The following is a 49,520-nucleotide window of genomic DNA, read 5'->3' as shown; positions in this document are numbered from 1 at the left end:
CTTCGAGCCCACGTTGACTGATGCTGCGCAATGTGTGAGCGTCTGCTATCTGGATCGAAGAAAAGAATGCTGGTGTAAAACCTATGTCTGACGATTGGATATATTTCGTTCCCAAATCTCCAAGGCATGTGCCTTCAAAGAAGGAAACTAAAGCTGCTTTGAACCTCTTGGAAGAAATGATGCCCGATGCCGATGAAGTCGAAATTGTTCGGACGGAGGGCATCCAGTTTTTTAACTGTGGAGGAAATTTTCAATCAGTCGCTTGCCCTCATTGCAGGGCCGCCCTCGACCTTGACTGGTGGGGCAGGACCATGTCTTCAGACTATGACGAGAAAACAGGATTCCGACTAAAGAAACGCAAAATGCCTTGTTGTTCGAAGTTCCTGCCTTGCTTTTCGAAGTTCGCTTCGCTTGATGAGTTAATTTACGATTTTCATCAGGCATTCGGTTGTTTTGCGTTTAGCGTCATGAATCCCAACATTGGGGAAATGTCGGAAGATGCGGTAAAGAAAATCGAAATGGCAATGGGTTGTGAGGTCTCAATCGTTTATAAGCACATGTGAAGGACGCATTCATTGGCCGACATTCGAGCAAACGCAGCGAATTGGCGCTTCGTCCGCAAACCGTGAGTTCGACTAGCTCTTGTCTTCGCGCTCGCAGCGAATGTCTCCTCTGACGGGCTGCATCGCAGCATAGACACCTACCGGCCAAAGGCAGCTATGGGCCGTGAACGACGTTTTCTGTACGTCATCCAGGGCACCCGATGCTGCGTTGCCGCAAGTCCGCTCCCAGTCCGTTTTGACTGCTTTGTCGAAGGATATTGCTCGAGGTGCTGGACGAGGCTGCGGTACAAGACGCTTCCCTAAGTGGCTGCTATCTGCCAAAAACGTGACAAGCGACTTATACTATTATCTACCGGGTTCGCTACAATGTGACCGAATAGACTGTCCGAAATAAGGCCACCAGAGAAGACAGGCCGTTAAGCCTGTAGCTTGTCATCGTGAAACTAGAAACCTGATCCCGGCATTGAAATCGAAAGTGTAAAATTTTGACCGAAGAACAGCTTGTCGCGCTCATTGCGTCTATCTCCGAAAATAATGATTGGGCCTCTTTGTTGGCATGGCTCGCCCCCTTCACAATTGCGGTAGCTACTGGTGTTAGCTGGCTATTTCAAGAATTTTACAAAAGTAGACTGCAACGTGAAATGGAAGGTTACAAGCTGCGATTGAGTACCGAACTGCAACGAGACGTAGAAACACATAAAGCACGCTTAAGTGAACAACTTCAAAACGCACTTGGGGACAACAATGCTCGGCGAGAATATGAGGCTGAAGCCAGAAAGCGACTCTATCGCGAGATAGGCCCGTTGCGTTTCCAACTTTTGTTGGCATGCCGAGACGCAGTAGGGCGGATAGAACGACTTGTTGCTGAAGAGGCATACTCAATCAATATGTCTTCATATTTTGGAAGGAATACGGTCTATCGAATTTTGCGCCCAATTGCGCTATGCGATTTGATCGAGAGCCGAATGGCGTTGGCTGACTTTTCGTTAGACATTGACGCTATCGAGTGCTTGCGGTTGCGGCGGGCTTTTGAGAAGGCGCTTAGCAGCGAGATCCCAATTGCATCACTACCTGGTTCGGATTGGTCATCTCAAACGCAACACGTTTTTGCAGGCAAGATATCACAGGCAGCCCAATCTCTCGTTTTGGCAGATGACAGCGGAAGCGTTTTGAGGTTCCATGAGTTTGAGAAGCTAATAGAAACGGCGGGTGGAGAAATAGTTGCGCCCTTCCAAGCCATACTGGAAAATTTCTCCCCTGGGCTGAAACCTATTTTGTGGGTTAGGCTCATCGCGTTTTCTCAATCTGCGAATCGATATCTTTGCAAGTTTGGCGCAGATGCAGGATTTGAGTACGAGCAATTAGATATTCGCTCTTTGCTTGCATCGGCAAATTCATCCGAAATAAACGCGAGAATGGATGAGCTGGTGCTGGCTTCAAATTTGGTCGCAGACACAGCGCTTTAGATACAGCATGCATGTCGGGAAATTGGATTGGGCTCGAGGAAATGAGAAAGAACGAAATCACACTTATACACATGCCCGGAATAACGCTTCCAAAGAGCGAAGTGCGATCAACCGAGATGACTTTAGTTGCGCTCGAATACAGAGATCTCGAAGAATTCGACGGCCCCGCGATGGAGGCTCAATCTCGGTTTATTGAAAATGGCAATAGGAAGAACTGCTTTCTGAGATTCAACTATGCCAACAATAGGGAGTACACTCAAAAGTTGGCGGATCTGCTCCATCTAGCGTTGGTTCTCGAGTCAGAACAATCATCTTGCCCACCTCCTCCTTGCGGCTCGATTCGCTACTACAGAGTCTACAATGAGGACCCTTTAGAAGAACTGCTCGACAGCATGGGTTTGGAGTTTCCTAGCGGCATTGATGATGAAAAAATGCAGGAACTTCGGTTCGCCGCAAAGAATTCTGTCGAGGCACTTCATATCGAAAAAGGTATCGGACATTATGGACGAAACCTGCTGTTGACTGGGCTTGCCTCAACTTACAGCCCTACCTTGGAAACCTTGCAGCGCTGTCAGGAAAGAGCTCAGGCATGGGCGCGAGCAGGTATAGAAGCGATAGGCCATCCCTTTTTGCCACTCGAACCACTTTTCATGTGGCAGAAAGAAGATCCGATCCATAGAGTAATCCGACTATCAAGTCTTGTAATCTACATTGAAGGTCGGCTGTTAAATGGCTCAGTGAGCGGCATTATCCCCACTCTCAGTGAGGAAATTACAAAAAGGTTCCCGATGTTTCATGAGCACGGGATCAAGAAGAAAATTCGCTCTCTCTATTCAATGAGAAGCGACTTCATTCACGGGCGGCGAATACCGGATGAGTGGGGCGACAGGGATAGTGAATTGCTATCTTTTGCTGCAAATCTTATCAGGGCAATTGTTGAGGCCGATATTTCAGCGGTGGGGGCTTAATAATGGGTCATATATTTTTGTCGGACGGATCCTCATTTCAAGCATTCCTTATCCCAGAAACTGTTATGGATCACGATAGTGTATTAGTCGAGGATGGAATGTGCCTACTGCAGCTGAACGAGGAAACGCTAAGGCTTTTCGAGAGTTCGGGACATTACGATTTGGTTGAAGATATATTCGAGAAGAGCGGATCGTATCCGCTTGCGTGCGTGTTTTATGTCAACCCCAGGCGCGACATGTCGGATTTTCTTGAGGCTCGCGCCTTTGCTGGTGCTCTCGAAAATTTGCAGGGCTTCACAAACTCGATAGTCAACGACACCGTAATGTTTCCTGAGAGAGTCTCCGCATTAATGGCGGCTCTTAGTATATCTCTAAACAACCCGATTTTAGATCCCAGTGACTATATACTGTACAACGGCTATGTGAGCCATCCGGAATTAAGGTTGCAAAGAAATCTGGGCCTTCTTGGAAGGGCGGTTTTCGATCTTACGCCCAAATTTGTTATTGATGGAAACAATATCAAACTCTTTGCGCACGTTTACAGGGACTTGCGGCGCGTCTTTTGCCTTGACGGGCCTGAAGTCAGGAGGCTGAAATCATCCACGGAAATTTCACTGCGCTCAAGAGATAGTGAAATAAACAACGTGGACCTCTCTGACATCATCTTGTTGTCGGCGATTGATGCGCTGGATCTAAATGGGAGTGTGGCTGAAGAAATAAATTTGCCCATCGACTTGTTCCGAAAGGCGAGGAATAGTCTTGCCCACGGACGTAAACGTGACGATGTAGAGCTGTCTCTCAACTTGTTCACCGTTTGGCGCAACGCTTTTCTCATTCGCCTTCAGGAGGTTAACGATAATTCTCAATAATCCAGTGTAGGGATACGGGCCTGTATAGTCGGAATTCCAGAAAAAAGTTCGTGGCAATAGTTGATTTTGATGTCTGCACCTTCAGTTTTGACTTCAGGCTCGGAGTTGACGATCTCTACGCCGCACCAGCTACGAACGGCAGCTTCCGGGTGACCGATGAAGTCGGGGACGATCTATTTGCGGCAGTATGGCGTGGCCCTTCAGCCTGTTGCAGCATCCGCCCATGATCGAGTTTCGCAACCTCGCCGATGACCATCCCGACCTCGCGCAGTCGCCGCTGCTGCGGGGCGCTCTGCTGACGCTTCGCTACGCGCGGGATCATGGTGCCATCGGCTTGACGCAGACCAAGGCCTTCAAGCGGGTTTTCGTGCATTGGGCCGTCGAGCATTTTGAGTGGCCCGGGAGATCCGCGGAGGAGATGTTCCGTTTCCACAAGGTAATCAACGAGTATGACTTCCCGGCGCTGGAACTCGTGCATTTCCTGCTGATCTCCCTACGCTTGGGGCGGCACTTCAAGGGTGAGTTTCGCCTGACGAAACGTGGGGCGGAGTTGGCCGACTGTCCAGGAAGCCTGTTCGCCGAATTGATCCCGTATTTCGTGCTGCAGATCGATCACGCGTCCTACGCGCGGTTCGACGACCGCCCGGTCGGCACCTGGGACATCTGGATGAACGTGATCAATGTCGAGGCCGACCACGGCACGACCGAGGCTGCCCTGTTCGAAACGTTTTATGGCGAGGCGCTTGACTGGCATACGGCAGGCTGGCGGGAGATGGGCGCGTTTTCATCCTGCGTTCTGCGCCCGCTCGTATGGGCGGGCCTGATCAGCGAAATTCGGGACGACGACCTCGGCGGCCGGGTCTGCCACATCTTCAAGACACAGCTCTGGCGCAGCGCGCTGCACCTGGACACGGACGACCAGCTTTCTCCGATCTGCGTCCAGTAGGCGCGTATTGCGGCGTGACGATCAGGGTCTGGTGGCCTCGGGCGCGATCAATGGTCCGCGTGCATGTAAGGCCTTCGTCCGATCAGCAGAAATCGGCATGGGCCTCTGTCGCACAAGTTTATCAGCGGTCCTGAAACCGAGGTGATGATCCATCATCGGCCGGCGTCGGAGTGGATCGGTCCTGACGGTCGGGCTCATCGGGCCGCTGGATCCCTTCAAGCCGTTCAATCGGAGCACTTTCGATGAACCGTCGCAGTCTTTCGGGATCTGGTATGGGTGGCTTGGCGCTACGGCGGTAGGTGAGGTACGACGAGCCGAGCGACCCAACGGTCACCAAGATGCCCATGATCACAAAGGCCAAGTCGTTTCCCATGCCCTTGGACTCCTCTTGCGTGCGATGTCGCGACCTCGGATGCGCGTGCCATTCCTCTGCTCGTGTGGGGGATCCACGTACTCCACGGGTAGTCTATCTGAATTCTCCCTGATGCGAATGAAATCTGCCACCCTTCACCCGGTAGGCGGGTGAAGGGTGGCAAACATCTGGAGTTGAACAGTTATCCGGGCGGGTATGACGTTACTCCGCCGTTGGATAACTCGGGATAACGCGAATCATCTTCACAGCTTTTGCGGGAAGTGCGGATTGGGATTTCACCTTTTAGGTGGTTTTTTGTCGCGCTCGCCGACCTGCACGAAACTATCGCAGATCAAGGGCTGGCGACGAATAAAGCCAGTCGTTTTTCGGACTTGTTCGCTGGAGGCGGCAGAATCGCGAGCGCCCGCTCAGACATCCTATCCTTAGTATCAATGGTCGGAACTACCGTTCCTCCCGTAAGGATAGGAAAGTCAAGATCACCACCCCGAAAGAAAGGCAATACGTCAAATGCTTTTGTGTCAATGTGTTGCAATTCTGAAGCATTACGGCGGTTCAGACGCGATTTTGACCGATTTGGGCTATTGAGCAAGATTCCCGGCGGCTATCAAACAGCCATGGAAAACACGACGCTTCATACCTGCCTCTGGCTCATACGGTTCATATGAGATGAACCGCCCCGACTGCGCGATAAGCGGTCGGACTTGAGATGACACGTATGAAGGTTTTCAAAGTTGCAGACGATCCAAGGCCAAATCGGCCAGTCCCGTTGCCATTCCATTCACTCCCTCTTCGGTTCCGTACCATCGGTGTCGCGCTATGATCCTGGTCGCCCACCGCGTGAACTATTCGCTTGCGACAAGCGAAGCATCAGATTGATTCGCTCAATCTCCGGGTTGAGATGGGCGAGTTGCGATCAGAAAAAACTCCCAATGGGAGAGTAATGAAATCGTCGCAACCGACTTTTCGGCCAATGTCGTCCTTGGAGTGGAAGATGTTGGTCTACTCAATCTACCAGACGCTAGTCACTGATGGCGCACATATGCGAAAAGTGGAAAAGGCGACAAAATCGTAAGGTGCTGAAATTAAAAGATTAAGGGCTATCCACGCCAGTCCTTGCAAGCTAGCGTAAAATTACAACGTCCCAGAAATCAGAAGGAGGGCACCTATGCCCTGATCCAGAAATGAAAACAGCGATCTGCGCCAACAGATCGCCGCTTTTTGAGAAGACCGAAGTCCGCTCGTTGACGCAGATGAAGTTAGCACGCCAATGCAGACGCTTCAAGGATAACGTCTCTTCTCGACATTGACAGACCTGCCGTGGGGTAGTGCAGCGCACTGCCAGCGGGAGAGGTTTGCCTGCTGCAGCCACCCATGCCGCGTCGTCGGAAGGGTGGAACGACCAGGTGCGCCTCGGGGTCATCCGCTGCCCGGCTGATCGGGTTGCGTCACCTCATTTCGAAAGAAGAACCGATGTCTGATCTTTCCCTTGGCGGCGGTATCCGCCTACCCGAAGCCTGCAAGGGCGACCGCGCTACGCAAGTGGGATCCACCAAACACTTCACCGGTGGTCTCGTACTTGGCGATGGACCAGGAGAACGCCATGGCGTTGAAAGCCACGCCGAAAAGTGCGCGGCGCTGATCCTCAGTTATCGGCGCTCGACACTGGAACTCCGGACGCAGGTCCGTTTTGAGTGGTCCGACAAGTTCGGTGAGTTGCACAACCACTATATTGACCTTGTCACCTTGCAGACCGACGGCGCCATGATCGGTTATGCCGTGCGGCCCAAGGACCGGGCGAGCAATCGATACATCCAGGAATTGGCGCGGATCAAGAAGCAGGCCGTTTCGCAAGGCTTTCTGGACAACCTTTTGCTGTTCACGGAGGACGATGTCTGCCCGGTCGAGCTGTTCAATGCCAAGCTCTTCCACTCTGTACGCGGCCCCGATTGCTTTGGGGATACCGTCGCCCAGGATGTTGTTCGCAGCATGACGGGCGTGGTTTCAGTCGGCGACCTCGTCGCCTCGACGCGCCTTGATGGCATGGGGTTTCGCGCAATCGCACGGCTGATCTGTTCGGGGCATCTCGAAATGCTGAGCTACGAGCGCATCACCCACACGACCATGGTCTTTAAGAAGAAGGAGGTCTGAGATGGCCAGCCCTCGGTCCCGGTTCACAGCCCGCCAGCGGCCGGCACGGTCGCCCCTCGAATGCGTTGAGATTGACGAGTGGCAGATCGATCTGAAGGACATCATGTCCGAGATGGCATGCCGCGTAGAAAAGCAGACGCGGTTCCAAGCCGTTGCTTTCATCGATCTTAGAACCCGCTGTCTCATCGATGTTCAAATTCTTCGCGATGGTGAGACGGTTGAACTGAAGCGGGCATCGCGGAGCAAACCGGTCCGTACCGCCGAGTAGCGCCAGTAGCGCGACGTCCACCTCCAAGCTCGAACTCTCCATCGACCTGATGAAATCCCTGGCGGCTTCCGCCAGGGCCCAGCCCCCGCATGTCCACGAAAGGACAGCCCATGTCGAAATTCAATTGGAATACCTCCGGCATCCCCGAAACCACTCTCGTCGATTATGCCGGCGCATTTCGGAGCAAAGCTCTGCATTTCACGATCCTTGAGTGCGCTGCAACCATGCATCTGCCGCAGCACGGCTGCGTGGAAAGCTTCTTTGCCGAATTGGCCCGCGCCGTCGACAGCCTGCAGGATCAGCCGAACTCGCCGAAATCCTGACCCTCAATCCGTCTTCAGCAAACAGGCACCTGTCCGGTGCCTGCGAATTTCTCGCTGCTTGCGCAGCTCCGATCCCACGAAAGGACACATCATGGATCTCTCTTTCAGCACCGCCAACGCCCGTTATGTCTTCGGTCTCCTGGACCGTGTTTCGATCGACAACCTTCCCTTCACGGTGAGCATGGAGACGGAAGTTGGCTACGTCATGCGCCGTGACGATACGACTGGGCTTTGTCAGCAATTCAGCCATGAAGACCTCGCTCGCTTGGGCCAAGAGGGACGCATCCGTGTCGAGCGTGACTATTTCGACCCGCTTGCTGCATGCAAACGGCTGGCGCGTTCTGAGACCTCGGTTTCGGCTTTGAGCGATCGCCCTCTGCGCCGACTTACAAAACGTGACCTGTATTGTCAGGTCGCTCTGGAAATGCACAATGAGCAGCTCTTGACGTTCACAGACGCGTCCATCAAGGCCAACAAGGTAGAACTCTTGGGGCGCGTGTTGGAACGGGCTCCCGTCGACGCGCCTGAGCCTGGGCCCGATGGAAAGATCCTGAAATGTGAAAATTTCGCGAAACCGCCTTCGCCTCGTACCCTGCGTCGTTGGTTGGCGGAGCTGAACAAGTTCGGGCTCATGGGGCATATCGATAGTGTTTCGGATCGCGGAAATCGCCGTTCCCGTCTCACCGCAGCAGAAAGCTCGCTGATGATGGCAATCGCTCGGAAATACATGTCGCAGGACAAGCCGACGATCAAAGAGCTCTTTGAAGAGATGCATTTGGAGTTCGAGGCAAAGAACAAGGAACTCGTGGAAGCGGGTAAACCGGCGATGAAAATCCCAAACCGTGAAACCTTCCGGCTTGCCGTCCGATCCTTGGATCCGTTCCAGGTGGAATTGAAGCGGAATGGCATTGACGCGGCGCGGAAGAAGTTCCGGCCAGTCACGACGGGCGTCATCGCGACGCGGCCATTGGAGCGGGTCGAAATCGACGAGTGTACCTTCGATGCTCAGACCTTGCTGCAGAGTACCGACATTTACGGACTCTTCACCGAGGAAGAGAAGCAGTTCATGGGCATCCAGTTCGAGGAGTATCGGGATCCGAAAACCGGAAAAATCAAGAAACGGAAAGCAGCGCGATGGACGCTTACGGCCGCGATTTGTTGTGCAACCCGTTGTATCGTTGGCATGGTCTTGAGCCGCGCTCCGAATTCCGAGGCTGCCGTTCAGTTGTTGCAGATGATCGTGACCAACAAAGGTGCCTGGTCCGACGCCGTCGGATCCCACACGCCTTGGGACATGCATGGCACCCCGGAGTTGATTGTCTTCGACGGCGGCTCTGCCTTCAAGTCCTTGCGTTTCCGGATGGCGGCCGAGGACTTGGGTATCGCTTGGGAGATGGCCATGAATGGCGTCCCGGAAAACCGCGGAGCCATCGAGCGTTTCTTCGGCACCTGTTCGGGTGATCTGGCATCCCGTCTGTCCGGGCATACGTTCCGGGGAATCCTTCAGAAGGGTGACTCGGATCCGGAGAAGCGAGCTGCTCTGAACCTGGATGATCTGACGTTCGCGCTCATTCGCTGGGTTGTGGAAATCTACCACAACACGCCGCACGGCGGTCTCGACGATGAAACTCCCGTTCAGGCCTGGCGTCGCCTGAACAAGGTGTACGGGGTCACCCCGCCGCCGGACTCGGAGATGATGCGCCTGTGTTTCGGGCATGAGCGCGACTATCGCCTCGACAAGACCGGTATCACCGTTCTCGGCCTGCGCTATCAATCGGAAGTGATCCAGAACCACCTGCGTCGTACCGATGTGAAGCCGGTCAAAGTGCGCTGGCACCCGAAAGATATCGGGGCAATTTCCGTCAAGATTGGCGAGGCCTGGTTTAACGTCCCCGCTCTCGACACGTCCCTGAAAGGTGTGCCCGCACAGACGTGGCTGACGGCAGTCCGCCACGTTCGCAACGGTGCTCCGAAATCGAACCGGTTGAATAACGCGGCAGTCCGCGCAGCCATCCTGGCGATCAAGGACCGTAATGAGAAAGCGATGGCGCGGGCTGGTCTGAACCTGGAGGATTGGTCCGAGGAGCGCTTCATGCGCGAAGAAAAGAACCTTCTTGCAGGCGTGGAGTTCTATGAGCCGAAGGCCCCGACCAAGGCGAAGGGCACATTGGGTCAGGAGCTGCCTCCGGAGGATGACGGGTCTGACGACATCGACGGCCGTATGGATGCCCAGCCTCGCGGTGCCGACCAGACGACGACCCCGGCCGCATCCTCCATCACCTTCGAGGAGGAGTGATCATGTTCGATTTCCATCGCGCAGAGCAGGCCCTGGAGGGCCTGCGCAAGCTCCACGTCGGCACCGACCGGGATGCGGAAGTCGCAACCCACATCAAGCGCCTCCTGGCCAAGGACGACCAGCGCAACCTGACCCCTGTCGCCAAGCGCACACCCGACCTCGGCGAAACCCGCGGTTTCATGCTGACGGGCGAGCCTGGGAGCGGCAAATCGCATCTGGTGGAGCGGACCCTTCGCAAGCTCTCGGTGCTGCAGCCACGGGAGGACGGGACCCCGCGTTGTCTCCAATCATCGGTGCCGAGTCCGGCGACCTTCAAGAGCATGATCCTCCAGCTCCTCAAGGAGTCGGGGTACCCCAACGCCAATCCCCGGAAGGAAAACTGGTTGCTGGTGCAGGATCTCCGTTATCGGCTGGAGCTTCTCGAAATCAGCGTAATCTGGATCGACGAGGCGCAAGATCTGTTTTGTGCCGAGCGTAAGCCGATCCTGCGCGCCCTCAAATCCTTGATGCAAGGTGACGGCGCGGTTGCAGTGGTCCTTTCCGGGACTGAGGAATTGTCGGAGGTTGTCCGCAGCGACAGCCAGGTCAAACGGCGCTTCACTGCGATGACGCTGCGCGGTCTGGTGGAGCAGGTCGACGGCGGCAGCTTCCAGACCATCCTGTCGCAGTATTGCCAACGGGTGGGGCTGGAGGAGCCGCACGCGCCCGACCTCATCGGTCGAGTCTTCCACGGTGCGCGCTACCGCTTTGGCCGTTGCATCGAACTCCTGCTGATGGCCATGGAGATCGCGATCGACCGTGAGGAGGCGCAACTGACTGTCGACCACTTCGCCGCAGCCTATGCCATGAACGAGTCCTGCGTGGCCTCGGAGAACGTGTTCTACGCCGAGAAATACTGGTTGATCGAAACAGACCCGAAGCCTGAGGAGCTTCTGTCTAGTGGCAAGAAGCGCAAGCGGTAATCAAGATGGGCAAGCTCTTTCCGCACATTCGCTTCGTCCACGACGAGACGCCGCTGTCCTGGGCAGCACGTCAGGCGGCCTTCCACACGGGAGGCCGCCTGGTCCCGTTCCTGAATGATCTGCAGGTTCCTGCCATCGACCTTGCCCGGGGCCTTCCGGAGGCGGTTCAGCGCCTCTGTGATAGGGCAGGACAGGATCCCGAACCGATCCTTGAGAACACCATCACGGCACTTGGCCCGCGCCGGTACCAGCTGCGTGGGTGTACGTTCTCCGCCGAGTTCACGACGGGCAAGGACACCCGGATTTGCCCGCTCTGTTTGTCGGAGGATCAGCACGACCAGAAACGCCCGGACGTCGCCGTGCGGCACCGTGTGATGTGGCGTCTCGCACCGGTGCGCACCTGTGGTGTTCATGGCGTGCTGTTGCGGGACATCCGTACTGGCGCTTGGCACGACCAGTTTCATGAACTGCAGGGTCTGGGCGATGCAATCGCGGCACAGCATGAGGTGACCGCCGATGAACTGCGTCAACCTTCGAAGCTGCAAACCTATGTCGAAAACCGTTTGGCGGGGCATGCGGGGCCCGAATGGATGGATGGACAGGACATCGATCAGGCGGTCCGGGCGACCGAGATGCTCGGCGGCTTGATCGCTTTCGGCCCCGCGCAGTCAGCGGCGGCCATGACGTCGCGGACGTGGGACGAAGCAGGTCGCGCGGCCTGGGACGTGGTTTCGGGGGGGGAGCAAGCTTTGTTGCAGTTCTTCGAGGGCGCGCTGACGGCCAGCGCACGCCAAGAAGGGCAGGCGCGCCCGCGCAAGACTTTCGGCATGCTGTACAGCTGGCTTTCGGCCAGCCGTGGAACAAAAGATCCGGGGCCGATCCGCGATGTCCTCCGGAACGCAATCGTTGAGAACACCCCCTTGGTGCCTGGCCAGATGTTGTTAGGAAAGCCTGTCTCGAAACCTCGGCTGAGTAACATTGCTTCAGTTGCGAAGGCTGAGCTGATGCATCCGAAAACCCTTCGGAACGTCTTGGTGGCAAGTGGAGTGCTGACTGCGGAAGGGGAGCTGGGCGGCAGTTCTGTGGTTGTGGATTATTGGCGAGCCCGCGATCTTATCGACGCCGCGAAGCACGCGATGGGCTTCGCGGCCGTTGCGGAAATTCTGAACACATCCCGGCCCGTTGTGCAGGCCTTGCTCGAGATCGGAGTCCTGAAACGCGTCCAAGAAACGCCGGTATCCGGAAGCAAGGTGGGCAAGGCTATCGACGGACGCAGCGTTCATAAGGTGAAGCTTTTCATCGATCGGGGTTTGCTCGCTGTCCCGGATGCCCCAGAGAATTTCGAGCACCTTGCCAAAGCTGCCGAGCGATCTCGCACGAAGCTCAAGGTTATCCTGGAGCTGATGTTCAAAGGTCACCTGACCGAGACCTTCAGACTCAAAGAGGCATCGGGCTTCGCATCAGTTCTGGTCAGGCCGAGCGAGGTCGTCTCTCTGATGGAATCACCCCCATCTGATCTCTCCGAGGACGCGCGTTTCATGATCCCGGGGCATTAGCGCCACCCGAAAATGTCCGGAAATTCCAGAAATGCCGCCTTCGGGCGGCATTTTTGCGAACTTTCGGTGGCCATTCTTATCTTGTGTAATGGTCAAAATGGCCGCCCCAGTGTGTTTTGGGGGTGAAAAAGTTAAATAAAATCAATGGTTCGGATTGGGCCGATGGTCATTTATTGATGGGTCCGACACTTGTGCCGCTTTGGAACGCCTTTCCCAACCTTCTGGAGCTGCGCGTCCTGCGCGAGGTTGAAAGCGACGACCCGGAAAGCCCCTTTCCGTTGGTCATGGCGATGAAATTCGAAACGCGCGATCATATCGAAGAGGCGCTGGCCTCGCCGACCCGGTGGGAAAGCAAGGAAACGTCGAAAAAGCTGTTCGAGATGTTTGATGGCGGCGTCATCCACACGGTTTTTGCCGCCGATCAGTTCGACCCGATGTCGGGGTCCTGAAAAGGGGGCGCTGCCCCCGTCCCTGCGGGACTCCCCCGGAGTATTTTGGCCAAGAAGAAGGATCAGGTGGCGTAATTGCTGCCTTCTTCGTCGAGGATCAGGCGCAGCTCTTCGAGAAAGCGGGCGTCTTGCGGGACGGGATAATCCTCGATCTCTTGCGCGGTCTTTTCGGCGATCTCGTCTGACAGCACGTCCAGCGGCTGGCCGGTTTGCAGGGCGCGGATGTAGGTTTCGGCGGCGCGTTCGAAATAATAGAGCCGGTTGAAGGTTTCGGCGACGGTGTCACCGATCACCATGACGCCGTGGTTGCCCATGACCATGACCTTTTTCTTGGGGTCGTCGAACAGGGCGGCGCAGCGCGCGCCTTCGTCCTCGAAGGCGAGGCCACCATAGCCTTCGTCGATGACGGTCCGGTTGAAGAACATCGCGCAGTTCTGGTCGATCGGTGGCAGGCGTTTGTCCTTGAGCGTGGCAAGGACCGTGGCATGGATCGAATGCACGTGCATGGCGCAGCGGGCATGGGCGCAGGCGCGGTGCAACCCGCCATGCAGGCCCCAGGCGGTCGGGTCGGGGGCGTCGGGGCGATCCATGCTGGCGGGATCGTTGGCGTCGATCAGCAGCAGGTCCGAGGCGCGGATGCGCGAGAAATGTTTGAGGTTGGGGTTCATCAGGAACTTGGTCCCGTCCTCGTTCACCGACAGCGAAAAGTGGTTGGCCACGCCTTCGTGCATGTTCATGCGGGCGGTCCAGCGGAAGGCGGCGGCAAGATCGCAGCGTTCTTCCCAATGTTCGATATTGGCGATGCTTTTTGGTGCGTTCATGGCGGTGCCCCCTTGGCCTGCGGTGGATTGCATCGGCAGGGTGGCCTGCGCGGGGCGGGCTGTCAAATTCCCTGTCGCTGCGTCATCGCGGCAATGCGGGGTCATTGGCCGCGTGTTTGTGCGCCGCGCCCGCTTGCGGCCCCTGTGACAAGCTGTCAACCTGCCCGCCAAAGATGTCAGAGGGCAGGATATGCAAGATCGATCGACGGGGCTGGAACTGGTGATGCCCGAACTGCCGGAGCCAGAGATGTTCGACAACCCCAAGGCCGCCGTGGCGCGGCTTTGTGATCTTTATGATGGGGCGGCGACCTTTCTGAAGGACCGGTTCTTGCAGGCCATGGCGCAGGGCCATCCCGGCGTGCGCATCCGGGCCTTTTATCCGCAGGTGCGGATCACCACGACCAGTTTCGCCAAGGTCGACAGCCGCCTGAGCTTTGGCCATGTGACAGCGCCGGGCACCTATGCCACGACGGTCACGCGGCCGGGGATGTTCCGCCGTTACCTTGAGCAGCAGATCGGGCTGCTGATCGGCAACCACGGGGTGGATGTCGAGATCTGCGTGTCGGACACACCGATGCCGGTGCATTTCGCCGTGGCCAATTTTCCGCAGATCACCGTGCCGCAGGAAGGGGCCGCAGATTTCATCCTGCGCGATGTCTTTGACGTGCCGGATCTTGCCTCGACCAACGATGATATCGTCAACGGGGTTGCGACGCCGGACGCGAACGGGGCGCATCCTTTGGCGCCCTTTACCGCGCAGCGTGTGGATTATTCGCTGGCCCGCCTGGCGCATTACACCGCCACCGCGCCCGAGCATTTCCAGAACCACGTTCTGTTCACCAACTACCAGTTCTACGTCAGCGAATTCGAGGCCTATGCGCGCAGCGTTCTGGCCGATCCGGAAAGCGGCTATACCAGCTTTGTGTCGACCGGGAACGCCGAGATCACGACACCGGACGGGGTGCTGCCCGAGGCACCGCGCATGCCCCAGATGCCGACCTATCATCTGAAAAAGCCCAATGGTGCGGGGATCACCCTGGTCAATATCGGGGTGGGGCCGTCGAATGCCAAGACGGCGACGGACCATATCGCGGTGCTGCGCCCGCATGCCTGGCTGATGGTGGGCCATTGCGCAGGTCTGCGCAATTCGCAAAGCCTGGGGGATTTCGTGCTGGCCCATGCCTATCTGCGCGAGGACAAGGTGCTGGACGATGATCTGCCGGTCTGGGTGCCGATCCCGGCGCTGGCGGAAATCCAGATCGCGCTTGAGGACGCGGTGGAAAAGGAGACCGAGCTTGAGGGTTATGACCTGAAGCGGGTGATGCGGACCGGGACCGTGGCCAGTGTCGACAACCGCAACTGGGAGTTGCGCGAGCATACCGGCCCGGTACAGCGCCTGTCGCAGTCGCGGGCCATTGCGCTGGACATGGAAAGCGCGACGATTGCGGCCAACGGATTCCGGTTCCGCGTGCCCTATGGCACGCTGCTGTGTGTCAGCGACAAGCCCCTGCATGGCGAGCTGAAGCTGCCGGGGATGGCTTCGGATTTCTATCAGACACAGGTCACGCGGCACCTGCGCATAGGGATTCGCGCGATGGAGACCTTGTCGAAAATGCCGCTTGAGCGCATACACAGCAGGAAATTGCGTTCGTTTGAAGAGACCGCCTTTCTTTGACGTCGGGAAAAGCGGCCAAAATCCGCAGTTACAAGGTTGTTTAAGGCCACAAGCCGTTGTGTTTTGCCGCTACATCCGGTTTTAATGCCGGGCAGAGGCCCCAGAGAGTGGGCAGTGAAGGAGAAAAAGAATGTCCAAGCCGATGACAAAAACCCAGCTGGTCGCAGCACTGGCGGAAAAGATGGACAGCGACAAGAAGACCGCGGGCGCGGCTCTGGATTCGCTCATTGACATCATCACCTCGGAAGTTGCCGCAGGTGGCGCCGTGACCCTGCCGGGCGTTGGCAAGATCTATTGCAAAGAGCGCCCCGAGCGTATGGTGCGCAACCCCGCGACGGGCGAGCAGTTCAAGAAGGAAGCCGACAAGCAGGTCAAGATGACCATTGCCAAGGCCCTGAAGGACAGCGTCAACGCCTGATCCCATCCGGGATCGCGTTTCAAAGGGTCGCCTTGGGCGGCCCTTTTTGTTTTGGGACGGCTGTACGGCGCTTGTTCTGCGAACATCGCCCCGCCCGCCGTCCCACCCGCGCCCGGTGGGACCGGTTCAGCAATCCTTCAGGCGGCGTTTCTGGTGGCCGGTTTCCAGGAAGTTCCCGGGCGACAGCCAGCGCTGGAACCGCGCCTTTAGCGTATCCCATTCGCCATCGAGGATGGAAAACCACGCGGTGTCGCGGTTGCGGCCCTTGTAGAGGGTCGCCTGCCGGAAGGTGCCTTCGTAGGTGAAACCCAGCCGTTCGGCCGCCGCGCGCGACGGCGCATTCAGCGCGTCGCATTTCCATTCAAAGCGGCGATAGCCCAGATCGGTCATCGCGTGGTCGATCAGCAGGAACAGCGCTTCGGTCGCGGCGGGGGTCTTTTGCAGGCGCGGGGCAAAGTGGATGAAGCCGACCTCGATGCTGCCTACCTCGGGGGCGATGCGCAGCAGCGAACAAAACCCCGAGATTACGCCATGATCGTCGGTGATGGTGTAGAACATCGGATCGGCCGACCCCTGCGCCATGCGGCAGAAGGCCTGCGCATCGTCGATGCCGTGCCAGGGGGCGTTTGGCAGATAGGTCCAGCCCGCACCGCTGGTATCCTCGGCAAAGGCGGCCAATAGCGCCTGCGCGTGGTCCTCGCGCGTTGCGGTCAGGGTGCAGAACCGCCCGGTCAGGGGTTCATGCGTGGGTCTGGGGCGGGGAAACGCGCGGTCGACGGGCAACCCGATGGGTTGCCCGAGATCGTTGGTCAGATGATCCATCGTTTAGCCGAAAACGCGGGTCAGGGCGCCGTCGGTGGCCTCGATGATGTGGTCGATATCGTCCTTGGTGGCGATCAGCGCGGGCGAATAGCAAAGGGTGTTGTTGAACCCGGGGACCGAGCGGTTGGTCGCCCCGATGATCACGCCCTGACCCATGCAGTCGGCCACGACGGCCTGCACGCGCTTTTCCTCCATCGGGGCGCGGGTTTCACGGTCGCTGACCAGTTCGGCGCCCAGGAACAGACCCTTGCCGCGGACTTGGCCGATGACCGCGTGTTTGTCCTGCAGTTCACCCAGACGGCCCAGCATGTAGGCGCCCATGTCGGTGCAGTTTTGCAGCAGGTTTTCATCCTCGATGATGCGCATGTTTTCGATCGCGGCGGCGGGGCCGGCGGTGCAGCCGCCGAATGTGCTGATGTCGCGGAAATAGTTCATCGGATCGTCAGCGTTGTCCTTGAACATGTCAAAGACCGCCTCGGTCGTGGTCAGGCAGGCGATGGCCGCATAGCCGCTCGCCACGCCCTTGGCCATGGTGACCATGTCGGGCTGGACGCCGTATTGCTGATAGCCGAACCAGGTGCCGGTACGCCCGACGCCGCAGACGACTTCGTCGATGTGCAGCAGGATATCGTACTTGCGGCAGATTTCCTGAACCTTCTGCCAATAGCCTTCGGGCGGGGTGATGACACCACCGCCTGCGGTGACGGGTTCAAGGCAGAGCGCGCCCACGGTGTCGGGGCCTTCGCGCAGGATCACCTGTTCGATCTGGTCGGCAGCCCATTCGCCGTAGTTCTCGGACGGGGCGCCCTGATCGGCGGCACGGTATTCCAGACAATGGGGCACCCGCACGAAACCGGGGGTAAAGGGACCGTACTGCGCGCCGCGTTCGTCCTGACCGCCCGCCGACAGGCAGGCGATGGTGGTGCCGTGATAATCGCGGTCGCGATACAGGATCTTGTTCTTTTTGCCGCCATAGCGTTTGTGCGCGATCTGGCGCACCATCTTGAACGCCTTTTCGTTCGCCTCGGAGCCCGAGTTGCAATAATAGACGCGGCTTTGACCGGGCATCTTGTCGATCAGCTTTTCGGCAAACAGCGCCCCGGGGATCGACCCGGCAGCCCCGGCGAAATAGTTCATCTTGAGCAGCTGGTCGCGCACCGCGTTGGCAATCGATTCGCGGCCATAGCCAACGTTCACTGTCCAGACCCCGCCGGACACCGCATCAAGGTGTTCCTTGCCGTTCTGGTTCCAGACCCGCATCCCCTTGCCTTCGACAATGATGTTGGGGTCCTTGGTTTCAAAGGTCTTGTGCTGCACCAGATGGTGCCAGACGTGGGCCTTGTCGGCCTCGACCACGTGGCTCAGATCGTTCTGAGAAAGAGTGCCGTCCATGGGAAACCTCCTGACAGGGCTGATGATAGATTAGCGGAACCAAAGCAGATGAGCCAGAAAGACAGGCAGTCGATAGGGCCAGATGGCGCGCTGATATGAGGCCAGATTTTGCGGGCTGGTGGCTGGGAAAGCCGCGGGCTTGTTGTAAAGATTATGGATTACAGTGGGTTATCTTGTTTCAGGCAAGCTTAATCGCGGGTTTGGTCTTTGCAATGTCGCGGAAAACGCCGCGAAAAACATTGATCGGTTGCCGCTTTTCCGTTCGGATCAGGCCAGAGCGCGAAAAACAGGCGCCATGACGTCGCAGGCCAAAGGTCTGCGCAAGACTTGCTCCGCCGCCACGCGTGCGGGGCGCAACAGGGGAGAATGAAGATATGAAACTCAAGACAGCCTTGATGGGCGCCGCAGGCGGAATCGCGATGCTGGCAGGGGCCCAGGCGGCCATGGCCGAAAGCCACGGCGGGATCACCGTCGGCTATTTCCTGGAATGGCCGATGCCCTTCGAATACGCCAAGGTCGAAGGCATGTACGACGAAGCGCTGGGCATGACCGTCAACTGGGTCAGCTTTGACACCGGCACCGCGATGAGCGCGGCAATGGCATCGGGCGACGTGCAGCTGAGCGTGTCTCAGGGCGTGCCGCCCTTCGTGGTGGCAACCAGCGCCGGGCAGGATCTGCAGATCCTCGACGTGGCGGTCAGCTATTCCGAGAACGACAACTGCGTTGTGCGCGCCGATCTGGAGATCGACAAGGACAGCGCCGGCGAGCTGGCCGGCAAGAAGGTCGCCGTGCCGCTGGGCACCGCCGCGCATTACGGGTTCCTCAAGCAGATGGGGCACTTTGGCGTCGACATCGCCGGCATGGAAGTCGTCGACATGGCGCCGCCCGATGGCGCTGCGGCTCTTGCCCAGGGGTCGGTCGACATGGCCTGCGGCTGGGGCGGTTCGCTGCGCCGGATGAAAGAGCATGGCAACACCCTGCTGACCGGCGCCGAAAAGGAAGAGCTGGGCATCCTGGTGTTCGACGTGACCTCTGGCCCGGCGGGCTGGGTTGCCGAGAACAGCGATACGGTTGCCAAGTTCCTGAAGGTGACGGCCGATGCCAACGCCATGTGGGCAGACGAGGCGAACCACGCCAAGATGCTGCCGGTCATCGCCAAGGATGCGGGCATGGACGAAGACGCCACCATGGCGACGATGTCGACCTTCATCTTCCCGTCAGTCGAAGAGCAGCTTTCGGCCAAATGGCTGGGCGGCGGCGCGCAGGAGTTCATGAAGGGCGTGGCGGATGTCTTTGTCGAAGCAGGCAGCATCGACGCGGCGCTTGGCAGCTATGCCGAGAACGTCAACACCGGCCCGCTCGAAGCGGCCTCGGGGATGTAACCTGACCTGAACCACCATCAGGCCTGCCGGGCGCGTCCCGGCAGGCCGCTGGCAGAACGGGTTTTTCCGCTGAAAAACATGTTCTGCCTCAGGCTCCTACAAGAAGAGCGGAGGCCATGAGCGGACTTTCCATCCAACACCTCTCGATGCGGTTCGATTTGCCCAACGGCAGTTCGGTCCAGGCGCTCAAGGATGTCTCGATCGACATCAAGCAGGGCGAATTGCTTAGCGTTCTGGGGCCATCGGGCTGCGGCAAGACCACCTTGCTGAACATCGTCGCCGGGTTTCTGGCGCCCACCGACGGCACCATCACCCTGAACGGCCACAAGGTCACCGGCCCCGATGCCGAACGCGGCATGGTGTTCCAGCAGGGCGCGCTGTTCGAATGGATGGACGTGCGGTCCAACGTCAGTTTCGGCCCGCGCATGGCGGGCAAAAGCGAACGGGACTGGGCCACCACCGTCGATCACCTTCTGGACGTCGTCGGATTGCGCGATTTCAAGGAAAAGGCGGTTTACGAGCTGTCCGGCGGCATGCAGCAGCGCGTCGCGCTGGCGCGCTGCCTTGCCAATGATCCCGACGTGATCTTGATGGACGAACCGCTGGGCGCGCTGGATGCGCTGACCCGCGAAAAGATGCAAAGCCTTGTGCTGAAGCTGTGGAAAGAGACCGGCAAGACGATCATCCTGATCACCCACTCGGTCGAAGAGGCGCTGCTGCTGGGCGAAAGGCTGATCGTCATGGCGCCGCGCCCCGGCCGCATCCACCGCGAATACAACCTGCCCTTTGCCGACATGGGCGTCGGGCAGGACCTGCGCGAGGTCAAGAAACACCCCGATTTCAGCGCCAAGCGCGAGGAAATCCTGGGCATGATCTGGGACATGGAAGAGGAAATCATGGGCCGATCGGAGGAAACAGCATGATTGTCCTGCTGATCTATATCGCGATCTTCGTGGTCGCCTTCTTCGTGGTCAAATTCGTCGCGCAGAAAACCGTCAACGACTACACCTCGCTCAAGACGGTCACCTTTGGCGACGAAAGCGCGGTGTCCCCCAACCGGGTCGCCTCGGTCGTCTCGATCCTGGCGATTTTCCTGCTGTGGGGGGCCTTTACCGGCTCCAAACTGTTGCCGTCCTTCCTGCATGCGCCCGGCCCCTTCATCGGCGAAGCCAGCTTTACCTATACCGCGACCGCGGAAGGGACCGAACCGGACGATGCCACCGTGACCGTCCTTGTGTTCGAGGTCGGAACCGAGGTCACCGCCCCCCAGGTCGACCCCGGCGATGGCTGGGCCAAGAATGACAGCGACACGGTCGGCGCCTGGCGGTCGGGCCTGATCCGGGTGGATCAGAACGACGAATTCGGGCGCGACGCGGGCCACACGGTCGTTGCCGTGAACGGTCAGCCGATCGCCCCGGGCGGCGAGGTCTGGACAGACTTTGGCCGTGTCGGCATGTCGCCCAAGGGAACACTGAACTTTGAACCGGCCAAGGGCTGGCAGATGGAGCCGATCTGGCTGCCCTCGCCCGAGGCGGTGGTTAAACGCCTGTCCGAGATCGCCAGCGAAGGCTATCGTGGCAGCACGCTCTGGGCGCATCTTGGCTGGTCGCTCCTGCGCGTGCTCGAAGGCTTCGTGCTCGGGGCCGTGGTCGGCATTCCGCTCGGCTATGCCATGGGGCTGTCGAACTGGTTCCGCGGCTGGTTCGACCCGATCGTCGAATTCATGCGCCCGGTGCCGCCTCTGGCGCTCATCCCGCTGGTCATCCTCTGGGCCGGGATCGGCGAGCAGGGCAAGGTCATCCTGCTCTTCCTCGCGGCGCTCTGGATCATGGCCATCGCGGCGCGGGCCGGGGTTTCGGGGGTGAACATCACCAAGGTGCATGCGGCCTATTCGCTCGGCGCGAGCAAGGCGCAGATCATGCGCCACGTCATCGTGCCGAACTCGCTGCCGGAGATCTTCACCGGGGCGCGGGTGGCAATGGGCGTCTGCTGGGGCACGGTGGTTGCCGCCGAACTGGTTGCGGCGGAGGAGGGCGCGGGCATGATGATCATGGTGGCGTCCAAGTTCCAGCAAACCGACATCGTGCTGATGGGGATCATCCTGATCGGGGTTATCGGCTTTGGCATCGATATCCTGATGCGGCTGGCTGAAAAGGCGCTGGTGCCGTGGAAAGGCCGCAGCTGACAGGCGGGCCGCAGACACCAAGGCGCTGAAAACACGAAAGGGCGGGGAAATCCCCGCCCTTTTGCGTTTGGTCATCCGGTCCTAGTTGCCGGTGGTCGGGGCGGTTTCCGAACTCATCCCATCCAGCGACTGCATGAGAGAGGTCACCTGCCCATCCAGCCAGACCCGCAAGGCATCGACGCTGGCGACATAGGGGTCAAGCAGGGCGGCCGATTGCGGCACGGCTTCCTTGATCTGCGGCGCCGAGGCGTAGACCGCAAGCGCCACTGCCGCCAGCACCACGATCAGAAAGAAGCCGCGCGAAAAGCCGCCGGACTTGCGCGGCGCCGGGTCGTCGACCGACACGCGGCCTTCGTTGGCATCGGTCACCCGTGGTTCCGAGCTGGCGCGCAGGGTCTGGTTGATCTCTTCGACATCGGGCAGCAATTCGCGCCGCGATTCCGCAGCGGCGGCCGTGGCCTGCGCGGCCGAGCGTCCGGCCAGCGCCGCTTCGCTGCTGCGCCGGGACCGTTCCGGCGGGGGCGCCTGTTCAGGGGCAGGGGGCGGCGATGGTTCCGGTTTCAGATCCTCGCCGCGGATATGGGCCATGCGCGCGCGCGCCTCGCGCGAACGGCGGGCCTGTTCATCCTCGTCGGGTTCGCGCAGGCCCAGGTCGGGCTGCATCTCAAAGGCCGAAGCCTCTGCCTCGCGCTGGCGACGCTCGCGGGCGGCCTCTTCGCGCAGAACCTCGGCCACCTGCGGGTCAAGGCCGCGTTTCGTGCTGCGCTGGGGGGCGGGCTCTGGTTCGGCTTCGGGCTCGGACGGCTCGGGGGCGTCCTCTTCGGCCTCGTCCGGGGCCCAGGTCTCGGCCGGGCCGGGTTTGCCCAGTTCCTCGGCCAGGTCCGCGTCGTCGTCTGGATGCACCTGAAACCAGGTATGCGCGCAATTGGAACATTGCACGTCGCGTCCGCCTTCTGGGATCACCTCGACGGGCACCTCGTATTGAGCGCCGCAATTGGGGCAGATCAGCCGAATTCTGCTCACGTCCTGTCCTCTTCCCGTTCTAGGAACGATTTTTCCTTAATAAGTTGCCTGTCCGACGGGGAAAAGTCCAATCCTTAACCACGGAACATTGAAACCTGTGTGAAGCTGTAGCAAATAGGGGCAACACAGGGGCGGGAACAGGGCGGACAGACGTGATCGAGCTGGAAAACGTGGCCTATTCCTATAGCGGCGAGGCGCTGCTGACGGACATCGACCTGAGGCTGGCGGCCGGGTCGTTCCATTTTCTGACCGGGCCATCGGGCGCGGGCAAGACCACTTTTCTCAAACTGTGCTACGGCGCGCTGAAACCGACCGAGGGTACCCTGCGCCTGTTCGGCGAGGATGTGACCACCTTTGACCGCGACGCTGTGGCCTATGCCCGGCGGCGCATCGGGGTGGTTCACCAGGATTGCCAGTTCCTTGATCACCTGCCGGTGTCCGAAAACATCGCCCTGCCGCTCAGCGTCAGCGGGCTGGCGACGCCGGACCAGGTCGACAACCTGAACGAATTGCTCAGCTGGGTCGGGCTGACCAGCCGGGCCGGGGCCTTGCCGCCCGAACTGTCGGGGGGTGAACGGCAGCGCGCGGCATTGGCGCGGGCGCTGATCCTGTCGCCCGACGTGATCCTGGCGGATGAACCCACGGGCAACGTCGATTGGGAAATGTCGCAGCGCCTGCTGCGCCTGCTGGTCGAGCTGAACAAGATGGGCAAGACGGTGATGATCGCCACCCACGACCTGGCCCTGATCCGCGCTGCCAAGGCACAGGTTCAGGCGCGGGTGCTGCGGATTTCCAACCGCACCATCCAGGCGGCGGGGGTTGACCTGTGAAGGCCTGGATCGAGATGATACGCGCCGTCCTGACGCGCGACGCCGGCGCCGACCGGGTGGTGCCGCCCGCCGGCTATACCGTCTGGCTGACCCTGTTCACCAGCGGCGCCATGGCCTTTCTGACGGTCTTTGCGCTGGCCTTGTCGCTGGCCTCGGGGCGGCTTGCCGATGCCTGGGGGCTGGAGCTGGCGCGCAGCGCCACCTTGCGCATTTCCGCCCCTGCTGAACAGATGGAAACCCAGACCACCGCCGCGCTGCGGGTGCTGGAACAAACCCCCGGCATCCAATCGGCGCGCGCCCTGACGGACGAGGAACAAAAGGCCCTGCTGGAGCCCTGGTTCGGCCCCGACCTGCCGATCGCCTCGCTGCCGGTTCCGCAGCTGATCGAGCTGATCGAGGACGCGGACGGCTATGACAGCGAAGGCCTGCGCCTGCGCCTTGCCGCCGAGGTGCCCGGCGCGGTGCTGGACGAACACACGCGCTGGCGACGGCCTCTGGTGGTCGCGGCGGCGCGCTTGCGTTTGCTGGGCTGGCTGTCGATCCTGCTGATCGGCGCGGCTACCGGGGCCATGGTGACCCTGGCGGCCAATGCGGCGCTGGCGGCGAACGCCCGCGAAATCGCCGTGCTGCGCCTGGTCGGCGCCACCGATGGCTATATCGCCAGCGCCTTTGTCCGCCGCTTTACCCTGCGCACGCTGATCGGGGCCGGGGCGGGAACCGTGCTGGGCCTGATCGCGATCCTTGCCATGCCCGGGGCGGGGGATACCGGCGGCTTCCTGACGGGGCTGCGTTTCCAGGGATGGCACTGGCTGTTGCCGCTGCTGGTTCCGCCGCTGGCCGCGCTTGTGGCCTTCCTTGCCACCGGCTTTGCCGCGCGGCGCGTTCTTGAAAGGCTGGATTGATGCTGCAATGGATCCGTTCCTGGATTTTCCTGATCCAGATGTACCTGGCAATGGCCGTTCTGGCGCTGGTCATGTGGCCCTTTGCGCTGTTCTCGGCGCATATCGCGCGGGAAACCTGCCGCGCCTATACGCGCTGGGTGCGCTGGACAGCCGCCTGGATGGTCGGCCTGCGCACCGAGGTGCGCGGAGAGCCGCCCTCGGGCGCGGTTCTGGTCGCGGCCAAGCACCAGTCGTTTCTGGACATCATGTTGATCTTCGGCGCCCTGCCATCGGCCAAGTTCATCATGAAGCGCGAAATCCTCTGGACGCCCTTCATCGGCCTTTACGCCTGGCGGATCGGCTGCGTCGCGGTGAACCGGGGCAAGCGTGCCCAGGCCATCACCAAGATGCTGCGCGACGTGGCCAAGGGCACCGCCGAGGCCGGTCAGCTGATTATCTATCCGCAAGGAACGCGCGTCGCGCCCGGGGTCAAGAAACCCTACAAGGTTGGCGCCGCCGCGCTGTACAAGCAGATGCAGCAGCCCTGCGCGCCCGTGGCAACCAATGTGGGCGTCTTTTGGCCGCGCACCGGGGTCTATCGCAAACCGGGGCTGGCGGTGGTGGAATTCCTGCCGATCATCGAACCGGGGCTGCCCCAGGCCGAGTTTGTCCACCGGCTGGAGCACGAGGTCGAAAGCGCGTCGGACGCGCTGATGAGAGAGGCCGGATTTCATGCGGAAAATCCAGACGCTTGACGATTTGCACGCGCTCTACGGCGAACCGGTGCCACTGGCGCTGAGCAAGGTCGCGCGGCAGTTGACGCCGCTTTATCGCGACTGGATCGAAGGGTCCTGTTTCTGTGTTCTGTCAACCGTCGGCCCGGACGGGGTGCACGGCAGCCCGCGCGGCGATGATGGCCCGGTGGTGCGGGTGCAGGACCCCGGTACGATCCTGATGCCCGACTGGTGGGGCAACAACCGTCTGGATTGCCTGCGCGACATCGTCAGCGACGGGCGGATCGCACTGCTGTTCCTGGTGCCGGGGTCGACAACGACGGTGCGGGTCAACGGTCGCGCCTTTCTGACCGACGACACGGACCTGCGCGCTTTGTTCGAAAAGAAGGGCCGCCAGCCTGCCACGGTGGTGGTGATCACGGTGGACGAGGTTTACACCCAATGTGCCAAGGCGCTTTTGCGCTCGGGGATCTGGGGGCGCGATGACAGCGCCGATGTGCCGACTGTCGGCCAGATCCTGGCCGAGATGACGGATGGGGCCGAGGGCGGCGCCGACTATGACGCCCACTACGTCGAACTCTCCAAACCCCGCATGTGGTGATCTCTGGGGCAGGCCCCTCAGACCGGTTCCACACGCACCTGCGCGGGCTTGCCGCGATGACGCTTGCGACGACGGCCGCGCAGGGCAAAGGCGCTGGCGATCAAGGCCGCGATGGTCAAGCTTCCCCAGGATTGCGCCAGCATGTCCGTGAACGTGATCCGCGGCGTCAGAGGCAGGGTGCTTGCCACCTGTCCATGCGCCCGCAGCAGCGCAAATCCGTCGGTGTCCAAAGGCAGGTAGCTGTCGGTGGCGCAGTCATCGGTGGCCAGGGCATAGCCCCCTGCGCGATGCCACAGCGGCACCTGCCCGACATACCTGGTCCGGGTCACAAGGCACAGGGCCAGAGGCTCCCCGTCCGCGCCCACCACCTCCGAGGCGCCAAGATGGTGCAGGGTTTCAACCGCCGTACCGGCATCACCGGGACGGGGCAACAAGGCCAGACCAGTCAAAAAGGCCAGCGCGAAAAGGCGCATACCCGAAACCTCCTACAGCTTACCCTTGCGGGGATGTCAGAGGGATTGGGCATTTTGGTTAATGAATTGGGGTCATTTCTGGGCATTTCACCCTATACGGCAACAAAACAGGGGCGCGCCTTGGCACGCCCCTGAGTCATGTGGCCAGTTTGACCTTTGGTCAAGCGTGGATTGCGCCGTCGCCGCAGGCCAGGGCCGCCTCGCGCACCGCTTCGGAAAAGGTCGGGTGGGCGTGGCAGGTCAGCGCGATGTCTTCGGCCGAGGCGCCGAATTCCATGCCGACGCAGATCTCGTGGATCAGGTCGCCGGCGCCTGGGCCGATGATGTGGCAGCCCAGGATCCGGTCTGTTTCCTTGTCGGCCAGCATCTTGACGAAGCCGTCGCCCTGGAACACGGCCTTGGCGCGGCCGTTGCCCATAAAGCTGAACTTGCCAACCTTGTAGGCGACGCCCTCGGCCTTGAGCTGGTCCTCGGTCTTGCCAACGGTGGCGACCTCGGGGGCGGTGTAGATCACGCCGGGGATCACGCCATAGTTCACATGACCATGCTTGCCCGCGATGACCTCGGCGGCGGCCATGCCTTCGTCTTCGGCCTTGTGGGCCAGCATCGGGCCTTCGATGGCGTCGCCGATGGCGTAGATGCCGGGGACATTGGTGCGCCACTGGTCGTCGGTCTTGATCTGGCCGCGCTCGGTCATTTCGATGCCAAGGGCCTCAAGGCCAAGGCCATCGACGTAAGGACGGCGTCCGGTGGCGCAAAGCACCACATCGGCCTGCGTCGTGTGTTCGCTGTCATCCTTGCGCAGCTTGTAGGTGACGGTCGCCTTGGCCCCCTTGGTTTCCACCTTTTGGACGGCGGCGCCCATGGTGAATTTCAGGCCCTGCTTGGTCAGGATCTTTTGAAAGGCGCGCTGCACCTCGCTGTCCATGCCGGGGGTGATGGCGTCGAGGAATTCGATCACCTCGACCTCGGCCCCGAGGCGGGCATAGACGCTGCCCATTTCCAGACCGATGACACCGGCGCCGATCACGACCATCTTCTTGGGGATCTTGCCCAGTTCAAGCGCCCCGGTCGAGGTCACGACGATCTTTTCATCGACGGTCACATCGGCACCCGGCACCGGTGAGGGTTCGGAGCCGGAGGCGATCACGATGCTCTTTGCCTCGTGCACCTCGTCACCGACCTTGACCTTGCCGGCCTCGGGGATGGAGCCCCAGCCCTTGAGCCAATCGACCTTGTTCTTCTTGAACAGGAATTCTATGCCCTTGGTGTTCTGGCCGATGACGTCGTCCTTGTAGGCCAGCATCTGTTTCCAGTCGACCGAGGGGGATTTGCCCTTGAGGCCCATCTTGGCAAAGTTGTGCTCGGCCTCGTGCAGCTGGTGGGAGGCGTGCAGCAGCGCTTTGGACGGGATGCAGCCGACGTTCAGGCAGGTGCCTCCAAGGGTGTCGCGGCCTTCGACGCAGGCGGTTTTCAGGCCCAGCTGGGCGCAGCGGATGGCCGAAACATAGCCGCCGGGGCCGCCGCCGATGATGATCACGTCATAAGATGCCATTTTGGTGTCCTTTCGTAGGAAGGGGCAGGGGGCGCTGCCCCCTCTGAGCCTTTGGCCCATTCACCCCCGGGATATTTGAGGCAATTGGAAACAGCGGCCCGGCATCACAGCAGGGCCTTGATGAGCAGGAAGGTCGTGGCCAGAAAGCCGATGAACCAGATGAGAGAGCGCCAGGGTGCAAGGCCCAGCAGGTAGGCGGGCAGGTAGAGCACGCGGGCGATGAGGTAGAGGGCCGATGCGATGGCGGTGAATTCATCGGCCTTGTCAGCGTAGGTCAGGGTCAGGGCAGCGATGGCGAAGAGGATCAGCCCTTCGAAATGGTTGTTCATTGCCCGCTGCGCGCGGCCCGCGATACCGGTGAGCGTGCGCGGGGTGTCGCGGGGGGAGGCGGCGTATTTCGTGCCGACCTGTATCTGCGCCGTGACGGAGTAGATCGCGAAGTGGACGACCTGAAGGAGAGCGGCGAGGGTAAGGGCGGTGAGTTCGGGGGTCATTGTGAGAGCTTCATTCTAGCGTGAAAAACCCAGTGAACCAGAGCAACTGAGACCAAGGCAGCAATCCCGATCACAGATCGTGTCACGGCATGTTCGTCACAAGCCGGACAAGGCAAGAATAGTGACAGGGCAACCAATGTGGCGATGAACGTCCAGAACAACGCCGCCACGCGATTTGCTTTCAAGGCGCGTTCCGGCCTCCTGACAGCTGATCTTGCAATTATTGAATAACCCCAGCCGACAAGGGTCGCCAATACTCCAGATTGGATCGCCGCAGGCCAGAAATAGTTTTCATCAGTCGCGTAAAGGAGTACCCATGTCATTCCTGCAAATAAAACCAAGCAGAATGCAGCGCACCAAACTTGCAATGCTCTGTTCAGTGCGCTGGCACTACTCATTTGATCCTCACAGATCCATCAACAAGCGGCGCGGGTCCTCGAGCGCTTCCTTGACGCGCACGAGGAAGGTCACGGCGCCTTTGCCGTCGACGATGCGGTGATCGTAGGAGAGCGCGAGGTACATCATCGGGCGGATCTTGATCTCGCCATTGATGACCATCGGGCGGTCCTGGATCTTGTGCATGCCCAAGATGCCGGATTGGGGGGGGTTGAGGATCGGCGAGGACATCAGCGAGCCATAGACACCACCGTTGGAGATGGTGAAGGTGCCGCCCTGCATCTCTGCCATCGACAGTTTGCCGTCACGGGCGCGCTTGCCCTTTTCGGCGATGGCCTTTTCGATCTCGGCAAAGGACATCTTGTCGGCGTCGCGGATGACCGGCACGACCAGACCCTGCGGGGTGCCCGCGGCGATGCCCATGTGGACAAAGTTCTTGTAGACGATGTCGGTGCCGTCAATCTCGGCGTTGACCTCGGGGACCTCTTTCAGGGCGTGGCAGCAGGCCTTGGTGAAGAAGGACATGAAGCCCAGGCGGGCGCCGTGTTTCTTTTCGAACAGGTCCTTGTATTCGCTGCGCAGCGCCATGGTTTCCGTCATGTCCACCTCGTTGTAGGTGGTCAGGATCGCGGCGGTGTTCTGCGCGTCCTTGAGGCGGCGGGCGATGGTCTGGCGCAGGCGGGTCATCTTGACCCGCTCTTCGCGGGCGGCGTCATCGGCCGGAACCGGGGCGCGCGGGGCGGCGGCCGCAGGGGCGGGCGCGGATTTCGCGGCGGACACCGCGGCGGCGACATCGGCCTTGGTGGCGCGGCCATCGCGGCCCGTGCCGGTCACGGCATCGCGGCTGATGCCAGCCTCGGCCATGGCCTTTTCGGCGGCGGGGCCGTCCTTGACCGCGGCGCCCGAGGCGGCAGCGGGGGCTGCTGCGGGGGCCGGGGCGGCGGTTGCGCCTTCGCCAGCGCCGATCACGGCCAGCTTGGCGTTGGCCTGCACGGTTTCACCTTCGGCGGCGATGATTTCCGTCAGGGTGCCGGCGGCGGGGGCGGGCACCTCGACCGAGACCTTGTCGGTTTCCAGCTCGCAGAGCATTTCATCCTGCGCGACGGTGTCGCCGACCTTCTTGAACCAGGTCGAAACGGTCGCCTCGGTCACGGATTCGCCCAGCGTGGGGACCATGACGTCAACCGCCTTGCCGCCCTTTGCGGCAGGGGCCTCGGCCTTGGCTTCGGCTTTCGGCGCGGGGGCGGCGTCGCCTTCCGAGATGTTGGCCAGCAGGGCATCGACGCCCACGGTTTCACCTTCGCCGGCGACGATGTCGGCCAGCGTTCCGGCAACGGGCGAGGGGACCTCGACCGTGACCTTGTCGGTTTCCAGCTCGCAGAGCATTTCGTCGACGGCAACGGTGTCACCCGGTTTCTTGAACCAGGTTGCCACGGTGGCCTCGGTTACCGATTCCCCCAGCGTGGGGACGCGCACTTCGGTCATTGTCTCAGTTCCCTTCAATCGTCAGCGCTTCGTTCACGAGCGCGGCTTGCTGTGCCTTGTGCTGGCTGGCCAGACCCGTCGCGGGCGAGGCCGATGTGGCGCGGCCCACGTAGACGGGCCGCTTGTGCTTGGCGTCGATGCGCCCCAGCACCCATTCGATGTTCGGTTCGATAAAGGTCCAGGCGCCCTGGTTCTTGGGCTCTTCCTGGCACCAGATCATCTCGGCGTTCTTGAAACGCTCAAGCTCCTTCACGGCAGAGATCGCCGGGAAGGGGTAGAACTGTTCGAACCGCAGCAGGTAGATGTCGTCGATGCCGCGGGCATCGCGTTCCTCAAGCAGGTCGTAATAGACCTTGCCGGAACACATCACCACGCGCTTGATCTTGTCATCAGCCACCAGCTGGGTGTCGGAATGGCCCTTTTGCGCATCGTCCCACAGGACGCGGTGGAAGGACGAGCCGGTTGTGAAATCCTCGGCGTCGGAAATGCACAGCTTGTGACGCAGCAGCGATTTCGGCGTCATCAGGATCAGCGGCTTGCGGAAAGAGCGGTGCAGCTGGCGGCGCAGGATGTGGAAATAGTTCGCCGGGGTCGAACAGTTGGCGACGATCCAGTTGTCCTGACCGCAGGCCTGCAGGAACCGTTCCAGCCGTGCCGAAGAGTGTTCCGGCCCCTGGCCCTCGAAGCCATGCGGCAGCAGGCAGACCAGGCCGGACATGCGCAACCACTTGCTTTCGCCCGAGGAAATGAACTGGTCGAACATGATCTGCGCGCCGTTGGCGAAATCGCCGAACTGCGCTTCCCACAGGGTCAGAGCGTTGGGTTCGGCCAGCGAATAGCCGTATTCAAAGCCCAGCACCGCGTATTCCGACAGGGCGCTGTCGATGACCTCGTAATTGGCCTGGCCCTCGCGGATGTGGTTCAGCGGATAGTAGCGATCTTCGGTTTCCTGGTCGATAAAGGCCGAGTGGCGCTGCGAGAAGGTGCCGCGCGTGCTGTCCTGGCCCGCCAGGCGGACGGGATAGCCCTCGGTCAAAAGCGATCCAAAGGCCAGTGCCTCGGCCGTGGCCCAGTCAAAGCCCTGGCCGGTTTCAATCATGTTGGCGCGCGCTTCGACAAGGCGGCCAACCGTCTTGTGCAGCGGGAAGCCGTCGGGAATGCGGGTGATCGCGCCGCCCACTTCCTTGAGGGTGCTCGGGTCGATCGAGGTCTTGCCGCGCTGGTACTTGCCCTGTTTCTGACGGTCCAGGTGCGACCAGCGGCCATCCAGCCAATCGGCCTTGTTCGGCTTGTAGCTTTTGCCGGCCTCGAACTCTTCGTTCAGGTGGGCCTGGAAGGCGGCCTTCATGTCCTCGATCTCGCCCTCGGGGATCAGACCATCCTTGACCAGCCGTTCGGTGTACAGCGACAGGGTCGTCTTGTGACCCTTGATCTTGTTGTACATGATCGGGTTGGTGAACATCGGCTCGTCGCCTTCGTTGTGACCGAACCGGCGATAGCAGAAAATGTCCAGAACCACGTCCTTGTGGAACTTCTGGCGGAACTCGGTCGCCACCTTGGCGGCGTGCACCACGGCCTCGGGGTCGTCACCGTTGACGTGGAAGATCGGCGCTTCGACCACCAGGGCGTTGTCGGTGGGATAGGGCGAACTGCGCGAGAAATGCGGCGCGGTGGTGAACCCGATCTGGTTGTTCACGACGATATGGATCGTGCCGCCGGTGCGGTGGCCGCGCAGGCCCGACAGGGCGAAACATTCGGCCACGACACCCTGACCGGCAAAGGCCGCGTCGCCGTGCAGCAGGATCGGCAGAACCTGCATTCGCGACGTATCGCCGATCTGGTCCTGCTTGGCGCGTACCTTGCCCAGAACCACGGGGTTCACCGCCTCGAGGTGGCTGGGGTTGGCGGTCAGCGAAAGGTGCACCTTGTTGCCATCGAATTCCCGGTCGCTGGAGGCGCCGAGGTGGTATTTCACATCGCCCGACCCGTCGACATCCTCGGGCTTGAAGCTGCCGCCCTGGAATTCGTTGAAGATCGCCTTGTAGGGCTTTTGCATGACGTTCGCCAGAACCGACAGGCGGCCCCGGTGCGGCATGCCGACGACGATTTCCTTGACGCCGAGATTGCCGCCGCGCTTGATGATCTGTTCCATCGCGGGGATCAGGCTTTCGCCGCCATCAAGGCCGAAACGCTTGGTGCCCATGTACTTGACGTGCAGGAATTTTTCAAAGCCCTCGGCTTCGACCATCTTGTTCAGGATGGCTTTGCGGCCCTCGCGGGTAAAGGCGATTTCCTTGCCATAGCCTTCGATCCGCTCTTTCAGCCAAGCGCTTTGTTCGGGGTCGGAAATATGCATGTATTGCAACGCAAAGGTGCCGCAATAGGTGCGTTTCACGATCGACAGGATCTCGCGCAGCGAGGCGATCTGAAGGCCCAGCACGTTGTCGATAAAGATCGGACGATCCATGTCGGCATCGGTAAAGCCATAGGCCTTGGGGTCCAGTTCGGGGTGCGGATCGCGGCCATGCAGGCCCAGCGGATCCAGATCGGCGGCCAGGTGGCCCCGGATCCGATAGGCGCGGATCAGCATGAGCGCGCGGATGCTGTCCAAGACGGCGCGCTGGATCGCCTCGTCGGACACCTCGACGCCCTTGGCGGCGGCGGCTTCCTTGATCTTCTTGCCGGCGCCCTTGGCTTCGGCGGGAACCATCGGCATCGGCCATTCGCCGGTCAGCGCGCCGGTCAGGTCATCGTTCGGCACCGGCGGCCAGTCGCCGCGCGCCCAGGACGGGCCTGCCGCCTCTTTCTTGACGTCCAGTCCGTCATCACCCAGCTGGGCAAAGAACTCTTGCCAGGACGCATCGACCGCGTTGGGGTCATTGGCATAGCGCGCGTACATCTGTTCCAGATATTCCGCGTTGTGCCCTTGCATGAAGCTGGAGGCATGGAAGAGATCGTTGGGGCTCTGGTCGTTCATATTGGCACCTCGGGTTGCGGCGGCGTCGGCTTAAAGGTTGCAGGGCGTCGTGGCGGTCAGCCGCGTGCCCTCGGGAATGTTGCACAGGTCCAGCGCGATCTCGAGCGAGACATCGGCGACGACATCCGGCGCGCTGTCGGGGCTCAGCTTGGTGTCTGTGCGACGGGCATAGGGGTTGCGCGCGATCGCCTCGCGCAATTCACCGGTGGGGTCCAGCGTTTCGGGTTGGAACGGTGCGGCGGCAGGCCGGGCCTGCACAGGGGTCGCGCCGCCTTGCAGCGCGGCATAGTCGGCGGACGAGATTTCGACCCACTGGCCATTCTGCTGGGCGAAATAGACCTGGCCCTGGCCAGACCCGCAGGCCGCCAGCAGCGCCAGCGCCGCGAATGCACCCAGTTTTGATGACAAGACCTTCACTACGAACCCCTTTTGGCCGCTTGTCTGATATGCGCGCGCCCCGGGGTTGACCCGGGGCTTCACGGTTTTCATGCCTTGGCCATCGGCCAGGAGGTCCCGGGGCAAGCCCGGGACAGCGGGCCGATCAGCCCTTCTGGATCGCTTCCATGACGGCCTCGCCCAGGGTGGCGGGGCTGTCGGCGACGATGATGCCAGCGGCTTTCATCGCCTCGATCTTGTCCTCGGCGCCGCCCTTGCCACCGGCGACGATCGCGCCAGCGTGGCCCATGCGGCGGCCCGGAGGCGCCGTGCGACCGGCGATGAAACCGGCGGTCGGCTTCCAGCGGCCCTTTTTCTTTTCATCGGCCAGGAACTGCGCCGCTTCTTCTTCGGCGCTGCCGCCGATTTCTCCGATCATGATGATCGACTGGGTTTCGGGGTCGGCCAGGAACATTTCCAGCACGTCAATATGCTCGGTGCCCTTGATCGGGTCGCCGCCGATGCCAACGGCGCTGGACTGGCCCAGCCCCATGTCGGTGGTCTGCTTGACCGCCTCATAGGTCAGGGTGCCCGAGCGGGACACAACACCAACGCTGCCGCGCTTGTGGATGTGGCCGGGCATGATGCCGATCTTGCAGGCGTCGGGGGTGATGACACCGGGGCAGTTCGGGCCGATCAGGCGGCTTTTGCTGCCTTCCAGCGCGCGCTGCACGCGCATCATGTCCAGCACCGGGATGCCTTCGGTGATACACACGATCAGCTCCATCTCGGCGTCGATCGCCTCGAGGATACTGTCGGCGGCAAAGGGCGGCGGCACGTAGATCACGGAGGCATTGGCCTCGGTGACGTGCTTGGCCTCATGGACCGAGTTGAAGACCGGCAGGTCAAGGTGCGTCTGACCACCTTTGCCCGGGGTCACACCCCCGACCATCTTGGTGCCATAGGCAATCGCCTGTTCGGTGTGGAATGTGCCCTGCGAGCCGGTGAGGCCCTGACAGATCACCTTGGTATTTTCGTCTACGAGGACTGCCATTGTTGTTGGCTCCTGATTTCTGCGTTGGTGACGCGATCAATGCGCACCAAAAAATTCCGGGAAAGATGCACCCAATGGCGCATCTCGCTGGCTCAGCCCTTGACCGCTTTCACGATCTTCTGCGCGCCGTCTTTCAGGTCGTCCGCGGCAATCACATCAACATCACTGTTGTTGATGATCGCCTTGCCCTGCTCGACGTTCGTGCCTTCGAGGCGGACAACCAGCGGAACCTTCAGGCCGACCTCTTTGACCGCGGCGATCACGCCTTCGGCGATGACGTCGCAGCGCATGATGCCCCCGAAGATGTTGACCAGGATGCCTTTGACATTGGGGTCAGAGGTGATGATCTTGAACGCCTCGGTGACCTTTTCCTTGGTCGCGCCGCCGCCCACATCAAGAAAGTTTGCCGGCTCGGCGCCGTACAGCTTGATGATGTCCATCGTCGCCATGGCAAGGCCTGCGCCGTTGACCATGCAGCCGATTTCGCCGTCGAGCGCGATGTAGTTCAGGTCGTACTTGGACGCTTCGAGTTCCTTGGGGTCTTCCTCGGTCTCGTCGCGCAGTTCCGCGATGTCGGGGTGACGATACATGGCGTTGCCGTCGAAACCGACCTTGGCGTCCAGCACCTTGAGGTCACCGCCGGGCATGACGATCAGCGGGTTGATTTCCAGCATCTCCATGTCCTTGTCGGTGAAGGCCTTGTAGAGAATGCCCATCAGCTTGACGCACTGCTTGACGGCACCGCCGGTCAGACCCAGCGCGAATGCGACGCGGCGGCCGTGGAACGGCTGGTAGCCGGTGGCCGGGTCGACGCTGAACGACAGGATCTTTTCGGGGGTCGAGGCGGCAACCTCTTCGATGTCCATGCCGCCCTCGGTCGAGCAGACAAAGGAAATGCGGCTGGTCTGGCGATCCACCAGCAGCGCGAGATACAGTTCACGCTCGATATCGGAACCGTCTTCGATATAGATGCGGTTGACCTGCTTGCCAGCGGGGCCGGTCTGGTGCGTGACCAGCGTCTTGCCCAGCATCTTCTTGGCTTCCTCGGCGGCCTCGGCCACCGATTTGGCAAGACGGACACCGCCCTTTTCACCGGCCTCGGCCTCTTTGAATTTGCCCTTGCCGCGGCCACCTGCGTGGATCTGCGCCTTGACGACCCAAAGGGGCCCGTCCAGTTCACCAGCGGCGGTCTTGGCGTCCTCGGCCTTCGTGACGGCACGGCCGTCCGAAACCGGAGCGCCGTAGGAACGCAAAAGCGCCTTGGCCTGATATTCGTGGATGTTCATGGGTCGGTTGTCCCCGTTTTGCTGCGATTTCACACGGTATAGGCCCGCCTAGCAGTCCGGGTTAAACAAAAAATTGCTGTTAGCGGGAAAATCATGCGAGTTTTCGACATTTGTGATCACAGCCCGCAAAACTGTGATCACATCTAAATCAATTGTTAGCGCTTGGCAGGGTTTCCAAGCGCCGATAGGCTTGAGTCGGCGCAGCGCGCGGCGCTGTGCGTCCCCCTGAAGGCCGGTGCCTGACGGTTGGGCGCGTCGTCGCGGCATCGCTGCCTGCGGTCAAACCGAAAAGGGATCACCACATGACGGAACTGGTTTGGGGCACGGTTTCCACGGTGTTGGAGCCGCCGCAAATCCTGCTGAGCTTTGTTGCCCATCACCTGCAGGCGGGCGCCGGCGTGATGCACCTGTACCTCGATCAACCGATCCCCGAGTTTCAGGCGCAGGTCCGGGGCAAGGACCGGGTCAGGGTCACCGTCTGCGACGACGCCTATTGGCAAAGCCAGCACAACCGCCCCCGTCCCGAGGATTCACGCTATCGGCAGGTGCTGAACGCAAACCACGCCTATCGTCAGGCGGGGTGTGATTGGTTGGCCCATATCGATGCCGATGAATTCCTGATCCGCGTGCCCCTGCTAAAGGCCTTTCTGGCCCGGCAACCGACCAGCGTGCAGGCGGTGTCGGTGTCCAATGCCGAACGGGTTCACCTGTGCCGGCCCTGGGGCGTGCCTGCGCAAAAAACGGTCTTTGACGGGCTGTTCCGAAAACCCTTTGACGGGGGCGATACTGATCGGATTGCCAAGGTCTATGGCAAGGGGGCCGAGTACCTGCAACGCGGGTTTTCCGGCTATCCGATCGGCAAGACCCTGTTTCGCACCGGCGCCGGGCTCCGCGTTGACATCCACCAGCCCGGGCCAAGGGAGGCTTGGCAATCAGGCGTCAATCCGGCGCGGCGCTGGTTTTCCCGGATCGGGCTTTTGCATGTCGATGGCTTTACCCGGGCACATTGGGAACGCAAGATGCGCAAGCGGCTGGATGCGCAAAGCGGTCAGCCCAAGGTGCGGCAGAACCCGGCGCGGGGCAGGCAGGCCGAAGTCTTCACAAGCGCGGTCACCGGCGGGCCGGACGTGGACTGGCTGTTCCGCGCGACCCGCACCGTCACCCTTGTGCAAGCGGCCAGATTGCTGCGCTATCGCAAACTTGCTCCGGTACGGCTGGACGTGTCAGCGGCGCTGGCCGCCGAATTTCCCGGTTTGGACGTGGATCTGTCGCCCGCTGCCATCGACGCCGCGCTGGCGGAGCAGGAGTCCGGACGCGGCTGAACCCGGTGCGCCCTGCCGGATCAGGCGAACCAGTCCAGCACCTTGCGCAGCTTGCGATCCAGCCAAGGGGATTTGCGCAGCGTGTTGCCGACCGCATGGCGCAGCAGCGGGCGCGCACCAAGCGTGACATCGCCCTCGATCAGTTTCCCGAGGTTTTCGAATTGCGCGTCGTTCAGCAATCCGGCCAGATCAAAGGGCTGATCCGCCGGGCTCAGATGCGTGTCGCCCTTGTGCAAAAAGGGCAGGTGCAAAAGCCGGGGCGCGATCATCATGCCGGGCACCGCGTTGCGCATGAACGGCAGGTACATCAGGTTGTATTCCTGCGGCAACACGGCCAGGCGCACCGGTTCGCAATACAGCAGTTCGGTCAAAAGCGGCTGGTCGAAACGCGCCTCGCGCTGTCTGAACAGATCTTCCCATTTTTGCAGGAATGCGGAACTGGCCGCAGATTTCCGCACGCCCAACACACCGCTGTTGATCTGCCGAAAGGCGACCGGCGGCGCATCGGCCCCGCCCTGAAAGGCAATGGGTGCACAGCCGAATTGCTCCTGCGCGCCCGCAATGTCGAAATGTTCCAACACATCGAACACGGGCGCGACCTCGGTCACCATGACCACATCGCAATCCAGGTAAAGCGTGCGTTCAAAGCGCGACCGGCGCAGCGCCTCCATCTTGGGGCGGGGGCCCGTGCCTTGCAGCGGATGAACGGTGTCAAAGGGAAACGGATCGGCGGTACAGGCAGCAGGATCGGTGAACAGGTCGATCGCAATGTCCGGCATCACCTGCCGAACCGTCAGGGCGGCGCGCCGCGCCAGCCCCCGATATTTCTGGCCGGTCGCAGCGAAAACGATTCCGTCCCGCTGCGACCTGTCTTCTAAGGCGTTTGTGCCCTCGGATGGCATCAAGCCAGCGAGCTGTCGATGGCCTTGCAGGCTTCGACCAGGCCTTTGACCGCATCGACGGACTTGTCGAACATCTCTTGCTCTTCCTTGTTGAGCTTGATGTTCAGCACCTTTTCGATACCGCCAGCGCCGATCACGGTCGGCACACCGACATACATGTCCTTCACGCCCAGCTCGCCATCGCAATGGGCGGCGCAGGGCAGAACGCGCTTCTGGTCTTTCAGATAGGCTTCGGCCATCTCGATGGCGCTGGTCGCGGGGGCGTAAAACGCCGACCCGGTTTTCAGCAGGCCAACGATCTCGGCGCCGCCGTCACGGGTGCGCTGAACGATGGCGTCCAGACGGTCCTGCGTGGTCAGGCCCATGTCGACCAGGTCGGGCAGGGGGATGCCGCCAACGGTGGAATAGCGCACCGAGGGAACCATTGTGTCGCCGTGACCGCCCAGAACAAAGGCGTTGACGTCCTTCATCGACACATCGAATTCCAGCGACAGGAAATGACGGAACCGCGCGCTGTCCAGCACGCCGGCCATGCCGCAGACCTTGTTCGCGGGCAGGCCCGAAAACTGCTGCAGCGCCCAGACCATGGCGTCCAGCGGGTTGGTGATGCAGATCACGAAAGCATCGGGGGCGTTCTTGGCAATGCCTTCGCCAACCGATTTCATGACCTTGAGGTTGATCCCCAGCAGGTCGTCGCGGCTCATGCCCGGTTTGCGCGGCACACCGGCGGTGACGATGCAGACATCGGCGCCAGCAATATCGGCGTAGTCCTGCGTGCCCTTCAGCTTGGCATCAAAGCCTTCGCTGGGGCCGGATTCGGCGATGTCGAGCGCCTTGCCCTCGGGCGTGCCCTCGGCGATGTCGAACAGGACGACGTCGCCCAGTTCCTTCATTGCTGCAAGGTGGGCAAGCGTGCCGCCAATCTGTCCCGCGCCAATCAGGGCGATTTTGGGTCTGGCCATGGATATCTCTCCGGTGCTTGGTGAATTTTGCCGATTGCCTAAGCCTTTACGCGCCGTCGCGCAAGGGTGCTGCAATGCGGCATAGATGCCGTTAGGGCTATCACTTTTTGCACCGACAGGATATTGGCTGATTATTCGACAGCTTAGAGGGGCACGGGGTGGAACTGTTCAGCCTGTCAGTTTTCGCCTTCACGATCCCCGCAGTGATCTTTGCCGGGATATCCAAGGGTGGTTTCGGTTCCGGCGTGGCCTTTGCCAGCGCCTCGATTCTTGCGCTTGTGCTGGATCCGGGTGTCGCGCTGGGCCTTATGCTGCCGCTTCTGATGCTGATCGATGTCAGCAGCCTGCCGGCCTATTGGCGCAAATGGGACTGGCCCGCCGCGCGGGTCCTGTTGCTGGGCGGTATTCCCGGAACGATCGCCGGGGCGCTGTTCTACGCCTGGGCGAATCCCGATGCGATCCGGCTGATCATCGGGCTGGTGGCGGTGCTGTTCGTGGCCTGGCAGGCGGCGCAGAAATACCGGTTGATCCGCCTTGGCACCACGAAATTCGGCCCGCGCACCGGCCTCTTCGCCGGTCTGGTGCTGGGCTTTACCAGTTTCGTCAGTCACGCGGGCGGACCCGCCGCCGCGGTTTATCTTCTGGGGCAGGGCCTGTCGAAAACCACCTACCAGGCGACCACGGTCCTGATCTTCTGGGCCGTCAACCTGTTCAAATCCGGATTTTACGCCGGCATGGGGATCTTCACCAAGGAAACCCTGCTGCTCGATCTCGCGCTGGCCCCCTTTGCCGTCCTGGGCGCCTGGCTTGGCATCAAGGCGCACCACAAGGTCCCTGAACACCTGTTTTTCGCCATCACCTACGTCGCGCTCACGATCACTGGTCTGAAACTCATCTGGGATGCCCTGACCTGAGGCCGCGGCTTCCAATTGCCATAAATATCCTGGGGGAGGCGCGTCAGCGCCGGGGGCAAAGCCCCTGCCTTGATTTTTCGCAGAAAAATCGCCTCCCCCGCAATATCACGCGTCGTCCCCCTTGGGCGGCAGCGCTTCGGCCAGTTCTTCAAAGGCCTGCCCGCTGGCGACCAGGCAGGTCACGCCCTGCGCGGTGGTCACCGTGATCGTCCAGGACCCGGTTTCGACCGAGGCAAAGACCTCCATCATCGCATTGTTGCTGCCCAGCCCCATGGACTGGCGCGTCTCGCCGTATTTGACCGCCAGCCGTTCGACGACCATGTCGCGCGGTGCGCAGTTCTGCGTCTGTGCCTTCACCGTGGTGGCGGCGCCCAGCAAAAGGCCCGCCGAAAGCATGGTCAGTTTTACAAATTTATCCGTCATCGCATCACCCTTTTTGGCTGCGCACCGTCCCCTGAACGGCTTTGCCGCGGGTCCGGTCGATTTGTATCCCCTCCTTCGGCAGGCGACCCTGATCGCCCCCATGTTTCGCCTTTTCGACGATGAACCCAGCATCCGCCCGCAGCCTCCAAAAAAGGGTTAACGCGCCGCACGGTCCCTCGAATGCGAATTATTTCGCCTGAATTCCCAGCGTTTTCCGACACATTTTCTGCACCGCGGCAAAATCAGCCTTGAACTTTGTGTTAAAAAATGCCCCTTTCCGGCGCAACATTATTTCCCGCAGGAGACTCACATGGACATGGCCGCACGCCCGTATCGCTCGGTTCTCTACATTCCCGGCTCCAAGGACCGCGCCCTCGAAAAGGCGCGCACCATGGCCATCGACGCCATCATCTTCGATCTCGAAGACGCCGTTGCCCCTGCCGAAAAGCCCGCCGCGCGTGACACGCTGGCCGCCGCGCTGACGCAAAGCTATGGCAACCGCACGCGGATCGTGCGCATCAACGGGCTGGACACAGAATGGGGCGCCGATGACGCCCGCGCCGCAGCGCAGATGGACTGCGACGCCGTTCTGTTGCCCAAGGTCGAAAGCCCCGCGCAGCTCGACGCGCTGGCGGCGCTTTGCGACAAACCGCTGTGGGCGATGATGGAAACCCCCAAGGGCATGCTGGCCGCCGCCGAGATCGCAGCGCACCCGAAACTGGCCGGCATGGTCATGGGAACCAATGATCTGGCCAAGGAACTGAACTCGCGGTTCCGCGCCGACCGCCTGCCGATGTTGCCGGGCATCGGGTTGTGCCTGCTGGCCGCCAAGGCGCATGGCGTGATCATCGTTGACGGGGTCTACAACGCCTTCAAGGATGACGAAGGCCTGCGTGCTGAATGCGATCAGGGCCGCGACATGGGCATGGACGGCAAGACGCTTATCCATCCGGCGCAGGTGGACATCGCCAACGCCGCCTTTGCGCCGTCGGAGGCCGAGATCGACCTCGCCCGCCGCCAGATCGCTGCCTACGAGGAAACCGTGGCCCAGGGCGGCGGCGTTGCCGTGGTCGATGGCAAGATCGTCGAAAACCTGCACGTCGAAACCGCGCGCAAGACATTGGCCAAGGCGGATGCCATTGCGGCCCTGGCAGAATAAAGCCACGGTGCGCCGGGACAAAACAGGGAGATTTCCATGCTGCTCTTGATTCTCGGCGTCGCGCTCTGGTGGGCTGCGCATCTTTTCAAACGTGTTGCGCCCGAACGGCGCGCCGCGATGGGCGACAAGGGCAAGGGGATCATCGCCGCCGCGCTTGGCGTGTCGATCCTGCTGATGATCTTTGGCTACCGGATGGCCGATGGCGCGTTTTTCTGGGGCCGTCATCCCGCCACCGCGGGCATCAACAATCTGCTGATGATCGCCGCGCTCTATTTCACCTCGCCCGGCCCGTCCAAGGGCGCGCTGTTCTACAAGATGCGCCACCCGATGCTGACGGGCTTTGCGATCTGGGCTGGCGCGCACCTGCTGGTGAACGGCGATATCCCGTCCTTCATCCTGTTCGGCGGGCTTGGCATTTGGGCCATCGTCGAAATGCAGGTCATCAACCGGGCCGAACCGAACTGGACGCCTCCCGCCAAGGGTCCGATCAAAAAGGACATCATCTTTGTAGGCGCCAGCGTCGTGCTGCTGGTGGTGATCGGCTATATCCACACCTGGCTTGGCGCCGCTGCATTCGGGTAACGCTATGAAACTCTACCGCTTCTTGACCGAGGACGACACCTCGGCCTTCTGTCACAAGGTCACCGACGCCCTGAACAAGGGCTGGGTGCTGCACGGCGATCCGACATATGCCTTTGACGCCGCCAATGGCGTCATGCGCTGCGGTCAGGCCGTGGTGAAAGAGGTCGACGGCACCTACACCCCCGACACAAAACTAGGAGAGCACTGACAATGGCAAAGACCAATCCGGGCCGCTTTTTCGAAGACTACAGCATCGGTCAGACCATCGACCATGCGGTGCCCCGGACGGTTTCGGGTGGGGAACGGGCGCTGTACCACGCGCTTTATCCCGCCCGCCATGCGCTCTATTCCTCGGACCAGTTTGCGCAATCCTGCGGGCTGGCCGCGTCGCCCATCGACGATCTGGCCGCCTTTCACGTCGTCTTTGGCAAGACCGTTCCGGATGTATCCCTGAACGCCGTGGCCAACCTTGGCTATGCCGAAGGCCGTTGGCTGTTGCCGGTCTATCCCGGCGATACCCTGCGCTCGACCTCTGAGGTCATCGGGCTGAAACAGAACTCCAACGGCAAGACTGGCGTCGTCTATGTCCGCACCCGTGGACTGAACCAGCGCGACGAGGTGGTGATGGAATATTGCCGCTGGGTCATGGTGCGCAAGAACAACCTCGATGCGCCCGCGCCCGACACCGTCCTGCCAGACCTGAAAAAGGTTCTCGACCCGTCCGATCTGGTGATCCCGCAGGGCCTTGATTTCTCCAACTACGATTTCACCCTCGCGGGCGAGCCGCACCGCTGGGGCGATTACGAGATTGGCGAGAAAATCGACCATGTCGACGGCGTCACAGTCGAAGAGGCCGAACATATGCTGGCCACGCGCCTGTGGCAGAACACGGCCAAGGTGCATTTCGACCTGACCTTCCGCCCCGAGGGCCGACTGATCTATGGCGGGCACGTCATTTCCATGGCGCGCGCGCTGTCCTTCAACGGGCTGGCCAATGCGCAGATGATCGTTGGACTGAACGGCGGCGCCCACGCCAACCCTTGTTTTGCCGGGGACACGATCAAATGCTGGTCCGAGGTGCTGGACAAGGCCGAAACCAATGCGCCGGGCGTCGGGGCGATCCGTCTGCGTCTGGTGGCAACCAAGGGCGGCGCGCCGTTCGCTTTGAAAGGCGAGGACGGCAAGTACGACAAAAACGTGCTGCTGGATCTCGATTACTGGGCCTTGATGCCGCTGTAATGCGGCCCCGGGAGGGTCCTGGGGAAATATTCAAGTTCAGAATCAAGGGCCGCCGGAACGCCTTGCCCATTTCCCGTGCAGCGGGCCGAATTTGTGATCACGCACGAAAAAGCGTGATCACAAATTAACGGAAAACACGCAAGTTGCGCCAAAAAACCGCGATTGTTAGCGCTGTGCCCTCGTGACTTGTGCCACAAATCCATTACAACCCAAGCCAAGGGAACCGAAAGGACTTCACTATGGCCGACGTGAATCGGGGCAATCGCCCGCTGTCACCGCACCTGCAGATCTACCGCCCGCAGCTGAACTCAGCCACCTCGATCTTTACCCGCATCACCGGCAACGGCCTGATCGTGGGCAGCTTGATGATCGTCTGGTGGCTGCTCGCCGCGGCAACGTCCGAAGAGTATTTCAACACGGTCAACGCCTTTGTCACCTCGTGGTTCGGCGATCTGGTCATGTTCCTGTCGCTCTGGGCGCTGTGGTATCACACGCTGGCCGGTGTGCGGCACCTGATCTGGGACAACGCCAAGATGCTGGATCTCAAAAGCGCTGAAATGCTCAGCTGGATCATCATCGGTGGGTCGGCCGTCCTGACCATCCTCACTGCCCTTATCGTGTAAGGAGAACGGACAATGGCATTCCTGACCGACCGCAAGCGCGCCGTGGGCATGGGCTCCGCGAAATCCGGGACCGAGCATTTCTGGGCGATGAAGAAATCTTCTGTCGCCCTGCTGCTGCTGATCCCCTTCTTTGTCTTCACCTTCGGCAGCGCCCTTGGCGGCACCTACGAAGAGGTGCTGGCCTACTACAGCCGCCCCTTCCCGGCGATCATCGCCGCGCTGACCATCGCAGTGGGCATGAAACACTTCAACGACGGTGCCCAGGTGATGATCGAGGATTACGTCCACGGCACCGCCGAAAAAGTCGCCATCCTGCTGGTGACATGCCTCAGCTATGGCACGGCGGCGGTGGGCGTCTTCGCCATCGCGCGTCTGGCTCTGTAAGCCGCAACCGGAATTTACGGAGGATTGGATTTTCGCCGAAAATCTTGCTCTCCCTCAGAACAGGTAAAAAGAAATGGCTGCATACGAATACGAGACGCATGATTATGACGTCGTGGTCGTCGGTGCCGGCGGCGCGGGTCTGCGCGCCACGCTGGGCATGGCCGAACAGGGTCTGCGCACCGCCTGCGTGACCAAGGTTTTCCCGACCCGCTCGCACACCGTCGCCGCACAGGGCGGCATCGCCGCGTCGCTGTCCAACATGGGCCCCGACAGCTGGCAGTGGCACATGTATGACACCGTCAAGGGCTCGGACTGGCTTGGTGACACTGACGCCATGGAATACCTCGCCCGCGAGGCGCCCAAGGCGGTTTACGAATTGGAACACTACGGCGTGCCGTTCTCGCGCACCGAAGAGGGCAAGATTTACCAGCGTCCCTTTGGCGGCCACACCACCGAATTCGGCGAAGGCCCTCCGGTCCAGCGCACCTGCGCCGCCGCCGACCGCACCGGCCACGCCATCCTGCACACGCTCTATGGGCAGTCGCTCAAGAACAACGCGGAATTCTACATCGAATATTTCGCCATCGACCTTCTGATGGAGGACGGCGTCTGCAAGGGCGTCCTGTGCTGGAAGCTCGACGACGGCACCATGCACGTCTTCAACGCCAAGATGGTCGTTCTGGCCACCGGCGGCTATGGCCGTGCCTATTTCAGCGCCACCTCTGCCCATACCTGCACCGGTGACGGCGGCGGTATGGTCGCGCGGGCGGGCCTGCCGCTGCAGGACATGGAATTCGTGCAGTTCCACCCCACCGGCATCTACGGCTCGGGCTGCCTGATCACCGAAGGCGCGCGCGGCGAAGGCGGCTACCTGACCAACTCGGAAGGCGAGCGTTTCATGGAACGCTATGCCCCCACCTACAAGGACCTGGCCCCGCGCGACTATGTCAGCCGCTCGATGACCATGGAAATTCGAGAAGGCCGCGGCGTCGGCGAAGAGGGGGATCACATCCACCTCAACCTGTCGCATCTGCCCGCCGAGGCGCTGGCCGAACGCCTGCCCGGCATCTCGGAATCCGCCAAGATCTTTGCCGGCGTCGATGTGACCAAGGAACCGATCCCGGTTCTGCCCACGGTGCACTACAACATGGGCGGCATTCCGACGAACTATTGGGGCGAGGTGCTGAACCCCACCCAGAAAGATCCCAACGCCGTCGTTCCCGGCTTGATGGCCGTGGGCGAAGCAGGCTGTGCCAGCGTCCATGGCGCCAACCGCCTTGGCTCCAACTCGCTGATCGACCTCGTGGTCTTTGGCCGCGCCGCCGCGATCCGCGCCGGCAAGATCGTCAATCCCGAAACCGCCACGCCTAAGGCGCCGGTTTCCCAGATCGACAAGGCCTTTGACCGCTTTGACGGGCTGCGCCATGCCAAGGGCGGTATTCCCACCGCCGATCTGCGCCTTGAGATGCAGAAAACCATGCAGCGCGACGCCGCTGTCTTCCGCACCGCCAAGACAATGGCCGAGGGTGTCGAGGCGATGACCGAAATCGCCGGCAAGATGAGCGATATCAAGGTCACCGACCGCAGCCTGGTCTGGAACTCGGACCTGATGGAAACGCTGGAACTGACCAACCTGATGCCCAACGCGTTGGCCACCATCGTCGGCGCCGAGGCGCGCAAGGAATCCCGCGGCGCCCACGCCCACGAGGATTTCGCCACCCGCGACGATGAAAACTGGCGTGTCCACACGATCAGCCGCGTCGATGGCAACAAGGTCGATCTCAGCTATCGCCCCGTCGTCGTCGACCCCCTCACCACCGAGGAACAGGGCGGGATCGAACTCAAACGCATCGCCCCCAAGGCGAGGACGTTCTGATGCGGACACTCACGGCACTTCTTGGCGCAGGCACCGCCCTGGCCCTGACCGCAACCGCCAGCATCACACTGGCGAATTCGGACCGGGCGGATTCCGAACAGGGCCAGCGCGACATTCTGCTGGCCTGCCAGGATCGGCTGTTCGGCGTGCCGCCCACCGGCGCGGAAACCTACATGGAAACCACCGATCGCAACGGCTATCCGATGGTGCGCGTGATCCAGGGCGGCATCGTCAGCGCCGCCGCTGCCCGCGACATCAACGCCTGCGCCGCGCGCCACCTTGGCTTTGGCGGGCCGCAGGGGTCGGGCTATGTGACGCGCTCCAACGGCGGCATCAACAGCATGTCCGCGGGTTGCTATCCCGGCGCGCCCAAGATCATCGGGGGCACCTCCTATTGCTTCAACTGACCGGATACCGCGCCGCCGCGACCGCCGCGCTGCTGACACTGACTGCCTGCTCGCCGCAGGCCCAGGATCAGATCGCCCGCGAGGCCGCGCGCAGCGCCATCACCCCCGTGGTGGTGGACCGCTTTCCCGGTGTCCCGGTCGAACCGACGCTTGACTGCATCATAGACAACGCCAGCGCGCCGCAGATCCGCGCGCTTGCCCTCGACAGCGTGGCGGGGCCATCCCAGTCCACGGTCGAAATCGTCACCAATATCGTCTCGCAGCCCGAGACGCTCACCTGTCTGGCAGCCGAAGGCCTGCCCGCATTGCTTCGCTAAGGAGAGAGAGATGGTTCAATTCACCCTCCCCAAGAATTCCAAGATCCGCACGGGCAAGACTTGGCCCAAGCCGGAAGGGGCAACCAACACCCGCAAGTTCCAGATCTACCGCTGGTCGCCCGATGACGGCGAAAACCCCCGCGTCGACACCTATTTCGTCGACATGGACAAATGCGGTCCGATGGTTCTGGACGCGCTGATCAAGATCAAGAACGAGATTGATCCCACCCTGACCTTCCGCCGGTCCTGCCGTGAAGGCATCTGTGGCTCTTGTGCGATGAACATCGACGGGATCAACACGCTGGCCTGCATCTACGGGCTGGATGAAATCAAGGGCGACGTCAAAATCTATCCGCTGCCGCACATGCCGGTGGTGCGCGACCTGATCCCAGACCTGACGCATTTCTACGCCCAGCACGCCAGCATCATGCCCTGGCTGGAAACCAAGACGAACCGCCCCGCCAAGGAATGGAAGCAGTCCATCGAGGACCGCAAGAAACTTGATGGCCTGTATGAATGCGTGATGTGCGCGTCCTGCTCGACGTCCTGCCCGTCCTACTGGTGGAACGGCGACCGTTACCTTGGACCGGCCGCGCTGCTGCACGCCTACCGCTGGATCATCGACAGCCGCGACGAGGCAACGGGCGAACGCCTGGACGAACTCGAAGACCCGTTCAAGCTGTACCGCTGCCACACGATCATGAACTGCGCCCGGACCTGCCCCAAGGGGCTGAACCCGGCGCTGGCGATTGCCGAGATCAAGAAGATGATGGTCGAACGCGCCGTCTGATGTCCGGCGATCCGCTGAAATTTCAAAGCCCCGAAGAGCTGGAAAAGCTCCTCGGGGCTTTGTCGTTGCGTCTGCATTACATCAACCGCGTTGCTGCAGGGGAAAGCACGTTCCACTGGTGGTACGCCGAATTGCTTGCCGCGGTTGCCCAGCTTGCGCCGCTGCTGGACGACAAGGAGATCCGGCAGGATTTCGGCGACGGATGGACCGCGGGCCGCGATCCCGACCCAAGGGCCCGCCTGCTTGCGCTGATCGAGCAGGGGCTGCCAACGAGGTGACGCAAAGACAGTTGCAAGATGCGCAATCCGACTTTGCAACGAATTGGGGATGCGTTGGGGCGTGCAGGGTTTATCTTGCCGGGCAGGGAGGCGACGCCAAAAAAGGAAAGGCATCTCCGATGCAAGAGCAGCAGAAAACCCCCGCCCAAAAGGCCATCGAAGTCCTTGAACAGGCTTGGGCCTATTACACCCCCGAACAGCGCCCCGCCAGCACCGCCCCGGTTTACGAAGACCTGCCCATCGCGGCGTGACCCCAGCGCATTGATGGCGCGGCGCAGGCTTCCACCGCGCCGCGCCTTCCTTTAAACCCGGCCCATGTTTATCGTCGTGGGTCTGATCATCGCCTTTGTCCTTGTCGCGGTCTTTTCCAACCGCGCCACCCGCCAATGCCGTTGGCGCGAATACAAAAGCGGGGCTGACAGCCACTGGCATTGCGTCCATTGTGGGGCTGAAACCACAGGCGCGCAGGGCACCCCGCCCAAACGCTGCCTTCGCCCGGACGACGCATGACGCACATCTCCTTTCTCTGCCCGCCCGACCTGCTGGGTAAGATCCCCGAACCGATCCCGGCCTCAAAAGCGCTGCCGGACTGGTTCCGTGCCCTCCCGCGCGAAATGGGCATGGCCGACGCCCCCTTTACCCCGATCGCGCCGCACCACCCCGGCCAGATCGGTGCGGACAAGCCCCCGTTTCAGGGCAAACAGCCGCTGAAGTTCATCAACCCCTGGCGCGTCCTGCTGCCGCCGGGCTGGTCCGCCGCCTTTGTGCACCCGATCAACCATTTCGAACTGCCGTTCCGGGCGTTCAACGGCGCCGTCGACTGCGACGCGCTTGACGTGCCGGTCAACATCCCCTTCCTGTGGGTAGGGACAAGCCCCGACATCGACTTGCCCGCCGGGCACCCCCATGGTGCAGGTCATCCCCTATCAGCGCGCCGCCATGTCCCTGACCGCCGAAGTTCGCGCCGAAACCAAGGCCGAGGCCGACCAGCGCGCCACCGCCTCGACCGCAAACATACCGAAGAATCCGTCTACGCCCGGGAATGGCGCCGCCGCCACGAACGCGGCTGACCGCCACAGGGAACCCGCCATGTCACAGCCCCCCACCGACGCCGACGCCCGCCGCTCCATCCCGCCGGTGATCTGCTACCCCAATGACACGCTGCCCGTGCCCGACATGGCGCTTTACGCAAGCGCGCTGGCCACCGCCCGGGTAACCGACACGGCCACCGCCGCCCCGCGCGACGCCTGCCATTTCCACGTCCCCGGTGGCTGCTTCTTTCGCATCACCTGCACC

At 61.2% G+C, this 49,520-nt stretch carries 54 protein-coding genes (1 of these 54 cut by a window edge); 38 read left to right on the top strand and 16 right to left on the bottom strand.

The features are described 5' to 3' along the window. The first annotated feature begins 83 nt into the window (after nt 1-83). From QF118_RS18880 to QF118_RS18830, 11 genes are all read left to right on the top strand, one after another. Complete coding sequence (locus QF118_RS18880; RefSeq protein ID WP_282300584.1) at nt 84-563, top strand: hypothetical protein; 480 nt, start codon at nt 84-86, stop codon at nt 561-563. 485 nt (nt 564-1,048) lie between these two features. After that, nucleotides 1,049-2,029, top strand: a complete 981-nt coding sequence (locus QF118_RS18875; protein ID WP_282300583.1) for a hypothetical protein — start codon at nt 1,049-1,051, stop codon at nt 2,027-2,029. 41 nt (nt 2,030-2,070) lie between these two features. Next, entirely contained in the window at nt 2,071-2,997 is a 927-nt protein-coding gene (locus QF118_RS18870) for a hypothetical protein (protein WP_282300582.1), read from the top strand. A gap of 236 nt (nt 2,998-3,233) precedes the next feature. Beyond that, nucleotides 3,234-3,866, top strand: coding sequence for a hypothetical protein (locus QF118_RS18865; protein WP_282300581.1), 633 nt, complete (start codon nt 3,234-3,236; stop codon nt 3,864-3,866). A gap of 223 nt (nt 3,867-4,089) precedes the next feature. Then, a complete protein-coding gene (locus QF118_RS18860; RefSeq protein WP_282300580.1) occupies nt 4,090-4,812 on the top strand; it encodes a hypothetical protein in 723 nt (240 codons plus the stop codon). Between the two features lie 1,843 nt (nt 4,813-6,655). Beyond that, a complete protein-coding gene (locus QF118_RS18855) occupies nt 6,656-7,333 on the top strand; it encodes a hypothetical protein (protein ID WP_282300579.1) in 678 nt (225 codons plus the stop codon). A 378-nt stretch (nt 7,334-7,711) separates the two neighbouring features. Further along, the gene (locus QF118_RS18850; protein WP_282300578.1) at nt 7,712-7,924 is read left to right on the top strand and encodes a hypothetical protein; all 213 of its coding nucleotides are present in this window, start codon (nt 7,712-7,714) and stop codon (nt 7,922-7,924) included. A 91-nt stretch (nt 7,925-8,015) separates the two neighbouring features. Further along, nucleotides 8,016-10,220 (top strand): TnsB C-terminal domain-containing protein, encoded by a 2,205-nt coding sequence (locus tag QF118_RS18845; RefSeq protein WP_282300577.1) that lies wholly within the window; start codon nt 8,016-8,018, stop codon nt 10,218-10,220. A gap of 2 nt (nt 10,221-10,222) precedes the next feature. Further along, nucleotides 10,223-11,182 carry an ATP-binding protein gene (locus QF118_RS18840; RefSeq protein WP_282300576.1) on the top strand — a complete coding sequence of 320 codons (960 nt, stop codon included), beginning with the start codon at nt 10,223-10,225 and terminating at the stop codon, nt 11,180-11,182. Nucleotides 11,183-11,187: 5 nt separating this feature from the next. Continuing rightward, on the top strand, nt 11,188-12,738 hold the full coding sequence (locus tag QF118_RS18835) for a TniQ family protein (protein WP_282300575.1): 1,551 nt from the start codon (nt 11,188-11,190) through the stop codon (nt 12,736-12,738). Nucleotides 12,739-12,914: 176 nt separating this feature from the next. Then, nucleotides 12,915-13,187, top strand: coding sequence for an EthD domain-containing protein (locus tag QF118_RS18830; protein WP_282300574.1), 273 nt, complete (start codon nt 12,915-12,917; stop codon nt 13,185-13,187). Between the two features lie 62 nt (nt 13,188-13,249). On the opposite strand, the gene QF118_RS18825 is transcribed toward QF118_RS18830, so the two are convergent. After that, entirely contained in the window at nt 13,250-14,008 is a 759-nt protein-coding gene (locus QF118_RS18825) for a class II aldolase and adducin N-terminal domain-containing protein (protein WP_282300573.1), read from the bottom strand. A 190-nt stretch (nt 14,009-14,198) separates the two neighbouring features. On the opposite strand from QF118_RS18825, the gene QF118_RS18820 reads away from it, so the two are divergent. Then, on the top strand, nt 14,199-15,683 hold the full coding sequence (locus tag QF118_RS18820) for an AMP nucleosidase (protein WP_282300572.1): 1,485 nt from the start codon (nt 14,199-14,201) through the stop codon (nt 15,681-15,683). Between the two features lie 130 nt (nt 15,684-15,813). After that, nucleotides 15,814-16,101, top strand: coding sequence for an HU family DNA-binding protein (locus QF118_RS18815; protein WP_282300571.1), 288 nt, complete (start codon nt 15,814-15,816; stop codon nt 16,099-16,101). Nucleotides 16,102-16,227: 126 nt separating this feature from the next. Here QF118_RS18815 and QF118_RS18810 read toward each other — a convergent pair whose 3' ends face one another. Continuing rightward, nucleotides 16,228-16,923, bottom strand: coding sequence for a GNAT family N-acetyltransferase (locus QF118_RS18810; RefSeq protein WP_282300570.1), 696 nt, complete (start codon nt 16,921-16,923; stop codon nt 16,228-16,230). A 3-nt stretch (nt 16,924-16,926) separates the two neighbouring features. After that, nucleotides 16,927-18,315, bottom strand: a complete 1,389-nt coding sequence (locus tag QF118_RS18805; RefSeq protein ID WP_282300569.1) for an aminotransferase family protein — start codon at nt 18,313-18,315, stop codon at nt 16,927-16,929. Nucleotides 18,316-18,478: 163 nt separating this feature from the next. Here QF118_RS18805 and QF118_RS18800 point away from each other — a divergent pair, with 163 nt between their 5' ends. From QF118_RS18800 to QF118_RS18785, 4 genes are all read left to right on the top strand, one after another. After that, on the top strand, nt 18,479-18,685 hold the full coding sequence (locus QF118_RS18800) for a hypothetical protein (RefSeq protein ID WP_282300568.1): 207 nt from the start codon (nt 18,479-18,481) through the stop codon (nt 18,683-18,685). 4 nt (nt 18,686-18,689) lie between these two features. Then, a complete protein-coding gene (locus QF118_RS18795) occupies nt 18,690-19,697 on the top strand; it encodes a taurine ABC transporter substrate-binding protein (protein ID WP_282300567.1) in 1,008 nt (335 codons plus the stop codon). A 116-nt stretch (nt 19,698-19,813) separates the two neighbouring features. After that, nucleotides 19,814-20,620, top strand: a complete 807-nt coding sequence (locus QF118_RS18790) for a taurine ABC transporter ATP-binding protein (protein WP_282300566.1) — start codon at nt 19,814-19,816, stop codon at nt 20,618-20,620. Beyond that, entirely contained in the window at nt 20,617-21,882 is a 1,266-nt protein-coding gene (locus QF118_RS18785) for an ABC transporter permease (protein ID WP_282300565.1), read from the top strand. Before QF118_RS18790 ends, QF118_RS18785 begins: the two co-directional genes overlap by 4 nt. Nucleotides 21,883-21,963: 81 nt before the next feature. On the opposite strand, the gene QF118_RS18780 is transcribed toward QF118_RS18785, so the two are convergent. Further along, a complete protein-coding gene (locus tag QF118_RS18780) occupies nt 21,964-22,905 on the bottom strand; it encodes a zinc-ribbon domain-containing protein (protein ID WP_317133886.1) in 942 nt (313 codons plus the stop codon). 152 nt (nt 22,906-23,057) lie between these two features. Here QF118_RS18780 and QF118_RS18775 point away from each other — a divergent pair, with 152 nt between their 5' ends. From QF118_RS18775 to QF118_RS18760, 4 genes are read left to right on the top strand one after another with little or no spacing between them, the layout of a single operon-like run. Further along, nucleotides 23,058-23,735, top strand: coding sequence for a cell division ATP-binding protein FtsE (locus tag QF118_RS18775; protein ID WP_282300564.1), 678 nt, complete (start codon nt 23,058-23,060; stop codon nt 23,733-23,735). A 14-nt stretch (nt 23,736-23,749) separates the two neighbouring features. Then, a complete protein-coding gene (locus QF118_RS18770) occupies nt 23,750-24,637 on the top strand; it encodes a cell division protein FtsX (protein ID WP_282302514.1) in 888 nt (295 codons plus the stop codon). Continuing rightward, complete coding sequence (locus QF118_RS18765) at nt 24,637-25,371, top strand: lysophospholipid acyltransferase family protein (RefSeq protein WP_282300563.1); 735 nt, start codon at nt 24,637-24,639, stop codon at nt 25,369-25,371. The genes QF118_RS18770 and QF118_RS18765 overlap by 1 nt, the downstream gene beginning before the upstream one ends. Then, nucleotides 25,349-25,951, top strand: a complete 603-nt coding sequence (locus tag QF118_RS18760; RefSeq protein WP_282300562.1) for a pyridoxamine 5'-phosphate oxidase family protein — start codon at nt 25,349-25,351, stop codon at nt 25,949-25,951. The genes QF118_RS18765 and QF118_RS18760 overlap by 23 nt, the downstream gene beginning before the upstream one ends. A gap of 17 nt (nt 25,952-25,968) precedes the next feature. Here QF118_RS18760 and QF118_RS18755 read toward each other — a convergent pair whose 3' ends face one another. The 9 genes from QF118_RS18755 to sucC all read right to left on the bottom strand — a co-directional run bounded on the left by QF118_RS18755 (nt 25,969) and on the right by sucC (nt 36,046). Further along, entirely contained in the window at nt 25,969-26,424 is a 456-nt protein-coding gene (locus QF118_RS18755) for a hypothetical protein (protein WP_282300561.1), read from the bottom strand. A 160-nt stretch (nt 26,425-26,584) separates the two neighbouring features. Further along, nucleotides 26,585-27,979: a dihydrolipoyl dehydrogenase gene (gene lpdA, locus QF118_RS18750; protein WP_282300560.1), complete on the bottom strand. Its 1,395-nt coding sequence runs from the start codon at nt 27,977-27,979 to the stop codon at nt 26,585-26,587. A 104-nt stretch (nt 27,980-28,083) separates the two neighbouring features. Beyond that, a complete protein-coding gene (locus tag QF118_RS18745; RefSeq protein ID WP_282300559.1) occupies nt 28,084-28,473 on the bottom strand; it encodes an MAPEG family protein in 390 nt (129 codons plus the stop codon). Next, a complete protein-coding gene (locus QF118_RS18740; RefSeq protein ID WP_282300558.1) occupies nt 28,470-28,871 on the bottom strand; it encodes a hypothetical protein in 402 nt (133 codons plus the stop codon). Before QF118_RS18740 ends, QF118_RS18745 begins: the two co-directional genes overlap by 4 nt. A 7-nt stretch (nt 28,872-28,878) precedes the next feature. Further along, nucleotides 28,879-30,354, bottom strand: a complete 1,476-nt coding sequence (odhB, locus tag QF118_RS18735) for a 2-oxoglutarate dehydrogenase complex dihydrolipoyllysine-residue succinyltransferase (RefSeq protein ID WP_282300557.1) — start codon at nt 30,352-30,354, stop codon at nt 28,879-28,881. A gap of 4 nt (nt 30,355-30,358) precedes the next feature. Next, a complete protein-coding gene (locus tag QF118_RS18730) occupies nt 30,359-33,331 on the bottom strand; it encodes a 2-oxoglutarate dehydrogenase E1 component (RefSeq protein ID WP_282300556.1) in 2,973 nt (990 codons plus the stop codon). Nucleotides 33,332-33,361: 30 nt separating this feature from the next. Beyond that, entirely contained in the window at nt 33,362-33,748 is a 387-nt protein-coding gene (locus QF118_RS18725) for a hypothetical protein (RefSeq protein WP_282300555.1), read from the bottom strand. A 124-nt stretch (nt 33,749-33,872) separates the two neighbouring features. Continuing rightward, nucleotides 33,873-34,760 carry a succinate--CoA ligase subunit alpha gene (gene sucD / locus QF118_RS18720; protein WP_282300554.1) on the bottom strand — a complete coding sequence of 296 codons (888 nt, stop codon included), beginning with the start codon at nt 34,758-34,760 and terminating at the stop codon, nt 33,873-33,875. Nucleotides 34,761-34,852: 92 nt separating this feature from the next. Beyond that, a complete protein-coding gene (gene sucC / locus QF118_RS18715) occupies nt 34,853-36,046 on the bottom strand; it encodes an ADP-forming succinate--CoA ligase subunit beta (RefSeq protein ID WP_282300553.1) in 1,194 nt (397 codons plus the stop codon). A 302-nt stretch (nt 36,047-36,348) separates the two neighbouring features. Here sucC and QF118_RS18710 point away from each other — a divergent pair, with 302 nt between their 5' ends. Further along, a complete protein-coding gene (locus QF118_RS18710) occupies nt 36,349-37,368 on the top strand; it encodes a glycosyltransferase family 2 protein (protein WP_282300552.1) in 1,020 nt (339 codons plus the stop codon). 20 nt (nt 37,369-37,388) lie between these two features. On the opposite strand, the gene QF118_RS18705 is transcribed toward QF118_RS18710, so the two are convergent. Both QF118_RS18705 and mdh read right to left on the bottom strand, forming a co-directional pair. Next, the gene (locus QF118_RS18705; RefSeq protein ID WP_282300551.1) at nt 37,389-38,147 is read right to left on the bottom strand and encodes a putative nucleotide-diphospho-sugar transferase; all 759 of its coding nucleotides are present in this window, start codon (nt 38,145-38,147) and stop codon (nt 37,389-37,391) included. Between the two features lie 122 nt (nt 38,148-38,269). Next, nucleotides 38,270-39,232 carry a malate dehydrogenase gene (gene mdh / locus QF118_RS18700; RefSeq protein ID WP_282300550.1) on the bottom strand — a complete coding sequence of 321 codons (963 nt, stop codon included), beginning with the start codon at nt 39,230-39,232 and terminating at the stop codon, nt 38,270-38,272. Between the two features lie 158 nt (nt 39,233-39,390). Between mdh and QF118_RS18695 the strand changes: the two genes are divergently transcribed. Beyond that, nucleotides 39,391-40,146 carry a sulfite exporter TauE/SafE family protein gene (locus QF118_RS18695; RefSeq protein ID WP_282300549.1) on the top strand — a complete coding sequence of 252 codons (756 nt, stop codon included), beginning with the start codon at nt 39,391-39,393 and terminating at the stop codon, nt 40,144-40,146. Nucleotides 40,147-40,251: 105 nt separating this feature from the next. Here the strand turns inward: QF118_RS18695 and QF118_RS18690 are convergent, their stop codons facing one another. After that, nucleotides 40,252-40,542: a hypothetical protein gene (locus QF118_RS18690; RefSeq protein ID WP_282302513.1), complete on the bottom strand. Its 291-nt coding sequence runs from the start codon at nt 40,540-40,542 to the stop codon at nt 40,252-40,254. Between the two features lie 337 nt (nt 40,543-40,879). Between QF118_RS18690 and QF118_RS18685 the strand changes: the two genes are divergently transcribed. From QF118_RS18685 to QF118_RS18615, 15 genes are all read left to right on the top strand, one after another. Continuing rightward, nucleotides 40,880-41,728, top strand: coding sequence for an HpcH/HpaI aldolase/citrate lyase family protein (locus QF118_RS18685; protein ID WP_282300548.1), 849 nt, complete (start codon nt 40,880-40,882; stop codon nt 41,726-41,728). A 36-nt stretch (nt 41,729-41,764) separates the two neighbouring features. Continuing rightward, nucleotides 41,765-42,310 carry an NnrU family protein gene (locus QF118_RS18680; RefSeq protein ID WP_282300547.1) on the top strand — a complete coding sequence of 182 codons (546 nt, stop codon included), beginning with the start codon at nt 41,765-41,767 and terminating at the stop codon, nt 42,308-42,310. 4 nt (nt 42,311-42,314) lie between these two features. Beyond that, the gene (locus QF118_RS18675) at nt 42,315-42,518 is read left to right on the top strand and encodes a DUF1737 domain-containing protein (RefSeq protein WP_282300546.1); all 204 of its coding nucleotides are present in this window, start codon (nt 42,315-42,317) and stop codon (nt 42,516-42,518) included. A 2-nt stretch (nt 42,519-42,520) separates the two neighbouring features. After that, nucleotides 42,521-43,549 (top strand): MaoC family dehydratase, encoded by a 1,029-nt coding sequence (locus tag QF118_RS18670; RefSeq protein WP_282300545.1) that lies wholly within the window; start codon nt 42,521-42,523, stop codon nt 43,547-43,549. A gap of 239 nt (nt 43,550-43,788) precedes the next feature. Then, nucleotides 43,789-44,172, top strand: coding sequence for a succinate dehydrogenase, cytochrome b556 subunit (sdhC, locus tag QF118_RS18665; RefSeq protein ID WP_282300544.1), 384 nt, complete (start codon nt 43,789-43,791; stop codon nt 44,170-44,172). Between the two features lie 12 nt (nt 44,173-44,184). Then, complete coding sequence (gene sdhD / locus QF118_RS18660; protein ID WP_282300543.1) at nt 44,185-44,556, top strand: succinate dehydrogenase, hydrophobic membrane anchor protein; 372 nt, start codon at nt 44,185-44,187, stop codon at nt 44,554-44,556. A gap of 73 nt (nt 44,557-44,629) precedes the next feature. Continuing rightward, the gene (gene sdhA, locus QF118_RS18655) at nt 44,630-46,432 is read left to right on the top strand and encodes a succinate dehydrogenase flavoprotein subunit (RefSeq protein ID WP_282300542.1); all 1,803 of its coding nucleotides are present in this window, start codon (nt 44,630-44,632) and stop codon (nt 46,430-46,432) included. Next, nucleotides 46,432-46,839 (top strand): hypothetical protein, encoded by a 408-nt coding sequence (locus QF118_RS18650; protein WP_282300541.1) that lies wholly within the window; start codon nt 46,432-46,434, stop codon nt 46,837-46,839. Before sdhA ends, QF118_RS18650 begins: the two co-directional genes overlap by 1 nt. Beyond that, the gene (locus QF118_RS18645) at nt 46,827-47,156 is read left to right on the top strand and encodes a hypothetical protein (protein ID WP_282300540.1); all 330 of its coding nucleotides are present in this window, start codon (nt 46,827-46,829) and stop codon (nt 47,154-47,156) included. The genes QF118_RS18650 and QF118_RS18645 overlap by 13 nt, the downstream gene beginning before the upstream one ends. Nucleotides 47,157-47,166: 10 nt before the next feature. Next, nucleotides 47,167-47,946, top strand: a complete 780-nt coding sequence (locus QF118_RS18640) for a succinate dehydrogenase iron-sulfur subunit (protein ID WP_282300539.1) — start codon at nt 47,167-47,169, stop codon at nt 47,944-47,946. Continuing rightward, nucleotides 47,946-48,224 carry a hypothetical protein gene (locus QF118_RS18635; RefSeq protein ID WP_282300538.1) on the top strand — a complete coding sequence of 93 codons (279 nt, stop codon included), beginning with the start codon at nt 47,946-47,948 and terminating at the stop codon, nt 48,222-48,224. The genes QF118_RS18640 and QF118_RS18635 overlap by 1 nt, the downstream gene beginning before the upstream one ends. A 119-nt stretch (nt 48,225-48,343) precedes the next feature. After that, nucleotides 48,344-48,475, top strand: a complete 132-nt coding sequence (locus tag QF118_RS18630; RefSeq protein WP_282300537.1) for a hypothetical protein — start codon at nt 48,344-48,346, stop codon at nt 48,473-48,475. 64 nt (nt 48,476-48,539) lie between these two features. Next, complete coding sequence (locus QF118_RS18625) at nt 48,540-48,734, top strand: hypothetical protein (protein WP_282300536.1); 195 nt, start codon at nt 48,540-48,542, stop codon at nt 48,732-48,734. Further along, complete coding sequence (locus QF118_RS18620; protein ID WP_282300535.1) at nt 48,731-49,294, top strand: hypothetical protein; 564 nt, start codon at nt 48,731-48,733, stop codon at nt 49,292-49,294. Before QF118_RS18625 ends, QF118_RS18620 begins: the two co-directional genes overlap by 4 nt. A 19-nt stretch (nt 49,295-49,313) precedes the next feature. After that, nucleotides 49,314-49,520, top strand: the 5' portion of a protein-coding gene (locus QF118_RS18615; RefSeq protein ID WP_282300534.1) for an urea carboxylase-associated family protein. Its footprint extends 639 nt past the window's final position; 207 of the gene's 846 nt are visible here — the first part of the coding sequence; it begins with the start codon at nt 49,314-49,316; its stop codon lies off the right edge, out of view.

It is taken from the genome of Tropicibacter oceani, assembly GCF_029958925.1.
Taxonomy (GTDB): domain Bacteria; phylum Pseudomonadota; class Alphaproteobacteria; order Rhodobacterales; family Rhodobacteraceae; genus Pacificoceanicola; species Pacificoceanicola oceani.
Note: the sequence above shows the minus strand (reverse complement) of the source record. Positions and strands in the feature narration are given on the sequence as shown.

What these genes read in the sequence shown, in the direction of transcription:
- QF118_RS18880 (WP_282300584.1), top strand. Translation starts at nt 84, where the DNA reads ATGTCTGACGATTGGATATATTTCGTTCCCAAATCTCCAAGGCATGTG.
- QF118_RS18870 (WP_282300582.1), top strand. Translation starts at nt 2,071, where the DNA reads ATGAGAAAGAACGAAATCACACTTATACACATGCCCGGAATAACGCTT.
- QF118_RS18865 (WP_282300581.1), top strand. Translation starts at nt 3,234, where the DNA reads ATGTCGGATTTTCTTGAGGCTCGCGCCTTTGCTGGTGCTCTCGAAAAT.
- QF118_RS18860 (WP_282300580.1), top strand. Translation starts at nt 4,090, where the DNA reads ATGATCGAGTTTCGCAACCTCGCCGATGACCATCCCGACCTCGCGCAG.
- QF118_RS18855 (WP_282300579.1), top strand. Translation starts at nt 6,656, where the DNA reads ATGTCTGATCTTTCCCTTGGCGGCGGTATCCGCCTACCCGAAGCCTGC.
- QF118_RS18850 (WP_282300578.1), top strand. Translation starts at nt 7,712, where the DNA reads ATGTCGAAATTCAATTGGAATACCTCCGGCATCCCCGAAACCACTCTC.
- QF118_RS18845 (WP_282300577.1), top strand. Translation starts at nt 8,016, where the DNA reads ATGGATCTCTCTTTCAGCACCGCCAACGCCCGTTATGTCTTCGGTCTC.
- QF118_RS18840 (WP_282300576.1), top strand. Translation starts at nt 10,223, where the DNA reads ATGTTCGATTTCCATCGCGCAGAGCAGGCCCTGGAGGGCCTGCGCAAG.
- QF118_RS18835 (WP_282300575.1), top strand. Translation starts at nt 11,188, where the DNA reads ATGGGCAAGCTCTTTCCGCACATTCGCTTCGTCCACGACGAGACGCCG.
- QF118_RS18830 (WP_282300574.1), top strand. Translation starts at nt 12,915, where the DNA reads ATGGGTCCGACACTTGTGCCGCTTTGGAACGCCTTTCCCAACCTTCTG.
- QF118_RS18825 (WP_282300573.1), bottom strand. Translation starts at nt 14,008, where the DNA reads ATGAACGCACCAAAAAGCATCGCCAATATCGAACATTGGGAAGAACGC.
- QF118_RS18820 (WP_282300572.1), top strand. Translation starts at nt 14,199, where the DNA reads ATGCAAGATCGATCGACGGGGCTGGAACTGGTGATGCCCGAACTGCCG.
- QF118_RS18815 (WP_282300571.1), top strand. Translation starts at nt 15,814, where the DNA reads ATGTCCAAGCCGATGACAAAAACCCAGCTGGTCGCAGCACTGGCGGAA.
- QF118_RS18810 (WP_282300570.1), bottom strand. Translation starts at nt 16,923, where the DNA reads ATGGATCATCTGACCAACGATCTCGGGCAACCCATCGGGTTGCCCGTC.
- QF118_RS18805 (WP_282300569.1), bottom strand. Translation starts at nt 18,315, where the DNA reads ATGGACGGCACTCTTTCTCAGAACGATCTGAGCCACGTGGTCGAGGCC.
- QF118_RS18795 (WP_282300567.1), top strand. Translation starts at nt 18,690, where the DNA reads ATGAAACTCAAGACAGCCTTGATGGGCGCCGCAGGCGGAATCGCGATG.
- QF118_RS18790 (WP_282300566.1), top strand. Translation starts at nt 19,814, where the DNA reads ATGAGCGGACTTTCCATCCAACACCTCTCGATGCGGTTCGATTTGCCC.
- QF118_RS18785 (WP_282300565.1), top strand. Translation starts at nt 20,617, where the DNA reads ATGATTGTCCTGCTGATCTATATCGCGATCTTCGTGGTCGCCTTCTTC.
- QF118_RS18770 (WP_282302514.1), top strand. Translation starts at nt 23,750, where the DNA reads ATGATACGCGCCGTCCTGACGCGCGACGCCGGCGCCGACCGGGTGGTG.
- QF118_RS18765 (WP_282300563.1), top strand. Translation starts at nt 24,637, where the DNA reads ATGCTGCAATGGATCCGTTCCTGGATTTTCCTGATCCAGATGTACCTG.
- QF118_RS18760 (WP_282300562.1), top strand. Translation starts at nt 25,349, where the DNA reads ATGCGGAAAATCCAGACGCTTGACGATTTGCACGCGCTCTACGGCGAA.
- QF118_RS18755 (WP_282300561.1), bottom strand. Translation starts at nt 26,424, where the DNA reads ATGCGCCTTTTCGCGCTGGCCTTTTTGACTGGTCTGGCCTTGTTGCCC.
- lpdA (WP_282300560.1), bottom strand. Translation starts at nt 27,979, where the DNA reads ATGGCATCTTATGACGTGATCATCATCGGCGGCGGCCCCGGCGGCTAT.
- QF118_RS18745 (WP_282300559.1), bottom strand. Translation starts at nt 28,473, where the DNA reads ATGACCCCCGAACTCACCGCCCTTACCCTCGCCGCTCTCCTTCAGGTC.
- QF118_RS18740 (WP_282300558.1), bottom strand. Translation starts at nt 28,871, where the DNA reads ATGAGTAGTGCCAGCGCACTGAACAGAGCATTGCAAGTTTGGTGCGCT.
- odhB (WP_282300557.1), bottom strand. Translation starts at nt 30,354, where the DNA reads ATGACCGAAGTGCGCGTCCCCACGCTGGGGGAATCGGTAACCGAGGCC.
- QF118_RS18730 (WP_282300556.1), bottom strand. Translation starts at nt 33,331, where the DNA reads ATGAACGACCAGAGCCCCAACGATCTCTTCCATGCCTCCAGCTTCATG.
- sucD (WP_282300554.1), bottom strand. Translation starts at nt 34,760, where the DNA reads ATGGCAGTCCTCGTAGACGAAAATACCAAGGTGATCTGTCAGGGCCTC.
- sucC (WP_282300553.1), bottom strand. Translation starts at nt 36,046, where the DNA reads ATGAACATCCACGAATATCAGGCCAAGGCGCTTTTGCGTTCCTACGGC.
- QF118_RS18710 (WP_282300552.1), top strand. Translation starts at nt 36,349, where the DNA reads ATGACGGAACTGGTTTGGGGCACGGTTTCCACGGTGTTGGAGCCGCCG.
- QF118_RS18705 (WP_282300551.1), bottom strand. Translation starts at nt 38,147, where the DNA reads ATGCCGGACATTGCGATCGACCTGTTCACCGATCCTGCTGCCTGTACC.
- mdh (WP_282300550.1), bottom strand. Translation starts at nt 39,232, where the DNA reads ATGGCCAGACCCAAAATCGCCCTGATTGGCGCGGGACAGATTGGCGGC.
- QF118_RS18690 (WP_282302513.1), bottom strand. Translation starts at nt 40,542, where the DNA reads ATGCTTTCGGCGGGCCTTTTGCTGGGCGCCGCCACCACGGTGAAGGCA.
- QF118_RS18685 (WP_282300548.1), top strand. Translation starts at nt 40,880, where the DNA reads ATGGACATGGCCGCACGCCCGTATCGCTCGGTTCTCTACATTCCCGGC.
- QF118_RS18680 (WP_282300547.1), top strand. Translation starts at nt 41,765, where the DNA reads ATGCTGCTCTTGATTCTCGGCGTCGCGCTCTGGTGGGCTGCGCATCTT.
- QF118_RS18675 (WP_282300546.1), top strand. Translation starts at nt 42,315, where the DNA reads ATGAAACTCTACCGCTTCTTGACCGAGGACGACACCTCGGCCTTCTGT.
- QF118_RS18670 (WP_282300545.1), top strand. Translation starts at nt 42,521, where the DNA reads ATGGCAAAGACCAATCCGGGCCGCTTTTTCGAAGACTACAGCATCGGT.
- sdhC (WP_282300544.1), top strand. Translation starts at nt 43,789, where the DNA reads ATGGCCGACGTGAATCGGGGCAATCGCCCGCTGTCACCGCACCTGCAG.
- sdhD (WP_282300543.1), top strand. Translation starts at nt 44,185, where the DNA reads ATGGCATTCCTGACCGACCGCAAGCGCGCCGTGGGCATGGGCTCCGCG.
- sdhA (WP_282300542.1), top strand. Translation starts at nt 44,630, where the DNA reads ATGGCTGCATACGAATACGAGACGCATGATTATGACGTCGTGGTCGTC.
- QF118_RS18650 (WP_282300541.1), top strand. Translation starts at nt 46,432, where the DNA reads ATGCGGACACTCACGGCACTTCTTGGCGCAGGCACCGCCCTGGCCCTG.
- QF118_RS18640 (WP_282300539.1), top strand. Translation starts at nt 47,167, where the DNA reads ATGGTTCAATTCACCCTCCCCAAGAATTCCAAGATCCGCACGGGCAAG.
- QF118_RS18635 (WP_282300538.1), top strand. Translation starts at nt 47,946, where the DNA reads ATGTCCGGCGATCCGCTGAAATTTCAAAGCCCCGAAGAGCTGGAAAAG.
- QF118_RS18630 (WP_282300537.1), top strand. Translation starts at nt 48,344, where the DNA reads ATGCAAGAGCAGCAGAAAACCCCCGCCCAAAAGGCCATCGAAGTCCTT.
- QF118_RS18625 (WP_282300536.1), top strand. Translation starts at nt 48,540, where the DNA reads ATGTTTATCGTCGTGGGTCTGATCATCGCCTTTGTCCTTGTCGCGGTC.
- QF118_RS18620 (WP_282300535.1), top strand. Translation starts at nt 48,731, where the DNA reads ATGACGCACATCTCCTTTCTCTGCCCGCCCGACCTGCTGGGTAAGATC.